This window comes from Bacteroides cellulosilyticus DSM 14838, from assembly GCF_000158035.1.
GTDB classification, from domain to species: domain Bacteria; phylum Bacteroidota; class Bacteroidia; order Bacteroidales; family Bacteroidaceae; genus Bacteroides; species Bacteroides cellulosilyticus.
In genome coordinates this window covers 2,020,278-2,077,948 of the sequence record NZ_EQ973490.1, presented here as the reverse complement: position 1 = coordinate 2,077,948, position 57,671 = coordinate 2,020,278, and the positions used below count along the sequence as shown (strand labels likewise).

General features: G+C 42.4%; 47 protein-coding genes and 4 tRNA genes (1 of these 51 only partly in view). 10 read left to right on the top strand and 41 right to left on the bottom strand.

All coding sequences use genetic code 11. The features are described 5' to 3' along the window. The 11 genes from rplK to rpsU form a co-directional block, all read right to left on the bottom strand. Positions 1 to 323 carry the 5' portion of a 50S ribosomal protein L11 gene (gene rplK, locus BACCELL_RS11940; RefSeq protein ID WP_007212056.1) on the bottom strand. 121 nt of this gene lie to the left of the window's left edge, so only the first 323 of its 444 coding nucleotides appear in the window; it begins with the start codon at positions 321 to 323; its stop codon lies off the left edge, out of view. A gap of 57 nt (positions 324 to 380) precedes the next feature. Continuing rightward, entirely contained in the window at positions 381 to 923 is a 543-nt protein-coding gene (nusG, locus tag BACCELL_RS11935; protein ID WP_007212055.1) for a transcription termination/antitermination protein NusG, read from the bottom strand. A gap of 12 nt (positions 924 to 935) precedes the next feature. Then, positions 936 to 1,127, bottom strand: coding sequence for a preprotein translocase subunit SecE (gene secE / locus BACCELL_RS11930; RefSeq protein ID WP_007212054.1), 192 nt, complete (start codon positions 1,125 to 1,127; stop codon positions 936 to 938). Between the two features lie 14 nt (positions 1,128 to 1,141). Continuing rightward, positions 1,142 to 1,214: transfer RNA gene (locus BACCELL_RS11925), tRNA-Trp, on the bottom strand. 54 nt (positions 1,215 to 1,268) lie between these two features. Then, the gene (tuf, locus tag BACCELL_RS11920) at positions 1,269 to 2,453 is read right to left on the bottom strand and encodes an elongation factor Tu (RefSeq protein ID WP_007212053.1); all 1,185 of its coding nucleotides are present in this window, start codon (positions 2,451 to 2,453) and stop codon (positions 1,269 to 1,271) included. Positions 2,454 to 2,503: 50 nt separating this feature from the next. After that, positions 2,504 to 2,575 (bottom strand) — tRNA-Thr (locus BACCELL_RS11915). A 17-nt stretch (positions 2,576 to 2,592) separates the two neighbouring features. Then, positions 2,593 to 2,675: transfer RNA gene (locus BACCELL_RS11910), tRNA-Tyr, on the bottom strand. 42 nt (positions 2,676 to 2,717) lie between these two features. Continuing rightward, positions 2,718 to 2,791, bottom strand: a tRNA-Thr gene (locus BACCELL_RS11905). Between the two features lie 95 nt (positions 2,792 to 2,886). Then, entirely contained in the window at positions 2,887 to 3,186 is a 300-nt protein-coding gene (hpf, locus tag BACCELL_RS11900; RefSeq protein ID WP_007212052.1) for a ribosome hibernation-promoting factor, HPF/YfiA family, read from the bottom strand. A gap of 16 nt (positions 3,187 to 3,202) precedes the next feature. Continuing rightward, positions 3,203 to 4,087: a tyrosine recombinase XerC gene (gene xerC, locus BACCELL_RS11895; protein WP_007212051.1), complete on the bottom strand. Its 885-nt coding sequence runs from the start codon at positions 4,085 to 4,087 to the stop codon at positions 3,203 to 3,205. Positions 4,088 to 4,159: 72 nt separating this feature from the next. After that, complete coding sequence (gene rpsU, locus BACCELL_RS11890) at positions 4,160 to 4,351, bottom strand: 30S ribosomal protein S21 (protein ID WP_007212050.1); 192 nt, start codon at positions 4,349 to 4,351, stop codon at positions 4,160 to 4,162. A 605-nt stretch (positions 4,352 to 4,956) separates the two neighbouring features. Here rpsU and BACCELL_RS11885 point away from each other — a divergent pair. Together BACCELL_RS11885 and BACCELL_RS11880 are read left to right on the top strand one after the other, a co-directional pair. Next, positions 4,957 to 6,738, top strand: coding sequence for an aminopeptidase P family protein (locus tag BACCELL_RS11885; protein WP_007212047.1), 1,782 nt, complete (start codon positions 4,957 to 4,959; stop codon positions 6,736 to 6,738). Between the two features lie 24 nt (positions 6,739 to 6,762). Next, positions 6,763 to 7,278: a gamma carbonic anhydrase family protein gene (locus BACCELL_RS11880; RefSeq protein ID WP_007212046.1), complete on the top strand. Its 516-nt coding sequence runs from the start codon at positions 6,763 to 6,765 to the stop codon at positions 7,276 to 7,278. Positions 7,279 to 7,354: 76 nt separating this feature from the next. Here the strand turns inward: BACCELL_RS11880 and BACCELL_RS11875 are convergent, their stop codons facing one another. Beyond that, positions 7,355 to 8,575 carry a 3-deoxy-D-manno-octulosonic acid transferase gene (locus tag BACCELL_RS11875; RefSeq protein WP_007212045.1) on the bottom strand — a complete coding sequence of 407 codons (1,221 nt, stop codon included), beginning with the start codon at positions 8,573 to 8,575 and terminating at the stop codon, positions 7,355 to 7,357. A 10-nt stretch (positions 8,576 to 8,585) separates the two neighbouring features. Continuing rightward, positions 8,586 to 10,103 (bottom strand): glutamate--tRNA ligase, encoded by a 1,518-nt coding sequence (gene gltX / locus BACCELL_RS11870; protein WP_007219560.1) that lies wholly within the window; start codon positions 10,101 to 10,103, stop codon positions 8,586 to 8,588. A 97-nt stretch (positions 10,104 to 10,200) separates the two neighbouring features. On the opposite strand from gltX, the gene BACCELL_RS11865 reads away from it, so the two are divergent. Together BACCELL_RS11865 and BACCELL_RS11860 are read left to right on the top strand one after the other, a co-directional pair. Then, positions 10,201 to 12,261 (top strand): HD family phosphohydrolase, encoded by a 2,061-nt coding sequence (locus tag BACCELL_RS11865; protein WP_007219559.1) that lies wholly within the window; start codon positions 10,201 to 10,203, stop codon positions 12,259 to 12,261. Positions 12,262 to 12,266: 5 nt separating this feature from the next. Continuing rightward, positions 12,267 to 13,034 (top strand): hypothetical protein, encoded by a 768-nt coding sequence (locus BACCELL_RS11860; RefSeq protein ID WP_007212042.1) that lies wholly within the window; start codon positions 12,267 to 12,269, stop codon positions 13,032 to 13,034. A gap of 9 nt (positions 13,035 to 13,043) precedes the next feature. Here the strand turns inward: BACCELL_RS11860 and BACCELL_RS11855 are convergent, their stop codons facing one another. Further along, positions 13,044 to 13,514 (bottom strand): low molecular weight protein-tyrosine-phosphatase, encoded by a 471-nt coding sequence (locus tag BACCELL_RS11855; protein ID WP_007219558.1) that lies wholly within the window; start codon positions 13,512 to 13,514, stop codon positions 13,044 to 13,046. Between the two features lie 135 nt (positions 13,515 to 13,649). Here BACCELL_RS11855 and BACCELL_RS11850 point away from each other — a divergent pair, with 135 nt between their 5' ends. The 3 genes from BACCELL_RS11850 to BACCELL_RS11840 are packed head-to-tail and all read left to right on the top strand — an operon-like array spanning position 13,650 to position 16,767. Further along, the gene (locus tag BACCELL_RS11850) at positions 13,650 to 14,048 is read left to right on the top strand and encodes a hypothetical protein (RefSeq protein WP_007212040.1); all 399 of its coding nucleotides are present in this window, start codon (positions 13,650 to 13,652) and stop codon (positions 14,046 to 14,048) included. After that, entirely contained in the window at positions 14,041 to 14,610 is a 570-nt protein-coding gene (locus tag BACCELL_RS11845) for an RNA polymerase sigma factor (RefSeq protein WP_007212039.1), read from the top strand. Before BACCELL_RS11850 ends, BACCELL_RS11845 begins: the two co-directional genes overlap by 8 nt. A 57-nt stretch (positions 14,611 to 14,667) precedes the next feature. Next, entirely contained in the window at positions 14,668 to 16,767 is a 2,100-nt protein-coding gene (locus BACCELL_RS11840) for a TonB-dependent receptor plug domain-containing protein (RefSeq protein ID WP_242577611.1), read from the top strand. A 3-nt stretch (positions 16,768 to 16,770) separates the two neighbouring features. Here BACCELL_RS11840 and priA read toward each other — a convergent pair whose 3' ends face one another. From priA to BACCELL_RS11805, 8 genes are all read right to left on the bottom strand, one after another. Next, entirely contained in the window at positions 16,771 to 19,242 is a 2,472-nt protein-coding gene (priA, locus tag BACCELL_RS11835) for a replication restart helicase PriA (RefSeq protein ID WP_007212037.1), read from the bottom strand. A gap of 82 nt (positions 19,243 to 19,324) precedes the next feature. Beyond that, positions 19,325 to 19,885, bottom strand: a complete 561-nt coding sequence (locus tag BACCELL_RS11830) for a porin family protein (protein ID WP_007212036.1) — start codon at positions 19,883 to 19,885, stop codon at positions 19,325 to 19,327. A gap of 76 nt (positions 19,886 to 19,961) precedes the next feature. Then, positions 19,962 to 20,501: a type IX secretion system ring subunit PorN/GldN gene (gene porN, locus BACCELL_RS27630; protein ID WP_282705113.1), complete on the bottom strand. Its 540-nt coding sequence runs from the start codon at positions 20,499 to 20,501 to the stop codon at positions 19,962 to 19,964. A 25-nt stretch (positions 20,502 to 20,526) separates the two neighbouring features. Continuing rightward, positions 20,527 to 20,982: a hypothetical protein gene (locus tag BACCELL_RS27625; RefSeq protein WP_007212034.1), complete on the bottom strand. Its 456-nt coding sequence runs from the start codon at positions 20,980 to 20,982 to the stop codon at positions 20,527 to 20,529. A 33-nt stretch (positions 20,983 to 21,015) separates the two neighbouring features. After that, a complete protein-coding gene (porM, locus tag BACCELL_RS11820; protein ID WP_007212033.1) occupies positions 21,016 to 22,587 on the bottom strand; it encodes a type IX secretion system motor protein PorM/GldM in 1,572 nt (523 codons plus the stop codon). A 77-nt stretch (positions 22,588 to 22,664) separates the two neighbouring features. Beyond that, the gene (gene porL, locus BACCELL_RS11815) at positions 22,665 to 23,375 is read right to left on the bottom strand and encodes a type IX secretion system motor protein PorL/GldL (protein ID WP_007212032.1); all 711 of its coding nucleotides are present in this window, start codon (positions 23,373 to 23,375) and stop codon (positions 22,665 to 22,667) included. Positions 23,376 to 23,395: 20 nt separating this feature from the next. Next, complete coding sequence (gene porK / locus BACCELL_RS11810; RefSeq protein WP_007212031.1) at positions 23,396 to 24,853, bottom strand: T9SS ring complex lipoprotein PorK/GldK; 1,458 nt, start codon at positions 24,851 to 24,853, stop codon at positions 23,396 to 23,398. Positions 24,854 to 24,868: 15 nt separating this feature from the next. After that, on the bottom strand, positions 24,869 to 25,822 hold the full coding sequence (locus BACCELL_RS11805) for a PorP/SprF family type IX secretion system membrane protein (protein WP_007212030.1): 954 nt from the start codon (positions 25,820 to 25,822) through the stop codon (positions 24,869 to 24,871). A gap of 319 nt (positions 25,823 to 26,141) precedes the next feature. On the opposite strand from BACCELL_RS11805, the gene BACCELL_RS11800 reads away from it, so the two are divergent. The 3 genes from BACCELL_RS11800 (at position 26,142) to BACCELL_RS11790 (ending at position 27,727) form a co-directional block, all read left to right on the top strand. Continuing rightward, complete coding sequence (locus BACCELL_RS11800) at positions 26,142 to 26,507, top strand: DUF488 domain-containing protein (protein ID WP_007212028.1); 366 nt, start codon at positions 26,142 to 26,144, stop codon at positions 26,505 to 26,507. 76 nt (positions 26,508 to 26,583) lie between these two features. Then, a complete protein-coding gene (locus BACCELL_RS11795) occupies positions 26,584 to 27,366 on the top strand; it encodes a HipA family kinase (RefSeq protein WP_026367230.1) in 783 nt (260 codons plus the stop codon). After that, entirely contained in the window at positions 27,344 to 27,727 is a 384-nt protein-coding gene (locus BACCELL_RS11790; RefSeq protein ID WP_007212026.1) for a DUF3037 domain-containing protein, read from the top strand. The genes BACCELL_RS11795 and BACCELL_RS11790 overlap by 23 nt, the downstream gene beginning before the upstream one ends. Here the strand turns inward: BACCELL_RS11790 and BACCELL_RS11785 are convergent. The 19 genes from BACCELL_RS11785 to BACCELL_RS11690 form a co-directional block, all read right to left on the bottom strand. Continuing rightward, entirely contained in the window at positions 27,722 to 30,163 is a 2,442-nt protein-coding gene (locus BACCELL_RS11785; RefSeq protein ID WP_007212025.1) for a helicase-related protein, read from the bottom strand. The genes BACCELL_RS11790 and BACCELL_RS11785 overlap by 6 nt on opposite strands. 124 nt (positions 30,164 to 30,287) lie before the next feature. Then, the gene (locus tag BACCELL_RS11780) at positions 30,288 to 30,509 is read right to left on the bottom strand and encodes a DUF2795 domain-containing protein (protein WP_007212024.1); all 222 of its coding nucleotides are present in this window, start codon (positions 30,507 to 30,509) and stop codon (positions 30,288 to 30,290) included. A 72-nt stretch (positions 30,510 to 30,581) separates the two neighbouring features. Further along, entirely contained in the window at positions 30,582 to 31,136 is a 555-nt protein-coding gene (locus tag BACCELL_RS11775) for a cob(I)yrinic acid a,c-diamide adenosyltransferase (protein ID WP_007212023.1), read from the bottom strand. 97 nt (positions 31,137 to 31,233) lie between these two features. Continuing rightward, on the bottom strand, positions 31,234 to 31,866 hold the full coding sequence (locus BACCELL_RS11770) for a hypothetical protein (RefSeq protein WP_007212022.1): 633 nt from the start codon (positions 31,864 to 31,866) through the stop codon (positions 31,234 to 31,236). Between the two features lie 46 nt (positions 31,867 to 31,912). Continuing rightward, positions 31,913 to 33,424 (bottom strand): 3-succinylated cholic acid synthase, encoded by a 1,512-nt coding sequence (gene bas-suc / locus BACCELL_RS11765; RefSeq protein ID WP_007212021.1) that lies wholly within the window; start codon positions 33,422 to 33,424, stop codon positions 31,913 to 31,915. 57 nt (positions 33,425 to 33,481) lie between these two features. Further along, positions 33,482 to 33,853 carry a PH domain-containing protein gene (locus BACCELL_RS11760; protein ID WP_007212020.1) on the bottom strand — a complete coding sequence of 124 codons (372 nt, stop codon included), beginning with the start codon at positions 33,851 to 33,853 and terminating at the stop codon, positions 33,482 to 33,484. Between the two features lie 162 nt (positions 33,854 to 34,015). Beyond that, on the bottom strand, positions 34,016 to 36,490 hold the full coding sequence (locus tag BACCELL_RS11755; RefSeq protein WP_044153621.1) for a glycoside hydrolase family 95 protein: 2,475 nt from the start codon (positions 36,488 to 36,490) through the stop codon (positions 34,016 to 34,018). 788 nt (positions 36,491 to 37,278) lie between these two features. After that, positions 37,279 to 39,141 (bottom strand): glycoside hydrolase family 2 protein, encoded by a 1,863-nt coding sequence (locus BACCELL_RS11745; RefSeq protein ID WP_007212017.1) that lies wholly within the window; start codon positions 39,139 to 39,141, stop codon positions 37,279 to 37,281. A gap of 12 nt (positions 39,142 to 39,153) precedes the next feature. Further along, entirely contained in the window at positions 39,154 to 41,013 is a 1,860-nt protein-coding gene (locus tag BACCELL_RS11740; RefSeq protein WP_007212016.1) for a glycoside hydrolase family 97 protein, read from the bottom strand. Between the two features lie 45 nt (positions 41,014 to 41,058). Continuing rightward, a complete protein-coding gene (locus tag BACCELL_RS11735; protein WP_149924412.1) occupies positions 41,059 to 43,992 on the bottom strand; it encodes a hypothetical protein in 2,934 nt (977 codons plus the stop codon). Between the two features lie 13 nt (positions 43,993 to 44,005). Next, on the bottom strand, positions 44,006 to 45,487 hold the full coding sequence (locus tag BACCELL_RS11730; RefSeq protein ID WP_026367222.1) for a RagB/SusD family nutrient uptake outer membrane protein: 1,482 nt from the start codon (positions 45,485 to 45,487) through the stop codon (positions 44,006 to 44,008). 25 nt (positions 45,488 to 45,512) lie between these two features. Further along, positions 45,513 to 48,614 (bottom strand): SusC/RagA family TonB-linked outer membrane protein, encoded by a 3,102-nt coding sequence (locus BACCELL_RS11725; RefSeq protein WP_007212013.1) that lies wholly within the window; start codon positions 48,612 to 48,614, stop codon positions 45,513 to 45,515. Between the two features lie 67 nt (positions 48,615 to 48,681). Then, complete coding sequence (locus BACCELL_RS11720) at positions 48,682 to 50,241, bottom strand: sodium/sugar symporter (protein WP_007212012.1); 1,560 nt, start codon at positions 50,239 to 50,241, stop codon at positions 48,682 to 48,684. 10 nt (positions 50,242 to 50,251) lie between these two features. Continuing rightward, positions 50,252 to 51,136: an SMP-30/gluconolactonase/LRE family protein gene (locus tag BACCELL_RS11715; RefSeq protein WP_007212011.1), complete on the bottom strand. Its 885-nt coding sequence runs from the start codon at positions 51,134 to 51,136 to the stop codon at positions 50,252 to 50,254. A gap of 16 nt (positions 51,137 to 51,152) precedes the next feature. Next, positions 51,153 to 51,944: an SDR family NAD(P)-dependent oxidoreductase gene (locus tag BACCELL_RS11710; protein ID WP_007212010.1), complete on the bottom strand. Its 792-nt coding sequence runs from the start codon at positions 51,942 to 51,944 to the stop codon at positions 51,153 to 51,155. Between the two features lie 6 nt (positions 51,945 to 51,950). After that, on the bottom strand, positions 51,951 to 53,120 hold the full coding sequence (locus BACCELL_RS11705) for a mandelate racemase/muconate lactonizing enzyme family protein (protein ID WP_007212009.1): 1,170 nt from the start codon (positions 53,118 to 53,120) through the stop codon (positions 51,951 to 51,953). Positions 53,121 to 53,139: 19 nt separating this feature from the next. Continuing rightward, positions 53,140 to 53,832 carry an RraA family protein gene (locus BACCELL_RS11700; protein WP_007212008.1) on the bottom strand — a complete coding sequence of 231 codons (693 nt, stop codon included), beginning with the start codon at positions 53,830 to 53,832 and terminating at the stop codon, positions 53,140 to 53,142. 144 nt (positions 53,833 to 53,976) lie between these two features. Further along, the gene (locus BACCELL_RS11695; RefSeq protein ID WP_007212007.1) at positions 53,977 to 54,849 is read right to left on the bottom strand and encodes a helix-turn-helix domain-containing protein; all 873 of its coding nucleotides are present in this window, start codon (positions 54,847 to 54,849) and stop codon (positions 53,977 to 53,979) included. A 550-nt stretch (positions 54,850 to 55,399) separates the two neighbouring features. Beyond that, positions 55,400 to 57,613 (bottom strand): glycoside hydrolase family 3 C-terminal domain-containing protein, encoded by a 2,214-nt coding sequence (locus tag BACCELL_RS11690; protein ID WP_007212004.1) that lies wholly within the window; start codon positions 57,611 to 57,613, stop codon positions 55,400 to 55,402. Positions 57,614 to 57,671: the final 58 nt, after the last annotated feature.

Below are 57,671 nucleotides of genomic sequence, written 5' to 3'. Positions count from 1 at the left end.
ATCGCACGAACTTGTTCCCAAGTAAGCTCGGCAACTTTCTTGCGGTTAGGCTCAGCAGAACCACTCTTTACCTTAGCCACTTCAAGTAATTGAATCGCAACGGGAGGAGTCTTGATTACAAAATCGAAAGACTTATCTGCGTAGTAAGTGATAATCACAGGAAGGATCTTTCCTGCTTTGTCCTGGGTTCTGGCGTTGAATTGCTTGCAAAACTCCATGATGTTAATACCCTTAGAACCCAAAGCGGGGCCTACGGGAGGTGATGGGTTTGCCGCGCCTCCTTTAATCTGTAATTTGATTAGTCCAGCAACTTCTTTAGCCATTTTCTTATTGATTTATATATAAACATTAATAAAGAATACTACAGCGTAACACCTGCATTATTCTTTTTCAACTTGCATAAAGCCTAATTCAAGCGGAGTTTTCCGTCCGAATATCTTTACCATAACCTTAAGTTTCTTCTTCTCGGTGTTCACCTCTTCAATGATACCACTAAATCCGCTGAACGGGCCGTAATTTACTTTCACAGTTTCACCGACTACATACGGGATATTCAGTTCTTCACCGGCATCCTGCAATTCGTCCACCGTACCAAGTATACGATTCACTTCCGATTGTCTCAGAGGGACAGGTTTATCCGATCCGCCCAAGAATCCAATCACATTAGGAGTATTTCTCAAGTGATGAGCAACCTCACCTACCAGAGCAGCCTCCACCAAAACGTAACCAGGGAGATAACTTCTCTCTTTCACAATTTTCTTTCCATTGCGAACCTGATAAACCTTTTCGGTAGGAATCAATACCTGAGATACGTAATCACCAAGGTCGCTGTTTTTAATATCAGCTTCAAGGTATTCCCTTACCTTAGCTTCTTTTCCGCTAATAGCACGCAGGACGTACCATTTTTTCTCAATCTCAGACATTTTCCCTCGTTTTTAATGTGGATAAATAATTTTCTCCATTACGTTCTGGAAACAGAAGTCCATCGCGAATACTACCAATGCAATAAGCAGGGAAGCATATAAAACAACTACTGCACTGTTAGTAAGTTCAGAATACGTAGGCCACGATACTTTATGTACAAGTTCGTCGTAAGTTTCTTTAAAATAAGCTACAATCTTCTTCATTTCAAAAATATTAGCACGGGAGGAGAGGCTCGAACTCCCGACACCCGGTTTTGGAGACCGGTGCTCTACCAACTGAGCTACTCCCGTGTGAATATAATCAGTTCCCGATATAAACCGGGAACTGATTAATATATTTGGTAATTAGTCAAGGATTTCAGTAATCTGACCAGAACCTACCGTACGACCACCTTCACGGATAGCAAAACGCAAACCTACGTTCAAAGCTACCGGATAGATCAATTCTACGTTAATTTCTACGTTATCACCAGGCATTACCATTTCAGTTCCTTCCGGAAGAGTGATTTCACCTGTACAGTCCATAGTACGCAGATAGAATTGAGGACGGTATTTGTTATGGAACGGAGTATGACGACCACCTTCTTCTTTCTTCAAAACATAGATAGAAGCTTTGAATTTAGAGTGAGGTTTAATCTGACCCGGTTTACAAAGAACCATACCACGTTTGATAGATTCTTTATCAATACCACGAAGCAACAAACCTACGTTATCACCAGCTTCACCCTGATCCAGCAATTTGCGGAACATTTCAACACCAGTTACAACAGATTTCTTATCTTCACCCAGACCGAGGATTTCAACTTCATCACCTACGTGGATGATACCAGCTTCGATACGACCAGTAGCAACAGTACCACGACCAGTAATAGAGAATACGTCTTCAACCGGCATCAAGAATGGTTTATCAATGTCACGCGGAGGCAACGGAATCCAATTATCAACTGCATCCATCAATTCCATAACTTTGTCTTCCCATTTTTCCACACCATTCAATGCACCAAGAGCAGAACCACGAATGATAGGAGTATTGTCACCGTCAAATTCGTATGCAGCGAGTAATTCGCGCATTTCCATCTCAACAAGTTCCAACATTTCTTCATCGTCAACCATATCACACTTGTTCATGAATACAACAAGCTTCGGTACATTTACCTGACGAGCCAACAAGATATGTTCACGAGTTTGAGGCATCGGACCATCAGTAGCAGCAACTACGATGATAGCACCATCCATCTGAGCAGCACCAGTTACCATGTTCTTTACGTAGTCGGCGTGACCCGGACAGTCTACGTGAGCATAGTGACGATTAGCGGTTTCATACTCTACGTGAGAAGTATTAATAGTGATACCTCTTTCTTTTTCTTCAGGAGCATTATCAATCTGATCGAAAGACTTAACTTCTGAAAGACCTTTCTTTGCCAACACTGTAGTGATAGCAGCAGTCAACGTGGTTTTACCGTGGTCAACGTGACCGATTGTACCGATGTTTACGTGCGGTTTTTTACGTTCGAATTTCTCTTTAGCCATAGCTTTACTTGTTATTTATTTGATTAATAATCAGCATTTACATCCTTACGAGCTGTTACCGGGATTTGAACCCGGGACCTCTTCCTTACCAAGGAAGTGCTCTACCACTGAGCTATAACAGCAAGGAGAAAAAGAGGTGTGGGCAAAGATGGATTCGAACCACCGAAGGCGTAAGCCAGCAGATTTACAGTCTGCCCCATTTGGCCACTCTGGTATTTGCCCTTACATTTAAACAAAGAACTCTTTTTTCCTTATGTTTTTTTGAGCCTCTTGTCGGATTCGAACCAACGACCCCGAGATTACAAATCACGTGCTCTGGCCAGCTGAGCTAAAGAGGCAATTACTCAAAAAATGCAACCGTTACGTTCTATCGTGAGCGAAACGGCTGCAAATTTAGGCATTTATTTCTTTTCCGCAAAATTTTAGCGAAATTTTATTTGCTCCGTTGTTTTTCCTTGTGTTTAACCAGCTGTTTTTCCAAGGCCTCAACACTCAAATCAATCGCCTCTTCAAACGTATCGCAGATTTTGCTTGCATAAAATTCCCCATTGGGAATAATAACCTTTATACCTGCTTCTTTATTTTCTGCGGTCTCTGGCTTCACAACCTTTAATGACACCTCTACTTTCTTTATATCATCGTAATACTTTTCCAATTTTACTGCTTTCTTCTGAACAAAAGCCTGCAATTGCTCTGACGCATCAAAGTGAATTGACTGAATTCTTACTTCCATACTTACCTCCTTACTTTTAGGCCCGAGGATGAGCCTGGTTATACACTTTTTTAAGTTCTTCAAAAGTAGTATGCGTATAAACCTCCGTTGTCGCCAAACTCTCGTGACCGAGAAGTTCTTTTATCGCCCCGAGCTCTGCATCATGATTCAGCATCGTCGTAGCAAAAGTATGCCTGAGCACATGAGGACTACGTTTTTTCAACGTCACTACCTTCGAAAGGTTTCGTTTCACTAGATTTTCTACAATACTGCGGGAAAGTCGTTCTCCACTCTCACGAACAAAAAAAGCGTCCGTGCGAGCCTGAACAATCTCATTCCTTACATTGACATACTCTATCATTGCATTCTTCAACTCTTCGCCAAAAGGTATCAAACGTTGTTTATTTCTTTTCCCCGTTACTTTAATAAGTAAAGAAGAGAAATCTACATTTTTATCATCTAATCCTATCAATTCTGAAAGTCTCATACCTGTAGCATAAAACATTTCAATAATCATATGATCACGACACCCTTTAAATCCTTCACCGAAATCCACTTCGTCCAGCAATTTATCCATCTCACTTTCCCTTAGAAAAGTAGGTAGCGGCTTCTTATTTTTAGGCCCCGTTATCTTTTGCAATGGATTCACGCACACTTCACCTTTCCTTAAAAGGAATTTATAAAATGACCTGAGCGAACTTAACTTCCGATTAATTGAAGTAGAAGTATATCCCTTGTCCATTAAAGAAACAATCCATTCACGAACAAGTTCAGCCTTTACTCCCGATAGAGCAGAATCTCCAATTTCTTCTCTTGCAAATTTCTCAAATTGACATAAATCCTCCCGATAAGACTTTATAGTCTCTTCAGAATAATTCCGTTCGTACTGGAGATAGTCAAGAAAAGAGTTTGTCAACCACATATATCGCTACATCAAAAATCATGCAACGAATGTATGAAAAGAATTCAATAATTCAAAGGAAATTACGAATTATTAATCTTCTACTTGCTGAAGTTGTTGTACGTAAACTGCACGTTCTTTCTTAAGTCTTTTAACTACAGACGGTTTATCAAACTGCTGTCTGCTTCTTAATTCCTTAACGATACCAGTTTTCTCAAATTTTCTTTTAAACTTCTTCAGCGCTTTTTCAATGTTTTCGCCTTCTTTTACAGGTACTACAATCATTTTCTTTTTATTAAAATGTTAATGGTTTAAAAATCTCACGATTAAATTGAGCGGCAAAATTACACATAGTTTCTTTATTCACAAAACTTTCTGCCGAAAATTCTGCAAAAAGAAACAAGATTTAGACCTACAGAAAAATAAATCCGGATCAATAAAAAAGGAAACAGGTAAAGAATTAGCTGCAAAATGCCAAATTAAATCACCGCACCGTCACTTTTATCTCTTTCTCTTGTGAAAACTAAGCGCAACCATAGCAAATACTTATTCTTTCCACCGCGGGGTACTTTTCTTTCCACCGTGGTGGAAAGAAAAGTACCCCGCGGTGGAAAGAAACTTTCTCCGTGATGGAAAGAATAAATCTCTACTAATGAAGAAGCTAAAACTTATAAGAAAAAACTATAGAAACGCTGAAATCATTCGTTACCGTACAGTTACGAGCTACAAGTAGCTGCGCTATATCCGAAAGGCGCTTGTAGCTTGTAGCTGATTCACAACCCGCCAAAAACAAATTCTCGATACAGATAAAGTGTGACCATCCTTCGAAAAAATTCAGAGAAAGTGAGTATCTTTGAAGAGTGAATGTTACACCTTATTATATATAGTATATGAGCCAAACTATCAATGATCGGCTACAAGGCCTACGGGCATTGTTCAGCCAGGAAGGCATACAAGCCTTTATTATCCCAAGTACCGACCCTCATCTGAGCGAATATGTTGCTCCCCACTGGAAATCCCGGGAATGGATTTCCGGCTTTACTGGTTCGGCAGGAACCGTTGTTATTACTACAAGCCAAGCAGGACTATGGACTGACTCTCGCTATTTTCTCCAGGCTGCCCAGCAATTAAAAGGCACGGAAATAAAACTTTATAAGGAGATGCTTCCCGAAACACCCAGCATTTCAGCTTTTTTAAGTACACAACTAACTCCTGGCGATGCTGTCGGCATAGATGGAAAGATGTTTTCTGCAGAAGAAGTAGAAAGGATGCAAGCCGAGTTGCAAAAATGTCAGATAAAAGTAAAAAGCATCTCAGATCCCTTAGATAAATTATGGACGGATCGTCCGCCAATGCCGGAAGCTCCTGCTTTTATTTATGAAACCCAATATGCAGGAAAAAGCAGCATAGAAAAGATTGCCATTATTCGAAAAGAACTAAAAAAGTGCAATGCGAAGGCATTGTTCTTATCCGCTTTAGATGAAATCGCATGGACTCTCAATCTGCGTGGAAACGATGTACATTGCAATCCCGTGCTTGTCAGCTATCTACTTATCGAAGAGAACGAAACTCACTATTTCATTCAACCTCAAAAGATAACCGCTGAGGTTGCTACTTATATGAAAGAAACAGGAGTAAACCTGCACACCTACGAGGAAGCAGAAGCATACCTCAACCGGATCAGTGTTGAGAGTCTGCTTCTTAATCCGGCTAAAACAAATTATGCTATGTATTCAGCAGTCAATCCTGATTGCAGGATTATTCATGGCGCTTCTCCGGTCACCTTATTGAAAGCCATCCGCAACGAACAGGAAATAGCTGGAATACATGCTGCCATGCAACGGGATGGAGTAGCTTTGGTTAAGTTTCTGAAATGGTTAGAAGCATCTGTTCCAACGGGTAAGGAAACAGAAATCAGCATAGATAAAAAACTGCATGAATTTCGTGCGGAACAGGATTTATATATGGGAGAAAGTTTCGATACGATTGCCGGATACAAGGAACATGGAGCCATCGTGCACTATGAAGCCACTCCCGAAACAGATGTCCAGCTAAAACCGGAAGGTTTTTTGCTATTGGATTCAGGGGCACAATATCTGGATGGAACAACAGATATCACACGTACCATTGCTTTAGGAAAACTGACAGAAGAAGAAAAGACAGATTATACATTGATACTGAAGGGGCACATTGCACTGGCAATGGCTGTATTCCCTGCCGGTACACGGGGTGCGCAACTAGATGTGCTGGCACGTATGCCGATATGGCAAAGAAGAATGAACTTCCTGCATGGCACAGGGCATGGTGTAGGCCACTTTCTGAATGTACACGAAGGCCCTCAGAGTATTCGTATGAATGAAAATCCGGTAACATTGCAATTGGGTATGCTGACTTCCAATGAACCGGGAGTATATAAAGCCGGAAGTCATGGGATTCGTACGGAGAATCTGGTTTTAGTAGTACCAGCCGGAGAAGGAATGTTTGGCAACTATCTACAATTTGAGACAGTAACCCTTTGCCCTATTTGTAAAAAGGGAATTATCAAAGAATTGCTCACATCAGAAGAAATCAATTGGCTTAACCAATATCATCAGACTGTATATGAGAAATTATCGCCCAGCTTGAACAAAGAAGAACAGGCATGGTTGAAAGAAGCAACGAATCAATTATAATCAAAATATTAACCACTATATAAAATGGCATTAATTAAATCAGTAAGAGGGTTTACTCCCGAGTTTGGCGAAAATTGTTTTTTAGCTGATAACGCAGCCATCATCGGAGACGTAAAAATGGGGCACGATTGCAGCATTTGGTTCAGCACAGTATTGCGCGGAGATGTAAATTCTATCCGTATCGGGAATGGAGTCAATATACAAGACGGAAGTGTGCTGCACACATTATATGAAAAGTCTACAATTGAAATAGGTGACCACGTTTCTGTAGGACATAATGTTACTATTCACGGAGCCACCATCAAAGACTATGCATTAGTGGGAATGGGTTCTACAATCCTTGACCATGCAGTGATAGGCGAAGGAGCTATCGTTGCCGCCGGTTCATTGGTCTTAAGCAATACAGTTATTGAACCGGGAAGCATCTGGGGCGGCGTACCTGCCAAGTTCATAAAAAAAGTAGATCCGGCTCAGGCTAAAGAACTGAATCAGAAGATAGCACACAATTATCTGATGTATTCTAACTGGTATAAAGAATAAGGCCAGATGAACTTCCATATACAACAGCGGGCGAATAGAAATCTATCCGCCCGCTGTTCTCATTATTTCGTATTCCTTAGAAATTAATCATACTTAATATCTTATCCGTAGCCCCAGCATTACTAGTGACGTAGTATCCGGCATTCGTTCCGGTTTCGCGCAAGAAAACCTCATCAGCCAACATACGGTCCAACAATTCTTTCAGTTCTTCATAATTCTTGATAGAAAATGCACCCTGGGCTTCTAAAAGTTGAATTGCTTCCATAAACTTCTGGTACTTAGGTCCGAATATTACAGGAATTCCATAAACAGCTGCTTCCAACGTATTATGAATGCCAACCCCGAAGCCACCTCCGATATATGCAATTTCACCATAACGGTAAATAGAAGAAAGCAGACCGAAACAATCTATAATCAAACAATCCGCTTTCAACACATTCTTTTCATCCGCACGCGTATAACGAACATACGGGCGTTTCAACTTCCGGATAATCTCTACCAGATGATTCTCATCTATCACATGTGGAGCAATGATCAATTTCACTTCCGGATGATTATTGAAATATTCAATAAACAGATCCTCATCCGGTTGCCAGGAACTACCAGCTACGAAGGTCATGGTGTTATTCTTAAAGAGTTTCACCAAAGGCAAATCTTTCGCCTCCTCACGTATCTGCAACACCCGGTCGAAACGCGTATCGCCGACCACTGTCACACGGTTGATGCCAATCTTACTCAAATAACGTTTGGAACGTTCATTCTGTACGAATAAGTGGTCGAAATTACGAAGAACATGGCGATACGTACCACCATACCACTTAAAGAACACCTGGCCACGACGAAATATAGATGACACACTGTACACCGGAATACGACGCTTATGTAATTCATCGAGATAATTCTTCCAGAACTCATATTTAATGAAGAATGCCATGCAAGGATTGGCTATATCCAGGAATTTCTTCACATTCCGAGGCTTGTCGAACGGTAGGTAGCACACTACATCCGCCCCGCGATAATTTTTGCGTACCTCGTATCCCGAAGGAGAAAAGAATGTCAGTAATATACCATAATCGGGATATTTGGCACGAATTTTTTCAATCAGGGGACGCCCCTGTTCAAATTCGCCTAAGGAAGCGGCATGAAACCAAATATAACGTACATCTTTTTCCAATTGTTGCCTGAGAAGTTCATACACTACCCAATGCCCCTTCATCATTTTACGGGGCTTGCGGCTGAATGGAGCCGCAAGATGCACCAAAAGGTCATAGATACCTATCGCAAGGTCGTAAAGCATACTTATTGAATTAAGAAAGTACTTCAATTGCACGCTTCATACGCGCCAGTGTCTCTTCTTTGCCCAGCACCCAAGAGATGTCGAACATATGCGGGCCTTTCCCCTCACCTACCAATGTCAGGCGGAAAGCATTCATAATGTTTCCGGTATGATATCCTTTTTCGGCAATCCAATCCATTACAATCTTTTCCTGATTCTCAATGCCAAAATCTTCAATTCCTGCCAGTACTTCCATCAATTCTGTCATACACTGGGCCGAATCTTCTTTCCAGCGTTTCTTCACGGTTTTCTCATCATATTCCGTTGGAGCAACAAAGAAGAAACTGGATGCTTCCCAAAGTTCCCGTACGAAACTTACACGATTCTTCATCATGCCTACCACCGTTACTACTTTCTCGAACGGAACTTCTACTCCATGTTCTTTCAGAACCGGAACAAAAAGTTCCGCTATTTCTTCATCAGGCTTCAACAATATATACTCATGATTGAACCAGATGCCTTTTTTATAATCAAATTTAGCGCCAGACTTGCTACAATGACTCAAATCGAACAATTTGATCAACTCATCCATTGACATCAGCTCCTGATCATTACCCGGATTCCAACCCAGCAAAGCAAGGAAATTAATTACAGCCTCAGGCAAATATCCCGATTCGCGATATCCAGAAGATATTTCACCGGTTTTGGGATCATGCCATTCCAACGGGAATACAGGAAAACCAAGGCGGTCACCGTCACGTTTACTTAATTTGCCGTTACCTTCCGGTTTCAACAGCAGAGGCAGATGAGCAAAAGCCGGCATTGTATCTTCCCACCCAAAAGCACGATACAACAATACATGCAGAGGTGCAGAAGGTAACCACTCCTCGCCACGAATCACATGGGAAACTTCCATCAAGTGGTCATCTACAATATTGGCAAGATGATAAGTTGGCAGTTCGTCAGCTGATTTATAAAGTACTTTATCATCCAAAATGGAAGAATTGATTATTACCTCACCACGAATCAAGTCGTTTACATGTACATCTTCATTGGGTTCTATCTTGAAACGAACTACGTACTGCTTACCTTCAGCAATCAATGCATCCACTTCTTCTTTCGAAAGTGTCAATGAATTACGCATTTGCATACGAGTAGAAGCATCATATTGGAAATTGGCTATCTCGGCACGTTTCGCATCCAGTTCTTCAGGAGTATCAAAAGCGATATAAGCCTTATCATTCTCCAATAATACCTTCACATACTTCTTGTATATTTCGCGGCGTTCGGACTGACGGTACGGACCATATTTCCCACCAAAGCTGACACCCTCATCAAACGGAATGCCCAACCACTTGAAAGACTCAAGGATATATTCTTCTGCACCAGGTACAAAACGGTTACTATCAGTATCTTCAATGCGGAAAATCATGTCTCCCCCATGCTGGCGCGCAAAGAGATAATTATATAATGCTGTACGCACACCACCAATGTGCAAAGCCCCCGTAGGACTCGGGGCAAAACGGACTCTGACTCTTCTTTCTGTCATATTTTGCATTACTTATGAGATAATTAGACGGCAAAATTAAACCTTTTTTTCCACACTAATGTTTTTTTTTGTACTTTTCGCAAAAAATTCAACCGATATGAATAAATCCAAGACTAAAAAAAGCTTTTCTTACAGAGATTTGCTATACAAAGCACTCATTTTTATCGGCACGGTAGCCATCATAGTATACTTCTTACCGCGTGACGGCAAGTTTAATTATCAGTTCGATATTGACAAACCATGGAAGTATGGGCAACTTATGGCCACATTCAATTTCCCCATATATAAAGATGATGCTGTAGTAAAACATGAACAAGACAGCATTCTTGCCAGTTTCCAACCCTACTATCAGTTGGATAAAAATGTAGAAAAAACCGTGCTTAGCAAATTAAAAACGGATTATCAAAGTCACTTACGCGACATTGTTCCGTCTTCTGACTATATGCGCTATCTGGAGAAAAGGTTATCCGAAATTTATAAAGCAGGTATACTTTCTACCGAAGAACGCAGCAAATTACAAAAAGACAGCACCGCTGTCATCATGGTGATTGATGATAAGCTGGCCAACCAGCGGGGGACCGAACAGCTTTTTTCCGTTAAAGACGCTTATGCCTACCTGCTCACTGCGGACACGGCACATTATTCTCCGTATATCCTGCGCCAGTGTTCACTCAACGAATATTTGTACCCTAATCTGACTTACGATGAGCAACGCACCGAAACAGCCAAGAAGGAAGCATTGGATAATTATGCCTGGGCCAATGGTGTTGTACAAAGTGGCCAGAAGATCATTGATCGGGGGGAAATCGTAGATAAGGAAACTTATAATATCCTTGAAAGTCTGAGAAAGGAGTCTATCCAACGTAGTGAATCCATCGGACAAAAACGTTTGATATTGACCGGACAAATCTTATTTGTCAGCATTTTCATGCTGTGTTTTATGCTGTACCTCGATTTATTCCGCAAGGATTATTACGAACGCAAGGGGAGTTTATCCCTACTATTTACACTGATTATGTTCTATTGTGTAGTGACAGCACTCATGGTGTCGAATAACATATACAATGTTTATATCATTCCGTATGCCATGCTGCCTATCATTATCCGCGTATTCCTCGATTCACGCACAGCATTCCTTACGCAGGTGGTCACTATACTGATCTGCTCCATTTGCCTACGCTACCCACACGAATTTATATTGCTGCAACTGGCTGCCGGTCTGGTCGCTATTTTCAGTTTGCGCGAATTGTCACAACGTTCGCAACTCTTCCGTACGGCATTATTAGTGATACTGACCTATGCTGCTCTTTACTTCGCTTTCGAACTGATCACCGAAAACGATTTATCGAAATTAAACGGAAGTATGTATAGTTACTTTATAGTCAATGGTATACTTCTATTGTTCACCTATCCGCTTCTGTTCTTGTTGGAGAAAACATTTGGATTTACTTCCAACGTTACTCTGGTAGAACTTTCCAATATCAACAGCCCGTTGCTGCGCCGTTTGTCAGAGACTGTTCCGGGCACTTTTCAACATTCCATGCAAGTGGCTAATCTTGCCGCAGAAGCTGCCAACCGTATTGGAGCTAAGAGCCAGTTGGTGCGTACCGGAGCTTTGTACCACGACATCGGAAAAATGGAAAATCCGGTATTCTTTACTGAAAACCAATCAGGAGGTGTCAATCCGCATAAAAATCTTAGCTACGAGCAAAGTGCACAGGTGATAATCAGTCACGTGACGGACGGACTGAAACTGGCGGAAAAAAACAATTTGCCTAAAGTGATAAAAGACTTCATCAGTACCCATCACGGTAAGGGAAAGACTAAATACTTCTATATCTCTTGGAAGAACGAGCATCCCGATGAAGAGCCGAACGAGGAATTATTCACTTACCCCGGTCCAAACCCGTTCACCCGCGAAACGGCCATTCTGATGATGGCGGATGCAGTAGAAGCTGCATCCCGTAGTCTGCCCGAATATACGGAAGAGAGCATCAACAATCTGGTGGAAAAGATTATAGACTCTCAGGTAGAAGAAGGTTTCTTCAAAGAATGTCCTATTACATTCAAAGACATTGCTATCGTGAAATCGGTGTTCAAAGAAAAACTGAAAACAATTTATCATACCCGCATCAGCTATCCCGAACTTAAAAAATAAAAGATATGAAAACAATCGCACAAGACCAGAAACGTACCGAAAGCCTGCTACAACGCAGAGGTATCCGGCTACACGACATCCAAAGTTTCAGTTTCATGAAACGTTTTCATGAAGTTCCGCGCAAGAGCAACCTGAAGGTCAAAGATAAATATGGCGCGGGCATATTAACATTGCGCCTAAAACAGGGTATTCAAAGAGCTTTTTATGTCCATCCGTTTCAAAAGCCGTCATCTGTTATCCGCTATCTGATTTCACAAGATATACCTTTTGAGAACCATATCACCCGAAAACGGACAGTAGCAGAGATTCCGACCACGACCTATCAGCGCCCATCACTCTATATGTTCTACTTCTTTGTGCTTTTCATCACGTTTATGATATTGGGATATCAGGCTGTAGTATTCGGAAGTTGGTGGGCATATATTCTCGGAATCATTTCATTCGGCCTGAGTATCTACTTTATACACATGTTGATGACACGTTTCTGTTATCTGAAAGTAGATAACGAAAGCCTTAGGATATACAGCGTAGGACGTGAAATCAAGTATCCTTACGAAGATATACTCAAAGTCAATTTTGACTTTGCACGCGAACAGGCTTTTACGCATGTTATGGAGATATTGGATAAAGACTATCACTATCGCCTCTATTATATAGGAAGGGTATCGCGCCGAACCTTGAATGATATTGCCGAAGTACTACAAAGTGCAGGAGTGGATGCAACATGCAGCCTGAATGAAGACAAGAGATTCTATCAAGACACCACGCACTGACGAACCCGATTATTTCAGATGTTCCAACAGCCCGGCACAAGCATCCTCCAGCAAGTCGAGCACATATTCAAATCCTTCCGCCCCACCATAATACGGATCGGGAACGTGGTCGGCATGCGTAAAACGAGTACAGAATTCCGTCATACGGTGTATCTTCTTCCATTCTTCAGGGGAGGGCGCACGGTCTTTCAAATCTTCAATATTCCGGTCATCCATCCCTATTATCAAATCAAAGTTATAAAAGTCTTCCGTCTGTACGGGACGCGAACGATGTGTGAGTTCGTAACCTCGACGAATAGCGTGAGCACGCATCCGGCTGTCAGGCAACTCTCCTCGATGATAAGAGAGAATACCAGCAGAGTCTATCACAAACTGATCTTCCAGTCCGGCTTCTGAAACCAAATGATTCATCACACCTTCCGCAGAGGAAGAACGGCAAATATTACCCAGGCAAACAAAAAGTATTCTATGAGGCTTCATAAGCACATTTTTTAATTTAGGAACGCAAATATAGAAGTTTTTTTGCATTCTCTTAAAATATTTCTTCTTCTCAGTTGTCAGCATATACAGAGAACGTTTTCAAAGTAATATGTAAATCAATAAAATTAGAACATCATGAAAAAAAGATTTTTTATTATATCTTTGTTTTGGGTATTAGCCATTGCGGCTTTTGGAGCAATAGTCATGCTATTATGGAATTTCGTAGTGCCCGGAGTCTTAGGGCTGGCAACCATCAATTTCTGGCAAGCTTTGGCATTATTCGTACTTGCACGCATTTTCTTCGGAGGTTTCCCTGGTAGAGGAGCTTTCCCCGCCCGAAGAGGAATGCCCGGTGGTAAAGAGGGTAACCCGTTCCGCGCTAAATGGGAGAAGATGTCTCCGGAAGAACGCAAGGATTTCATTAATAAAAGAAAGAAGTTCGGATTCGGTGGCCCTTTCGGAAGAGACGGATTCTTCAACGAGAGAAACTTTGATAGAAACAACGGTAGCGAAACTCCCAAAGAGAATGAATAATCTGACCGGTAAAGGCAACAGTTTGGAAGAACTGATTGTGGAACATCAACCCCGCCTGAAAGCATTTATCCGCAAGCGGGTTTCCAGTAAGGAAGATGCCGAAGATATTCTGCAAGATGTGCTGTATCAATTGGTGAAAACCATTGAAAGCACTTTCAATCCTATCGAACAGGTAACAGCATGGCTATATCGCGTAGCACGAAATACGATTATCAATAAAGGCAAAAAGATGCAGGAAGAAGAACTACCCGATTCAAGCTATGATAAAGAAGACAATGTACTGAGCGAGTTTTCGGAAGTGCTGTTCAGCGATGCTCCGCCTACTCCGGAAGTAGAATACATGCGGTCACTCGTGTGGCAAGAACTTGAAACAGCTCTTGCCGAACTACCGCCCGAACAACGGGAAGCATTTGAGTTACTGGAAATGGAAGGATTGTCAGCTAAAGAAGTTGCCAGTGCTACCGGGATATCAGTCAACACTTTATTATCACGAAAACATTATGCCGTCATCCACCTTCGCGAACGGTTGAAAGGACTGTATAGCGACCTTCTAAATTACTAACCTCATTTTTAAACTCTCTGTTTTACCCACCGGGTAACAGCTATTCCCACAAAAATTATGAAAACAATAGTGTCAATTTTGACCATACTACTGTGTATGGCCAGCCCCTCCTATGCCCAACTCATTGCTAAAGATTCTACCGGAGTCATGGCTATCTCTCTGGATGAAGTTACCATCCAGGCACGGTCTATCATCGAAAAAGGCGACCGTAAAGTAATACTTCCGACCCAGAATCAACTGAAAATGTCGTCCAGCGGCATAGACTTATTAGGCAAATTACAGCTTCCCCGAATCACAGTTGATATCATGTCGGGCGAAATAACCACTTCCGGCAACGGAGAAGTACAATTACGGATCAACGGTGTTCGGGTTACTTATACAGAGATATCCTCCCTCAGCCCCGAAGATATTCTCCGCATAGAATATCACGATACTCCAGGAGTACGCTACGGAAACGCTGCTGCCGTGATAGATTATATAACCAAAAACAAAAAAGCGGGAGGTAGCGTCAGCGGCGGTGCCATCCACAGCCTCAGTAGCAACCGCACCTCTATTGACGATATGATTTCCGGAAGATATAACTACGGAAAGTCTGAAATCTCAGCCAACGTGCGGTATATACAACGTAAAGGAGACTGGACACGTGAGTATGACGAACGCTTCATTTTCCCCGACAATGAACTTCATCGCTTGGAAACCGGAGAGCCAACGCTGTTCAATAAGAAATTGTTAGCTTCCAACCTAAACTATACTCTGCAAGAAAAAGGAAAATATCTCTTTAATGCACAATTCAGATATACCTTGCAAGATAATCCTGCCGGATATGAAGACCGGAAGAGCAAACTCTACACATCTGATTCCGACATCCCGGTATCCATCTACGACCATACCCAGGAACGAAACCATTTGCCATCCCTCGATCTATACTATCAGCAGAATCTAAAGAATGACCAACGACTCATATTCAATCTTGTCGGCACGTACATCAAGAGCAGCAATACACGCATTTATCAGGAGAAACAGGAAGGCATCGCCAATACAGAGTTATATTCCAATATTGCCGGAAAGAAATATTCGCTGATAGCTGAAGGCATTTATGAGAAAAAATTAGGGCAAGGAACACTGACAGGAGGCCTTAGACATATGCAATCTTATACAGACAACCGCTATGAAGGGGAAGATGTAATGAACGTCCTCCTAAAACAAGCGGAAAGTTATGCCTACACCGAGTATAAAGGTAAAATTCAGAATTGGGGATACATAGCAAATCTATCACTCAACCGTTTCTACTACAGTCAGAGAGATAACCATAGTGAAAGATATGGCTTTCAACCTTCTCTCTTAGTATCCTACAACCCTGTGGACAATCTGCATTTCCGCTATCATATCAATCTGAAAAACAACGCCCCTTCCATAGCTTATCTGAATGATGTGGAGCAAAGAATCGACATCCTACAAACTCGTAGGGGTAACCCGGACTTAAAATCATTCCGTAGTACGATTCAAGATTTTAACGCAATATTCAGCACAGGAATTTTCAGTATTGACGCTTTGGTGAGCTATGCATACGAAAAGAATCCCATCATGGAATCTGTGATTTATGAAGAAGGTATGTTTATCCACACTTATGAAAACCAGAAGTCCTTCCAACATCTGGCAGCGGAAGTCACATTCAAGATAAAGCCTTGGAAAGATCACATCAGCCTTTCTGTTACACCGGGAATTAACCGGTATATAAGTACAGGAAACAATTACCTGCACACCTATACCCTAAAAGAATTACGTATTAACCTGGATGCTTCCTATAAGAACTGGCTTCTGAGCTTTATGACCATCACTCCACCCAACCGGTATGTATACAGTGAACAATTGCTGAAAGGTGATCTGATGCATACACTCATGATAGGTTATAAACAACCGGCATGGTCTATTATGGCAGGAATACACAATCCATTTATGAAGACTTACCGCTCCGAGAATGCGAACTGGTCTGCACTGAATCCTGTAAAATCAGATATACACAGTACGAATATGTCAAATACCATTGTTGTCAAGCTCAATTTTAATCTGAACTTCGGACGACAATACAAGGGTGCCAATAAGAGAATTCAGAATATAGATACAGATTCCGGTATTCTGCAAGGAACCAAAGAGTAGCCTTTACATTGGATCTACATCATAATAGACGATTAAAGATTTAAAACGATCCTCCGCCACCATCTCCTTCTGAACCTGCACCAGCAGTTCGCGGGCGCGAGCCATCGGAGCATTATACTCTATCTTGACAATAATCTTTCGGATAAATAATGTTTGTATCCGGGCAACAGGCGGTTTATCCGGTCCCAATACACGATTACCGAAAACTGCACGCAACTTGCCTGACATGGTTTGTGCCATCAGGTCAAGCAATTGCTCATTGCGGTTTTTCAGATAGACATACACCAGACGATAGTAAGGCGGGTAGTGGAACATCTGACGTTCAGCAAGCTGTCCCGCCACCATCTGGTCAAAATCGTTATGGATGACCTGAGCTATAATAGGGTGATCGATACTTTTTGTCTGCAAAATTACACGTCCGCGTTTATTCTTCCGTCCGGCACGTCCTGCCACTTGTGCCATCAACTGAAAAGCACGCTCATACGAACGGAAATCAGGATAATTCAACATTGTATCTGCGTTCAGGATACCTACCACACTGACATGATCAAAGTCCAATCCTTTAGAAACCATCTGTGTACCTATCAATATATCCGTTTTCCCCTGCTCAAAATCTGCAATGATACGTTCATAAGCAGAGCGGGTACGAGTGGTATCCAAATCCATACGGGCAACAGCGGCTTCGGGAAATAAAATCTTGATATCATCCTCTATCTTCTCTGTACCAAACCCACGATTACGCAAGTCAGTACCCTCGCAAGCCGGGCACTTATGGGGCAGTTGATAGGTATAACCGCAGTAATGGCAAGTCAGCTGATTCAATCCTTTGTGAAATGTCAGGCTCACATCACAGTTTTTACACTTCGGCACCCACCCGCATGTATTACACTCAATCATCGGAGCAAAGCCACGCCGGTTCTGAAACAAGATGACTTGTTGTTTTTGATCCAAAGCCTCATGAATATATTGAAGCAACAACGGCGAGAATGGTCCGTTCATACGCTTCTTGCGATGCAACTCATGGATATCCACGGGGATAATTTCCGGTAATTGAATTTCTTTATACCGCTCTTTCAGCTCCACCAGTCCATACTTCCCGGAAGAAGCATTATGCCAAGTTTCAATAGAAGGGGTAGCTGTGCCCAGCAAGGTCTTGGCACCATACATGGCTGCCAATATAATTGCCGCATTCCGGGCATGATAACGGGGAGCCGGATCCTGTTGTTTATAGGTATTCTCATGTTCTTCATCCACAATCACCAACCCGAGGTTACGAAAAGGCAGAAAAACAGAAGAACGAACTCCAAGGATAATATCATATCCCTTTTCCGTCAGCTGCTTCTGCCAGATTTCTACACGCTCGGCATCCGGAAATTTAGAATGATAAATTCCTAAACGATCTCCGAACACCCGTTGCAGACGTTCGGTAATCTGAGTGGTAAGAGCTATTTCAGGTAGCAGGTACAACACTTGTTTTCCCTGCCGGATAGTTTCTTCTATCAAATGAATATAGATTTCTGTTTTCCCGCTGGCAGTTACCCCATGGAGCAGGCACACATTCTTGGATTGGAAGCTTCGTACAATCTCATCATGTGCCATTTTTTGATGGTCATTCAAAGGATTAATGGGAAGAATTTCCCGAAGAACGGAATTCAGCCGTCCCACTTCCTGTTGGTAAACTTCAAAGATATGTTTATCTACCAAGCCATTGAACACAGCCGGCGAAGCGGATGCCCGCAGCAATAGTTCTTTCTTATTAACCTCTTTAGGAAAACTTTTCAGCCCGTCACCTCCCAAAATACCGGATAGCTCGATATATTTCATCAGTAAATCCAGTTGCTTCGGAGCACGCGCCAATTCATCAAAAAGTTCTTGCAGCCGTTTTTCATTCCGTACTTCATTCGCCAGTCGCACGCGCGTTTCGGTCTTTGGCTTATAAGTCCGGCGAAGTTCTTCTTTTACAAAGATGGCCTCCTTATCCAGCAAGGATTTAATTACGGAAAGTATATTCTTGAGACCGCTGTCTTTTTCCAGTTTTGTCACACACTGTTCGGGCTCCGCAGAGAGCAAATCCAATATCTTCTGCTCACGCTCCGGCAAACGAACTTCCGATTCAAAATCCGGATTATACTCTACCATCGTCTCGCTCTCCAGTTTCAGACCGGAAGGCAGGGCAGCCTTATAAACATCGCCTTGTGTACAGAGATAATAATCTGCCAGCCACTCCCAGAACTTAAATTGTTCCGGCAATAAAATCGGATGGGCATCCAATAATGCAGATACTTCTTTTACCTCATAATCCGCCGGCTCACAATAATGTACATTACGAACAATCGCTGTATAGTACTTCTTACGCCCGAATGGAACTACTACCCGACACCCCATTTGCACCTCATCCGCCCATTCCTCAGGCAAAGAATAGGTAAAATAGCGGGGCAGAGGCAAAGGCAATATGACATCCACAAATTTTTTCATTGCGGCGACAAAGATACAATAAAAAAATAGCGTTGCCAATCAAAATCAGCAACGCTATTATATCGCAATAGATTCTATTTTCTTAGAAAAGATAAGCGGCAGATATTTGCCAAGTCTTATTCTTTGCACCGATGGCATGACCTACTTCTTTCCATTTAAAGCTGTCACCCATCGGGAACTGATAGTTTACACCCACTTGCAAGTGTTTGATCAGCTTCACACCGACTCCCAGATTAAGTCCTACCTGAGTTTTCTTCCGATCAACGTTGTCTTTCTTATCAAAATCAAAGAAAAAATCAGGACCGGCAGCAAAATAAACACCCAGCAAACTACCCAAGCCAATCGTATATTTCAGATTGATGGGAACTTCCGCTCCGATTTGTTTTACGTCACCCTTACCTCTCTGCGAGAATAACAAAGCACCATCAACACCTAGGCCTACAATAGGAATCGTAATTTCAGCCATCGGACCAATAAAGAAACCGGCAGAGTTGTCCTTGTTACCTTTATATCCGCCATCCCAGTCTATCTTTGTCAAGTTGACACCACCCTTTACACCCCATTTAATGAGTTGGGCCTGAGCAGGCATAGCCATAAACATACAGCCTACAGCTATAATGAAAGCACTAAAAATCTTCTTCATAATTCTTTTTTGTTTAAATTATCGGGACAAATATATGGATTTATTCTTAAAAAGAACAATAAAGATTCATTTTTGTTCAACGGCGTTGTCGTCGTACTGACGCCTTCGGGGCTGCTGCTTCCCGCTTAGATACCGATTGGGACTTACCTGCCGAAGATTTTGACTTTGATGAGGAAGAAGATTTACTTTTGGTTGTAACAGCATTGTCACGCCCCCTTTTCTTCGAATTAGTCTTCGCTGTTTTTATTCCCGAAGTTGTGGAAACCGAATCCGTTTCTTCTATAAGATCCCTGCCATACAATGTCTTTTCAAAATCCACCAGTTCCTTCTCAATCCGCTTCTGCTCTTTCACCATGGCACTATCCGTCAGACAGTATTGTGACAAAGTACGATTTTGCAGATTGGTTGTTTTATAAATATCTCCTTTATACAAACGTGCCGTAAAGAAGTCATCCCAAGTACTGTTTGCTGCATTATTATAATTGCTAACGGAGACTTTTGTCTGAGTCAGATAGGGAACCAAGTCTTTATAGTTCACCCAAAACATAGGTAACTTCACTTTCTCCGAACTGAATTCTTCCGAACGATGCAACACCGGACAGATAGCCGTTATCACTGAGCCATAAGTAGAAGTACGCTGATCAAAATACCATACCTCCCTTCACAAAGTAACTCAATACATCCGCTGAAGGTATATCACTATTACTGATAGACAAAACACTGTCACGGCGATTTGCCACTTTCTTCAGTTCATAATAAATTTGAAAGCGATCCAGCACATCACGGAAAGTCACCTCAGCATCTTTCTGAAAGCGCTCCGTACCATCCAGCTGATATTCATAAGCCGGAATTTTCTTTTGCGCCAGCAAACGGAACACGGTAGCGAAAAGATTCATCTTATTTCCCTGCGGTTCCACCGGATAGTATAATGCACCATTGGTATCCTTTGTCAAATCCAGCGTACGATAGATTTCGCGCATCCACACCACATCCTCCGGCAAGCCTGGCGAACCCGGATATTGCCTTTGCGCCCACCCCACTGAAAGATCCAGTGCACAGAGTGTGACAGCTATCATGAGTTTCAAGGAAAGTTTCATAGTCTTATACCTTATTATATTCGATTTCTAATTTTAATTCACAATCACTTCCAGTGTAGTAGGCAACAAACGCTCCACCCCATCCGGCCCCACCGCACGAACCCGGGAAATATAGAAACGTTTACCTCTGGATAAACGGCGGAACATATCTTTCTGACGTGTAGAGAATGAAGCCCCCGAAGACACTTCCGGCACGGCATTTCCCATATTATCAAAGAAAACAGTTTCAAATCCCAGCACCCGGAAGTTGATATTCAACAAACCATCATCAATAGCAGCTACAATGCCGGGAGTATTCATCAAAATTGCTTTAGATAATCCACGGCCTCCCCGATATCGTTTAGGTGTCCCGTCTTCCGTATATTCTATAAACGGTGAAGGATCAGGCAACTGGCGCACACGATAAGTATAATCCCCCATCGACTGCGTACGTCCGCCAACGGATGCCGTCACACGAATCACTACATCTTTACCGATAGTCGTAGGATGAGCAATATACCCGTTTCCGGCACGATTCAGAGTTCCGTTTCCATTCACAATACTTGCCTGTACTTGTCCCCCCGGCACTCCGGGAACGGAAATACTGATCGGATTATCATATCCGGCATAAAGTACATTCATCATTGTAGCTGAAACCGTAGCAGTAGGTTCAACCACCGTATATTTCTGTGAGAACTCTCTGCGAAGCACTTCGCCATTCCCTTGCGCCAACTCCAGATAACCATCCAAAAAGAACTCCCCTGTACGGTTGCAAACGGTTTCGAACCATCCTTCGGCATTATCCGGTTGCTTTTCACCGGCGATATAAATAGAAGGACGCTGAGTAGAGTCCACAGCAGCCAGAATGACGCGGGCACTGTACGTACCACCGCGCACCACATTCTGAGAGGTAGGAATGACATAAGCCTGAAGTTGATTTACACGTACATCCTGCACATCGGTATTCTGCGTCAACAAATGCAATACTTCACCTTCAGCATAGCGTACATCACTTTGCAGCTTGGTTAACAGCGTGACAGCTGCGGCCACCGGAGTATTTTCAAAGATATATTCCTGCCAGTTTTTTCCTGCAGCTGACGCCTTACGCGGTACTTCAGTACCCAGATTATCACGGATGATCTTCTGTTGTATCGGATCGGTAACAAGAGTCAGAATATTTTCCCGGTATTGATTGATGCGGTTGAACAGCGCTTTGCCCTGTCCGCTACCAGGTGCAAGCATCACAAAAGAAGCAGCTTCCAAGTCTTCTTTATTGGAGATATTGGCAACATCCCCATTCTTGCCATCCGCTTCCTTCACAATGCGTAGTTTCAATTCATCCACATAGGTATAGAGCGAATCGGACATATTCTTCACACGTACCGCTTTCTCAAACCACGGTCCTATTTTCTCAGGATTACGTTCGTTGGCACCGGCAAGCCCGTCATATAGTGATTGATTCTGCACGGTAGAGTTTACCGTTGTACGGGAAAGACTTTCATCTACCAATGAAAAACCATTCAACACATCCGACGAAACGTTGAGTGCCAGCATCGCCATCAGGACGATATACATCAGGTTTATCATCTTCTGACGCGGAGAATCCGGGTTGGTGTTCAGAGACATGGGGTTATTTACAATTTACAATTTACAATTTGGCTGCACGATAGCTTTAACTCTCGTTCTATCGCTTCACCACTTTATCACTTAACCTGCACGGCTTGTAGCATACGGGCATAGACAGCATTCAGTTCTTCTATCTGACGCGCCATCTTGCGAGTTTGTTCATGCACCTGATCGATTGTATTAATCTGAGTGCTGGCACTACGAAGCTGCATTTCATAGATGGCGTTGATACCTGCCAGATTACGGTTTAAAGCGCTCATCTGCTCAGCATCATGTGAAAGAGATTCGGCCTGTGCTGTAAAGTGCGAAAGCATTTCTGTCATTTCTTTCAGTTGGGCTATGTAAGCCTGCGTAGTTTCTTCCATTTCAGGAGTAAAAGCAGGGGCCGGAGTTCCGGGTGAATATTGATTCGCTCCTACAGTCACTGATACCGGCTGGTTTGAAGGGACGGATTGTGCCTTCGGCAAATCATTTGTCCATCCACCGGCACTGCCGATTGTACCATCTCCCACCACAACGATACCGCCGGATGTAGCCGCCTCCGTCTGCCTTTTCGGCAAATCAAATGCAGAAATAAAAAACACCAGTACCTCTGTTCCCATACCAATCCACAACATCAAGTTGGCACCAGGCAAGTGCGTCAGTTTGAACAATGTACCGGCAATGACGATAGCAGCACCCCAGCTATAAGCATAGTTCATAATGACCTTGCCACGGTAACTTGCCATAAAGTCCTGCAACTTTTGTCCAAAATCCCTCTTTTTATTTACAGTATCTTTTTCCATCATCTTACCATTTTACCATCTTATCATTTCCCCTTCTTATTATATCCCACTTGTGTACGTACGCAACGGAACCCCACATACGAACGTTGCTCATTCTGATACTCCGCCGTACGGGCATCCGAACGAATAAACGCGTTTACATCTTTCCATGAACCACCACGCACCACTTTCTTCTTCATCGCATACGGATCATCCGGCGCGGCATTATACTGAATATCCGGATTGATGTCACTTGCTTGCAGAACTCCCGACTCAGTATAAGCCGTTGAAGTCCACTCCGCCACATTACCTGCCATGTCATACAATCCATTCGAGTTGGGTGTATAAGCTCCTACACGGGTTGAAATCAGATTGCCGTCTTTGGTGTAATTTCCTTTACCCGGCTTATAGTTCGCATTGTAGCATCCACGGTCATCTTTGGTTTCCTCACTCTCTTTCCAGGGATATTTATTATCCTCCCTTCCGCGTGCGGCAAATTCCCATTCGGCCTCGGTCGGCAGGCGATAGCGCTGGATATATTTAGCCTGTCCACGCAGACCTGCAAGTAAATAATTGGTACGCCATGCACAAAACGCATTCGCCTGTTCCCAGCTGACACCCACCACCGGATGCTCGTTGTAACTGGGATGGTTGAAATACAAACGCATATATTGTTCATTATTCGCATTCGGAAAGTCATTCACCCAACAGGTTGTATCGGGATAAACATTTACTATATAGCTGTTTAGAAAATCCCATTCGCTGGATAACGGACGTGTAATAGTACGGTTCACAATCCGCCCTTCATCATCAATGTATGCCGTATCCTTCGTTATCATAATCACCTCTTCCGGGTTCACCTGTATATCGGTATTCTTAACACGTTCAGCGGGATTCAGGCGATTATGACGCTTGGCAGCCTCAGTATAGTCATAAATCTCATAATAATAATTCATCTGACCGGCATCCAGCATCAGCGTACCGTCGATAGGATGATGCTTATATACGCTTTCGATAGCCATCTGTTCATCCTCTGTCGCCCGCTTCCAGGGAATGGGCTTCGACCAGTTCAAATAAGGTTTGATAGGATTTCCTTCCCGGTCTTCTTCTATCTTATATAATTCATTACCGCCATAAGCAGGATCTGCCAGACGTTCACGGATAATGGAATCGCGTACCCAATTGACAAACTGTTTATATTCGGCAACCGTCACTTCCGTATCATCCATCCAGAAAGACTCGACTGAAATTTCCCGTGAAGGAACGATTGTTCCCCACAAGCTATCTTGCTTGTCGGGGCCCATTTTCACCGAACCACGTTTCACCAGCACCATACCGTAAGGCGCAGGCTCATTCCATACCACAGCACTGGCTCCTATCACTTCGCCACCTCTCATGGAACTGTTTCCCACCGTCCCCATGCACGAAACCAGCGAACCGAACAGCAATAAAGCCGCCCCGTACCACGCATGAATTGTTTTCATTCCTTTATTCTTTCCCATTGTTCGTATATTCTCTTACAAAATCCGTACACTCTTATGCAAATTCCGGTTTTTCTTAAATACATTCAAGTCCAATGCATACCTCACTAGCAGATCGTGGCTACCACTTGCGACACCTATCTTCGAAGTAAAACACTCATAAGCATATCCTAACGTCACGCCCCGCACCGTCAATCCGAAACTGAATGTCACCGAGGTATCCGGCGAATAAGTCAATCCTCCACTAAGCACCCGGGAATGATAGGTATAAAACAATCGCCCCGTTACATCCAGCCTTGTAGAAGTAAAATCACTTTGCAACTGCATAGAAGGTTGTATGGAAATTAACGGATTACGCGTCTGAATATTGTATCCACCTGTCAAATAAAAGATAGGATGTATTTTTATTTGGCTTTTGTCTCCCAGAGAGACACGGGGAGCCGTCAGATGATGGGCAGAAAATCCTGCATAAAATTTAGGGTGCGAATAGTATCCACCCAGTCCGAGATCAACGGCCATTCCACTCTCCGCAGCAGTCGGAAAAGCTTCATCATCCGTTTCATCTCCAAGATTGATATCAGACGGATCAAACGATACGGTCAGCATCCCCACTTGAAGTCCGATACCCAACTTGCCTTTCCGGATTTTCATCTGATAGGCATATTGTCCCCAAAAACGTTGATTACGGAACAAGCCGATCCCCTCATTGAAAAAGCCAACACCCACACCATGCTGTTTATTGAACAGAGTAAAAGGCATATCAGCTCCAAAGTACATCACGCGCGGAGCATGTGTAAAACCCATCAACTGCATGCCATACGAACCATAAATATTCATTTTATTATCTGTCTGCCCCACCCAGCCGGGATGATAATATCCCTTCACCTCCCAGTATTGACTGAAGCGTGCATCAAATTGCGCCTGACCTTTTGCCGCACAAAAGAAAAGACAGATAAAAATTATATATTTCAGGATACGGCTACATTTCATCAATATAAGAACTGATAAAACGAGAAAAAATTGTGTAAAACAGAATCAAAAAGAGAAAGACTCTGGAAACAGGCCATGTATTTACCACAAACAGATAATTCGTTTCAAGGAAAAAGAGATCACTTATCACTTGACCTCATAACGTATTAGTAATGAGTTTTCACCACAGAGTAACACAGAGTTTCACGGAGTTCTATTCTTGTGATTTCAAATTGATTAAACTCTGTGAAACTCTGTGTTACTCTGTGGTGAATTAATTCATAACCGAAAAGTAATGAACTAATTCTACCAATTATTTGTATATATAAAAAAGAAAGCTATGACGCAGATAAAAATCAAACGGGTCTATGAAGACCCCGAAGCAGAAGACGGTTACCGCGTATTGGTAGATCGTCTATGGCCTCGCGGCATGAAAAAAGAATATCTGAAATATGATGTCTGGGAAAAAGACATCACGCCTTCCCCTGAACTCAGGAAATGGTTTCATGAAGATACGGCAGGACATTGGGAGGCTTTCTCAGATATGTATCGGAAAGAACTGGAAACTTCTGAAGCCACACGGAACTTTCTGGTATCAATCAAACCCTATAAAACAGTTACTTTGCTATATGCCTCCAAAGAACCTGTCCGTAATCATGCCCGCATTCTGCAACAGTTTCTGGAAGCCAGCCTTGGGCAATCGTGAATATTCACTATCTTTGCAACAGTCATCCCCTCAAAAGAGCCGGACGGCCTAACTATTTTCTGAAAGGACAATCATGATAGAGTTGCGAACAGTCAATCTGACCCGTTACATCACTCCTTTACGCGAAGGCGGTTCACTGCCAGCACTGGCGGAAGCTGATGACGAATTCAAATACGTCGTAAAGTTTCGTGGTGCCGGGCATGGAACAAAGGCATTAATATCCGAATTAATTGGTGGAGAGGTTGCGCATATACTTGGATTCAGAGTGCCGGAGCTGGTGTTCCTGAACCTCGATGAAGCATTCGGACGGACCGAAGGAGACGAAGAGATACAAGACTTATTGCAAGGTAGCCGCGGACTGAACCTGGGGTTACACTTCCTTTCGGGTGCCCTGACATTCGATCCTGTAGCGACCAAGGTAGATCCGGAACTTGCCTCACGTATTGTCTGGCTGGATGCCTACCTGACCAATATAGACCGTACTTTTCGCAACACCAACATGTTGATGTGGCACAAGGAACTTTGGCTGATAGACCACGGTGCTTCTCTTTACTTTCACCATTCATGGGAAAACTGGGAGAAACATGCGGTAAGTCCGTTCACCTATATCAAAAATCACGTGCTGCTACCCGAAGCATCCCGACTTGAAGAAGCCGATACCCTCCTTCGTCCCATGCTGACCGATGAAAAGATACAGCAGATCGTCGCACTTATTCCTGACGACTGGCTGCACTGGGAAGATACCCATGAAACGCCCGAAGAAATCAGAGATATCTATACCCGCTTTCTGACCGAAAGACTGGCCCATTCCGAAATATTTATAAAAGAAGCACAGAATGCAAGGAAAGCACTTATATGAATACGCAGTTATTCGCCTGGTTCCCAAAGTAGAACGTGAGGAGTTCTTCAATGTGGGAGTAATCCTTTTCTCGAAAAGGGCAGGTTACATCAAGTCCGTTTGTCAGGTAAACGAGGACAAACTGAAGCTATATGTTTCCGAAGTAGACCGGGAATTGGTATTTGCCCATTTGGATGTATTTAATAAAATATGTTCGGGAGCCAAAGACGGCGGCCCCATCGCCCAACTTGATGTACCGGAACGTTTCCGCTGGCTGACTGCCGTGAGAAGTTCCTGTATTCAAACGTCCCGTCCGCATGCCGGTTTCTCCGACGATCTGGACAGGACGTTAGAAAGATTATTCAAAGAATTGGTTTTATAGTGGAGCAGCATACTTCGCCTTCAGCTCCTCTACTCCCATTCCGGTAAAGTAGTCTTCAATAAAATCCCAGCGTTTCGTATCATCCATTCCATCCGTTCCGAAGAAGAAAGAGAACAGTTCGATCTGCTCCTGAAATATCTGCTCATTATTCTCAAGTATCAGATTATGATATTCATCGGAGGACGCAATCTGCTGTAAGCTCTCAGGGTCATCGAAACACACCTGCACACAAGGCGTACCGCCACCTTCTACACTGAATGAAAGACAATCGAGCATGGAAAGGAGATTAAGCAGCATATTCAAATCAGAGAACGGAGTGCTATAGAACAATAACCGGTCACCTTTTTTACCCACAATACGCTGGCTAAAGAGTTTCTGATAGCGCGACAGCAACAAGTCAAATCCTTTCGTCACCGTGAAAGAAAGTTCATTGGAGTCTTTCTTCTTCACACTACTGATATAGCTCACACTACGCCCTTCTTCCGTACGTGACTCCAGCAGTGAACCAATGAAACGTTTCGCTGACGGCACATCCATACCATGCTCGGCAAATATCGCACGCAATTCTTCTTCATCAAAACGCCCCTTAGTCTTCCGCAACTTATCAACAAGCAAAGTCTTCAAACTATAGAACAGTCCATCCATTCGTTGGCGAATTACGGCTGCATCTTCTTTCAGCAATACTTCATGCTTACCCACAGATACTGCACGGGAACCTTCCCACAACGTACCACCATTCAATTTCTGTTTAAATTCTCTATATCCCAACTCTGCGAAACGTTCTTCCCACAGTTTCTCCAAACGTGCCGTATACACATCTTCCGTGCCCTTCACCTTCGTAAGATAATCCTTGAACTCATGAATAAAAACATCACCAGTCTTATCCTGAATATATCCTTCCGTCAGCAGGTTTTGCGGACTCACTTCCAGCAATTTCTTTCCATAACGATGGCTCAAATCATCTTCCAACCATAGCAGAGCAGTCTTAATCAATTGTCCAAGTTCCGCTTCATATTCCAGCTTGTTCTTCATTCTTGGCAATTTCACCACAAACTCAAAGTCGGACAAAGACACCAGCATTTCCTGTTTTTCGCCTTTCATCCGGTACACTTCCATCAGCTTCTTCAAAATCAGCGACAACTGTTCCTGTGCTATATTGCCCGCCATGTGCAGGCGCTTCATATAATAGAAATCCCTTTCATGATAATCCGTCGCCGAGATTCCATGAATATCCGTATCACGGGCTGCACGTCCGATCTCCTGTATATAGTCCACAAATGTGCTGGAAGGCGCCACATGATACACCCGGTCGATATCACTGATATCCACCCCCATGCCGAATGCCTTTGTAGCCACAATCATTCGCTTCTCGCCTTCTTTGAACTCCTGTACAATAGCTGCTTTTTGTTCTTTGTCCTTCTTACCATAGTAGGAGGCGACCAAGTGCCAATCCGTCGATTTCACCCACGTTTTCAGACGCATGTCGATACCACCTGCAAAAGGATAATAAAGAATAGTCTTATGCCCGTCGAGGAAATCCTCTACACGGTCAGACACAACACGCTGTTTGGCTTTATCATAGGTTTCTCCTTCCTCTATCTCCATCTGCCGGATATCAAAGCCGATGTTCCGGCGTTTCACTGTACCTGCATAAAGCACACATGGCTCCATTTGCAATGAACGAATGGTTTCGAACGCCATGTCATTCCCTCCTTTCGGATTCCATACAGCCGTAGCCGTCAGTGCAAAAAGTGGGAATGCATATCCAAGGCTTTTCTTCAAACCTTGCAGATAGCGCCCCAGAAACCAATAATCCACACGGAATTCCTTGCCCCATGTAGTTACCGTATGGGCTTCGTCCACTACGACCAGACCGATACGCCGTTCACCAGCAAAGTGCTTGATATCATACGAGAGCAACAACTCCGGTGAAAGATAGAATAGATCCACCTCACTTTCACGCACCTGCCTGTACACTTCGTTCTTCTGTTCGGGCGACAAATCGGAAGAGGCATACGCCACACGCATGTACCCCAATTCCTGCAAGCCTTCCACCTGGTCTACAATCAATGCTTTCAAGGGAGATACGACAATGGTAAGCATCCCGTATTCATTACCCAGATAGATGGCAGGCAACTGGAACAACAAGGATTTTCCCGCACCGGTAGGTGCTGTAAGCAAGATGTTATCCACATCTTCTCCTCCATTCCGGGCTTTCTCTGCTTCGACAATAACACTTTCTATCAATTGTCCCTGTGAAATTTGAAGCGTGTCCTTCCCCTTGAACAAATCGTCGTACACTTCCAGATCACGAAATTGTTCGTAACCGTAAGTCTCTTTTAAAAGCGTGTATACCGCTTCCCGGCAATCTCCGGGTAAGTGCCGTTCTTTTAGTTCCGGCAGGCGGCATACCGTTTTTTCTCGTGTTTCAGTCATAAATGGAATAATATAAAAAAGAGGCAGTCCTCCTAACCTGTTATAAACAGATCTAACGGACTACCTCTTTCTATGTGTTAACTACCTTGTACTTCTCCAACCGGAGCAAGGTTCAAAAAGCATGCTAATACTCCTCTTCGTTAAAGAAGAAATCCTCTTTGCTGGGATAATCGGGCCATATATCTTCAATACTTTCATAAATATCGCCTTCATCTTCCATTTCCTGCAAATTTTCAATCACTTCGAGCGGAGCGCCCGAACGAATGGCATAATCTATTAATTCATCCTTGGTTGCCGGCCAGGGAGCATCTTCCAGTTTAGATGCTAATTCCAATGTCCAATACATAAGTCCTAAGTATTAAAATTGTGAATATTAAGTCCTACTTTCTATTTTTCGGCAAAAGTATAATAAAATCTCTCACTTACAACTATTATCCCAAAATATTTCATCTTTTTTCTCATCCCAGTTGATTTTCCGTGACAAGACAAACAAATAATCGGACAAACGGTTCACATAAGCAAGCAATTCGGGAGCAACTTCGCATTGTTCAGCCAAGGCCAGAATACGACGTTCCGCCCTGCGGCAGACCGTGCGGCAAACATGACAAACAGATGCTCCACGACTACCGCCGGGCAATATAAACGCATGCAATGGAGGCAGCAGATTATCCAAACGATCTATCTCCCGTTCAATTCGTTCTATTTCTTCGGGGTGAATAACACTGGCACACTTCAATTCTGTCTTTTCAAGATCGGTAGCCAAATTGGAACCTACTGCGAAAAGACGGTCCTGAATATGACGGACAAGTACCTGATCCGCTTCATCCGGCAGGTAAGTGACAAGCACTCCCAAATTAGCATTCAACTCGTCCACTGTACCGTATGCTTCCAGACGGACATGGGTTTTCGGTACCCGTGTACCACCTACTAATGAGGTAGTACCTTTATCACCGGTTTTGGTATATATCTTCATAAGTGATTGGTGTTTAGTAATTAGTGTTTAGCAGTTAGTAAGTGACGCTAATCACCAATCACTAACTGTTAATCACTATTGAAACGCCTAAAGATAATCAAAAGTTGACAATATAGTTCTGTTTTATCTTAGTTTTATCGAAGAAGAGAATTCCAAGGTCATAAAGGTCGAACGTAATACCCACATGCTCATCTTGTTGCATACGTTTCCAAAGCGCTTTCATTTGCGAAGTATAGCGGATTCCTTCGATGACGAAAACCGACTTTCCACAGGTACGTGCTACACAGATACGGAATACTTCTTCCATAAATTCCGGGTGACGATAATCATGCAGATAAAGGAAACCTACGGGTACGCCGGCTTCCAGAAATAATTCGGAAAGTTCGGATGCCGCTGTATAGTCCGCTCCCTCCTTTCCTGCTTTCAGATAGAGAGACGAAGCGGCAAGCCTGCCGACATCCACTATCGTATCCGGCTGGATGTAATTTACCAACCGGAACAAGAGGCGTTTCACTTTCTTCGATTCATACTTCCAATAGTTGTCTTTCTGTGGAGCCAGTTTTTTCTGCTCTACTGCCAGATCTTTATATTTATAATAAGGAGTAGATTCGTAAATCACCTGCGTAATCAGATTGAAAGCAAAAGGCGAATGTACCCCATAGCCGCAACGATGGCGAAAACGGCTCAACCAGATAAAAGGGCGTTTCAGGGTCAGTGTGATACGGTTCATAACATATAAATTCTTTTATTGGGCACAAAGATAAGTAACACTCCGCTTAGTCGCATACCTTTCCTTTGATAACTTTCGGTTCCGACGAGTAGTTCTCCTTAACCGTCAACTGCACATTCTCCCCGTCAAAGCGGAAAGTAATATTGAGAGCTGTAATCCAGTTAACATAATGTGCTTTGAGTTCCAACATCGCAGCCGATGGCCAGGCATAACTGCCCGCTACATAAAACGGCCCCTCTATTCCATTAAAACGTCCTTTCGCTTCTATCGAATAGGGAGGATGGACATCGGTTGAAGTTTTTTTCCATTGCTTATAACCGAATGAGAGATTATATTTTGTACCGTCAGTCTCTGTTACGGTCATGATTACTTCCTTCTGCTTGAACTGGAGATCCAGAGATTGCCAGTCGAACTTGTTCGGTTCGAGAACTATACTTTTTCCTGCATAATCACGGGCAAGAGATGAACTCGCTTTTCCCGGTACAAAAGGCAACTGATAAGAAGATTGTTTTTTCAACAAGCGTTTATAATCCTTTCCCGGTATCAAGGTATCATCGCCGACAGCAGGCAACAGGCGATTCCACACCAAACGGCGCTGTGTAGCTCCATCTATCAAAGTACATTCAGTGATGACCACTACCATATCTTTGTCCGGTATGAGAAGCGCATATTGTCCCAGGGCACCGTCTATGCGAACAGCACCCGGATATTCACAAAGCCACATCTGATACCCATAACCGTAGCCAAAACTACCGGTATCCGACTGTTTAGTCATCATCCTGTCCACCCACTCTGCCGGAAGCAACTGCTTGCCTTCCCATACTCCACGATTCAGTAACAGCTGTCCGAACTTAGCCAACGATTCACTCTGCAAATACACACCCCAACCTCCGGTATTGATTCCTTCAGGGCTTACTTCCCAGGATATATCGGTGATATGCATCGGTTTGAACAGTTTCAGCCGCAGGTAATCCAATACTTTCATTCCCGTCACTTTCTGCACAATAGCGGAAAGAATATACGAGCTCATGGAGTCATAATCGAAATGTTTGCCGGGAACTTTTATCGTTTTTCCCAGATACCCTCTGATCCAGTCTGTACGACCATTACGCATATTCCAGTCAGGAGTGACGCCGGAAGTCATATTCAGCAGGTTGCGGACGGTCATATCGGCAAGATTTGCAGAAATAGTATCCGGAAGTTGGTCGGGGAAAAAAGAAGCCACCCGATCTGTCAGCCGCAAACGATTTTCAGAAATAGCAAGGCCTACAGCGGCACCAACGAAGGTCTTGGAGCAAGAATATACGGTATGCCGATATTCCGGAGCGAAAGGTTCAGGATAAATCTCCGCGATTACCTTTCCATGACGTAGTACCATCACACTATGTATGTCCGTTTTAGGCAAGCCCATCAGAGAGTCCATCAAAGCAATAAGTGCTCCGGAAGGAGCCCCTTCCACTTCGGGTATCGAACGTTCCAGTTCGCGAATCTGTGCACTGGTCGTTGCAGGTATCAACAGGCAGAGCACAAGGAGAAATAAAGTAATTCTGTTCTTCATACTAAAGTAGATCGGCTACATCAAGAAATAGAGAAAAACAATCATTCATAATATCACTTATATTATAAACTGACCTATAAATTGTCCTATTTCAAAAATATCAGTTTTAGGAGTAAAATTAAGTTTTAAGCCTCCAACACCAGATGCCCATATTTTCAATTCTGCATTAGCATCTAACGTCCCGGCTGTTTCAATAGAAAATGCCGTTATTTTAGAAAACGGAATAAAAAGAAGCTCTTTCTTTTTTCCCGTAATTCCTTGAACATCTATAAAAATGATTCTTTTATTGGTTATCACAGCTCTATCTCTAATCCCTTTAAACGTAAAGCACACCTTCTCATCAGGCAATATAAAATTACCAAATAATTCTTTTCCATCATCTAATGCAACAGGTTCAAGAGATATCAAATTCTTTTGTACAGTTTCCATGCTCTTTTATCAATTTTATGAAGTTTATATTATTACCAAAGCTAAACAAACAAATACGTTTATATCTTAACATATCTCGCAAAAGTAAAGTATTTTAATAGGGTAAACAAATCTCAGAACAATATTTTATTCTTACCTTATGGCTTCTACTACCCTTTCTACTTACTCAAATAGCAACATACAAGTAGTCTTTTCAGGCAATGACAAAGAAATCGTTTTACCTGTGTAGTTATTACTTTGCCCGTCTATAATCGCCTTTGCCCGAATGACACCTTCCGGCATTTTCACATGAAATATTCCCGGTATAGTTGCCGTAAGTATAGCCTTCACAGCCTTTCCATCTTTCCACTCCAAATCAACGGAGATCCCGCCACGGGCCTTCATTCCATGAAAGTTACCAGTATGCCAGCTTTTCGGCAAAGCAGGAAGCAGATGAATAAAACCCTCATGACTTTGCAACAACATCTCGCCAACTCCTGCGGTTCCCCCATAATTCCCATCAATCTGGAAAGGGGGATGCGAACAGAACAAATTAGGAAACGTTCCGCTGCCATGACGCTTTGTCTGAGGATCAACAGCCGGATAAAGAAGGCTCTTGAACAGTGTCCAGGCACGATCCCCATCACCGAGGCGAGCCCAGAAATTTACCTTCCAGGCACGACTCCAACCGGTTCCTCCATCACCCCGACGGTTTAGCGTCTCACGACAGGCATTGGCAAGTTCAGGAGTAGCATCAGGAGAAATCAGATTACCCGGATGCAAACCATACAGATGGGAGACATGGCGGTGGTGTACATCTTGCTCTTTATAATCTTCCAACCATTCTTGCAGATATCCTCCTTTACTGATCTGCATAGGTGGGAACTTATCTAATGCCTCCCGCAACTTCGCGGCATAGTCAGCATCACATTCCAGTATGGAAGTTGCTTCAATTACATTGGTATATAGCTCAGTCAGTAATTGAACATCCATCGTAGGCCCCATACATACACTGACGGGAGTCGGATCATTGCCGACAAAAAAAGCATTTTCAGGAGAAGAAGTAGGGGCTGTTACAAGCCAACCATGTTTAGGTTCCCGCACCATTGTAGAGTAAAAGAACTCAGAAGCACCTTTCAGCACAGGATAAATTCGTTTCAGAAACTCAATATCCTGAGTATATTGATAATGCTCCCAAAGATGAGCACAAAGCCAGGCACCACCGGTATTGGTAGCCCCCCAAGAGGGATGTTCACCGGGAGCGGTATAGTTCCAGATATTCGTCATCATGTGAAGCACCCAACCTTGAGCATGAGTACCGTAAAAAGTACGGGCAGTCTCTTCTCCCGAGGGGATAAGACGTTCTACAAGCGCAGTCAAAGGCTGGTAAAGTTCCGAAAGACCGGCTTGTTCAAGTGGCCAGTGATTCATCTGGATATTAATATTGGTATGATAATCGCCATTCCAAGGCGTTTCTACTCCATTTGCCCACAATCCTTGCAGATTAGGAGGCAAGCTACCCGGACGGGTGCTGCTGATAAATAGATAACGACCATAATTGTAATAGAGAGCGGCCAAAGCTGGAGACTCGCGCTCCGTGAAACGAGTAATGCGCTCATTAGTGGGTAATACATCATCTTCCGTAAACGGAAGAGTTAGAGATACACGATCATAAAAGGTACGATGGGAGGCTATGTGGGACTCTTTAATTTGCACATGTTGAGTAGCGGCATTCAACAAACTATCACAGACTTCTTTATAACGGTTTCCTGAAAAATCAGTACCGGAAGCAGCATAAGAAGTAGTGGCAGAAAGCACCAGCCATGCTTCCCTCCCCTGAGTCAGGGTGATACCACGCTCGGCAGAAATATTCTGTTTACCACCTTTAGATATTAATCGCATGGCAACACGATACTTCATACCTTCCCGTCCGGGCTTTCCACTGTCTAAAGTACCTTCCAACAACAAAGTTCCTTCTTCCTTCCCAATGCCCGGAAGCATAGAGACCGCACCTTGTTTGGGACGGGAAAGTTGAGCAGAGAAGGACAGGGCACGGCGACGACTGGTAGTCAGGTGTATGATCATAACGTCCTTATCGCGTGAAGTGAAATATTCACGTTGATAGTCAATACCTTCTTTCGTGAATGAGGTATAAGCAACTGCATCACGCAGATCGAGCCAACGGCGGTAATCAGTAACCGGAGCTGCATCATTTTCTGAAATAGTTTTTCTTCTATGCGGAAAACTGAAGTCGATATTGAGATCGGCCAGCATCTGATAGTTACCATAAGTTCCACCGGATTCAGGCTTCTTAGGCACAAAACTGCTATACATCAGTTCTTGAGCTTCTTTATTCTTTCCTTCAAATAAAAGTTGCTGAATAGCCGGGAGACTTCGGGAAGCGTCCGGATTACCATAATCAGCTTCCATACCACTCCACAGGGAGATTTCATTCAGCACAATATGCTCACGATCAACGCCACCGTCAGGCATCATACCGAGACGACCGTTACCCAAAGGAAGTGTTTCTTCCCAAATGGTAGCAGGAGCGGTATAGTAAAGTTGGTGATTATAAACATCCGCTGGTATTGCCGGAATAGTTCCCATAACAGAATTACAGGTGACAAGTAGTAGAAAAAAAGCAAAAAGAGTTTTCATAATAGTATTAGCAATGATTTTGTACATCGATACAAAAATAATACAAAAATTAAATAAAGCTACTCCATTTAGAAGTGTTTTCCCTATCCCCTCTATTAAAAATATTTTTCAGGAGATATACATAAATGAAAACCTGAAATATATTATAGAAATGAAATCACATACTGTTGAGTTTATATCAATATCTCCTACATCCTACACCCGCCATTATTTTCATTTGATTATCAAATAGATAAATGGTGTAGAAAGTGGTGTAGGAAGATGTATGAAAGCTTCATCCTACACCAGTTGTTTCATCCTTTCAAACTCATATTTCCCTAATTAACAGACTCTTAAGATGCATTACACAAACTTTGTTTGAATTCATGCAGATATCTCTTTTTAGCCTGAACTATTCATTACTGGAGTTAAAAACGTATAATTTTGTTAGGAGCTAAACCCTATACTCTCATTATATAGGAAGCTGAACTGTAGATGTAAAACTTGATATGCTCCTTCCTTTTTCCCCTAAAGCTTTAATACTAATGTCATTATGCCTGTAGCAAAACCTCGTTTTCCAGTTGTGGACTGTATATCCCACAATTGCGGGCTACACAGCCTCCAATTGGAAACCATAGAGCCCGCAACCGTGGGACGAAGTTTTACTACAGGCAAAAGAAGAAAAACAATAAAGCAAAGCGAGGTTTTCATACGACCTTCTTCCCATCTTTCTTATTATTCCACAATAAAATGCTCAGCTGCCACTTTTATATTTTTGCCTTATAACTGATAAGAATAAAATGCAAAATTTATTCCCGGGGAGTTTTAGAAAAGATACGGAAAATAAGTTTCAAATCAAACTTGGACCTGCGATCATAAAAAAAAATGCCGTTCTGCTCCTGCTCTACATCGGTCAATTGTGTATAACAATATCCCCAAACATATTCCTTTAAACTTAGTATAGCATCTATCTGCGATTCAAGACGTTGCAGGAATTCTTCTTGAGTTGCAGGAGGTGTACTGTAGCCCCAGGAACTATCTGTATTACTTTTATCTTTCGTCTCTACCCATTTTATACCACCTACTTCATCTATCAAATAGGGCATATCGCCCTCATATTTCGGAAAAGGATAGGGACTATCTACACCAAGCCCATTAAATCCCACATTGGCGGATGGCACTCCTTGCGGATTATTAGGTGTCTGAAAGAAAGCTCCATCTTTATATAAGGCATCCTTCAAAGCAGCCGGATCTTGTTCATAGCTATGTACCGTCCATATATCTGTTTTTATATGACATCCTCCGCTGGCATCATTCACCGGACGAGTGGGATCCAATGACTTAGTCAAATCATACAAATCTGCTGTGAAACGTGGATATTGTATGTGATCGGGCCACCACTCTTCATTCATCGGCGTCCAAATCAATAAAGACGGGTGGTTCCGGTCGCGCAAAACAAGCTCCGACCATTCTTGCAGAAAGTTACGTGCAACCTCAATGCTGTTTGCATCCATTCCCCAGCTTGGTGCTTCCCCCCAAGTGATATATCCCAGTTTGTCGGCCCAATAATAGAAACGTTCTTCAAAAGCCTTCTGATGTAGACGGGCACCGTTAAAACCGGCAGCCATCGAGATTTCTATATCTCTTTTCAGGGCCTCATCCGAAGGCGCTGTCCAGATACCGTCCGGATAAAATCCTTGATCAAGTACCAAACGCTGATAATAAGGCTTATTATTAAGATAAATCTTATTTCCCTCAATATGGACCTTCCGCATTCCCACATAAGAAGTCACCTCATCTATCACCTTTCCATTCTCATCCAACACTTGATACAGGACATCATACAGAAAAGGCGATTCCGGTGACCATAACCTGACATTCTTCAATGAAAATACAGCCACAGAACTATTTGCAGCTTTGACACATACTGTTCCGATTTTCTTGTTATTCTCTTGCAAAACAATCCGCAATGTGTTCTTATAACTGTCACGATAAAAACGGGGGTGAATAACCAACTGTTTTTGGTCAATATCCGTTAGCGCATGAACAGACTGTAACCCTGCCGATGCCACAGCCTCCAGCCATACAGTTTGCCAAATACCGGTAGTACGCGTATATTGGCATCCATGAGAGTTCAGCAAAAGACTCTGCTTACCAGCACTTTGCATCATAGATCTTAGATCACTGCTTGCACGCACCACCAGATGGTGTTCTAACCCATCCTCTACATATCCGGTAATATCGAAACCAAAAGAAGAGCTACCTCCGAAATGTCTTCCAACCAATTTTCCATCAATATAGATTTCCGAATTAAAATAGACAGCCCCAAAGTTCAGTATTACATTCTTGCCTGCCCATTCTTCCGGTCTCCGTATGATACGATGATACCAAATATGATTGATAAAATCTTTATGTTCTACCCCGGACAACTTACTTTCCGGCGGAAAAGGAACTGTTATTTTACCGCTGAAAGTTGTAGCTTTATGAAATTCCTTTTCCATCCCAATATTTGTAAAATCAAAGGCATAGTCCCATTCTCCATTTAAGTTTAGCCATGTCTTACGCTCAAACTGGGGACGTGGATATTCCTTTCGTGGTATTTCACCAGCATTTGTTTGAATCCCCCACGCAACAAATGCGAGGAAAGTTACGAATAAATTTCTCAAAATCATGTGGTTGTTTTTTTAATCAATATCCAGTACAAAGCCTCCATGAGGCAACACATCTATTTCCAGCACCTCTTTCTCACTTATTTCCGGGAAAGTTTCAATGCGTACATCATGCAATTCATTCCCTTCCTTGTCAGCATATAAGGTTATGGTATGTTGACCTTTATCCAGAAAAGACAAGGGAACCTTAATTCTACGTTTTTGTCCGCCGTTAATTCCCGCAACAAACCATTTCCCCGCTTTGCATCGAGCCACACAGAAATATTCGCCCGGAAAACCGTCTATGAAATGAATCTGGTCCCAAGCTGCCTCAATCTTTTCAAGCAAAGGACGAGCTGGAGAATTCAAATAGGCGGCCGGCCTGTCTGCCATACAAATCCATCCGGATTCAAAGGCAAATGCCAAAGCCAACTCATGAGCATACGTTGTTGTACGCGGATTCTCATCACGGATAGTAAAGGTCACGGGAGTGTAGTCCATAGATCCAACCACATTACGTGTAAAAGGTAAAGTACAATTATGGCGGCTATCAGGTGATTGGGCCCCCTTGAAGGTATAATATTCAGCTCCTCGCACTCCTTCATTAGTCATGATATTAGGGTAACGTCTGCGATGTCCCCGCGGCAAAGTCTCTCCATGAAAGCTCACCATCATTTTACGTTTGGCAGCTTCAGCACAAGCTGTATCGCGGAACATCATTGCATATTTTGAATCAGAATCGATATAATCAATCTTTATTCCATCCAAGCCCATTTCTTTATATCGGTCGAAAACAAAATCACGTCCCGCCTTATTGTCCAACACCTTCATCTCATCCCACCCATATACAAGAATGTTTTTCTCCCTTGCATAAGCAGTCAATTCCGGTATCCAGGTCACATCCTCCCATTCCTTTGAAGAATGGAACGGAGTATTGATTAGTGAAACATCAAATTCCAACCACTCCCACTTCATCTCGGCTGCCAGGTCAACATACATTTTTAGAGTATCGATATAACTGTTTGCCAAATAATTCCCCCACCAAGGGAAAGCCGCAACTCCCGGCTTTATCCAATCCATATCAGAGAAATCTGTAGAAGGATTCAGATTCTCAACCAATGAGGATTCTACAATATCACCTATATTTTGGCCCATAATAAAAGTCTTCCATGAAGTCTTAAAAGAAGGTTCAGCCACAAATGCCGAATCTTCAGGTGCATACACATAATGAAATGTAGCAGATTTTGGTTCCTTTGACAAGTGCATGGCTGGCATGGAATACACTTCAGCTTCCGTCATCAACATCCACTGCTTATCCTGTAATGTAAGGACGGGAAACAGAAACTCTGTAGGTCTCGTAATAGTATCAAGTACACGTTCCGGGTAGAAATTCTCATAATCCTTAATCCAGTCCATCATCCAAGTATGGGTTTCATCCGACAAAGTACACTCTGTCAGTTCATGCCGAATGGTTACCGGCTCCTGATTGCCCAGTTCGTAACGGAATGCAACCCCGTCATCATAAGCACGGCAAACGACCTTCAATAACTGCCCGGCGGCGTTTTTATAGACGAACGTTCTTTCATTTGACTTATTCACATATTCAGAGCGTTTCCCCGTGGGCAAAGTATATGTTTCATTGATAGTCCATCCCGTTTGATCCACATACACCAATCCACTGTCAAAACAATATTTACCATTCTCCGCAACCACCCCCATCAGCGAGCTGCGAACAATTTCATTCCCACCGGAAAAAATCTGATAATATAATGAACCGGATTCATCCAACATCAACATCAGTTTGTTCCTGCCATCGGGCGAAGTTACTTCTGTTTTCTGTCCACAAGCAGAACATAGGAACAACAATACTCCCCATATAATTGCAGTATATTTCATTTTTTCGTATTTTTAATTTATCAGATACTTTATAAATTCTACAAACTATTTCTTAAAAGAGAATTTCCAAGATACTTTTCCTCCATGCGTACTCTTCAAAACAAGTTTTACAAGATTCTCAGAATTGTTTTCCAAAGAACATGCCACTTCATTATCAGCCACAGTGCAATGCTGGGGTTGCCAACCGTTCGTTGCTATGGTAATATGCATCGATTCACCCTCCACCAGCTCAGCATAGCCGGTCAATTCCTTCGTTTCTTCATTCCAAAAAACTTCGGACAATTCCAGGAGTCCTTGCAGTAAATGTCTGTCTGTAGACAAAACTTGCGGATTACTTTCCACTTCACGAACAGCCATTTGTCTTGCCTCCCCTTTGCGCAACTCTTGTTCCAGGGTTTCATTACCACCGAAAGTTCCAATCAGTTTATCATTCCAGAAATCATAAATATAATATTGCTTGTCGGGATGTAAACCGGCTCCTCCACGTCCTTCTATCCCCGAAAGCTTAATGCTGATCTTTTGAGGATGTTCTTCATCTTCATTGAAGAATGTCAACGAACTCCATTTATCTGTAAGCTTCATGCCATAAACTCTTGGATAGTCAGTAGTGAAAGCATCCAAAGGGCGGGCACTCCTTGCAAACTGATGGAAAGGATAAATACGCGACAGCTTATATACGTGCTCAGCATCCAATGTACCGAAACTATTGGCCAAGAGCAAACGGGAAGCCGTCACATAAGACATAGTCAACAATTTATTTATTCCATCTTCCGAATCTGCCGGTTGTGCCTTCAACAAGTTCTTTGCATCCATATCATAATTTACCACAACACGGTTTTTATACCATCGTAATCCACTTCGAGCTACCATCTCCGGAGTAATGACATCTGTATCTCCCCAGGTACGCTGGGAAGCCACATACCCCAATGCAATATCAGAGCCATACTTCAAATTACGTTCGTGGATATATGCTTTGTTGCCCAACCCTTCTGAAGCCAATTTAAAAATCGTACGATAAGCACCGGCTGCTGTACTATATTTGTCATCCATCCCGCCATAAACTGGCCACCCCGTATATGGATAATCAAACATCATACCGACGATACCTGCGTCGTTCAAATTGTGATATACATCACGCATGTGTGCCAAGAAACCGATGTCAGTAAAATCATAAGTCGTATAATTTTTATTCAGCCAGTCGAAGGTATCAATCTCATGAAAAGATTCATTAAAAAGCATATGTTGCGGATAAGCTTCCGCATAATCTTTCGAGCGAACCGCCGTTTGAAAGTAGGTAAATGGCAAGCCGCCCAAATCCAAAATAGCTTGTGCCCATTTCCTGGAAGTATCATAAGGGGCACGGTAATGACCTGATTTCAACTTCATACTTTCTCCCTGCGGTCCGCTCCCACGTAAACGCCAGTGCTCATCATCCCACCAACCATTCTCATTGTTTTCATCATAACAATCGGGTACAAGACGAATACCCATGGTAGTATATTTTAAGAATCCACTCAGTTTTACACGTTTCATTTCTTCTACGGCTCCAACAGTATCATTTGTCCCCATGACAATATTTCCACCATAAATAGGCATCATGGCATACCACATACAAATTGTCGGAAAATAGTAGTAATTCAAATTTATTTGCTGTAAGATCCGTAAAGTCTGCGCATACTTTTCAGCAGAATAAATTGGATTGGCAGTTACAAAATCCAAGTAGAACCGGTCCTTCTCCGTCATATATCCTGACTTTGCATCCACAAGTTTACCTATAACATCTGATGCATATAAATTCAGGGTGCACCTGGTAAAATCAGCCGCAGGAATTTCAACCGTTTCAGGCTTATTCAAGCGTTCTTCCGGAAGTTTCCCTTCATAAATAAGTACTTCACTGATCACAACATTATCACCACCAGCCTGTTTCACCAATAATTGCGGTTCCAGTTCATTGGCCGCTGCCGGAATCTCAAAATAAATGATTTGGGCATTCTCTCCTTTTGCCAAAGAAGGCAGCCGACAATCTTCAATACAAGTTATCTCCTTATCACCATATTTGAGATGTACCGTCTGTTTTCGTCTGTCCGCATCATCACACCACGACAAGCCTACAATGTAGGATTTATCTTTATCCAGATTATGCAGCTTAACGCCTATTTCCCTGTCCGCCCATACTACAGTCCTTGCCTCTTTGTAGGCTATGTTTCCCTCAAACTTATAAGGAGCACCGGAAGAAAGTGTAATATACGGCTGAACAGTGTCCGTGCCAACAGCCTCTTCTCCTACATCGATATAAGAAACCAACTGCAAGTCTTCTACCGGATGTTCCTTCAAGTCAGCCTTCCTTTGTTCTTTTTCTCCTATTAAGGCATACTTGGCAAACTCTCCATAAGAAGCACCTCCACCCACCAAAGTATGAAAGTCATCGTCAGTTCCGAAATGAAGTATCATGTTGTTTTGTGACAACAAAGAAGGAGTTTCACGAATATAAGTCGGGCAACCTCCACCTTCACCGTCTATAAGCTTGAAATTTTTAGAGATATCCGCTCCGTAAAACAAACGGGCGTTTGCAACCGGCGATATTTCTTTAATCTGTATACCTTCTGAGGTTCCGTTACGGATACCACCATACATTATGACAAAGGGTTCCTGATCATACAAATTAAAATTAAAAACCAAGTCCGGTTGTCCTTTCTTTACTGAAACAACCTGTATAGATTGACCTTTTCCCAACGAATCCTGAATTGCCTCTATCTGATAATAGATGGAGTCTGCATCCGTAGAAAGAAAATCATTCACGCGCCAAGAGGCATCGTAAATACAGGTTTGTCCTGTTTCCACATCAATTCCTTTATAAGTTCCCTGCTTCAAATCAAATTCCAGCTTTACAATACCATTATCTATAGCAACCATCCCCCTATTGGTACAGCTTGCGCACAAAAGTATTGTAAAAATCAATCCTAACAACAGTTTATTCATAGTTGTACTTTTTTCATTTATATCCTTCATTCTGATCTTCCGCCCCTATTCCGTCATTCATATTAATTTCATTCGTTGGAATTGGATAAAAAGCATGATATGGCTGTACATTTCCCTTCGCAAACGGATTATACTTATCAACTTGCGCAGCAAAATAATCTGCTCCACGACGTATCAAGTCCATTCTTCTCCAACCTTCCATCCCCAATTCACGCATGCGTTCCTCATAAATGAAGTCGAGCATTTCTGTATTATTTGAGGCTGTAATCGGAGTGGAAACCTTTGCACGATTACGGACACGGATAACTTGCTGCTTTGCACCAGCCAAGTCATTCTCCGCCAAAAGACATTCTGCATATAACAGGATTAGATCAGCATAGCGGATAAAATAGATATTTTTCGAGCTGGCTCCGGCATCCATTACACGATCATAATCTTCATATTTCTTGCAATGAGGAGCTATATATTCCGGATCGGCCGCCGAGGTCAGCAAATTGCCATTCTTATCATAGAACTTAGTCCGGACACTGGCATCAAACCGTTCATCCGTATCATCAAACAACCCCAAGTACCTCTCACTCGGCAGAAATATACCAAATCCACCTCCCTCTGTAAACTGGTCGAGAGCTCTGCTTCCACAAAAATATTGAAATTGATTTTGCTCATCCGGATATTCAAACTGAAACTCATAAACAGATTCCACACCATTCTCAAATTCCGGCTTAAATAAATCGGCATAAGACGGTTGCAAAGAATATACGCCTAAACCTTCTATTTCCTCAAAAAGGCGTTTTGCTTCAGAATAACTCCGTATGCCGGTAGACTCCGGTGCATACATATAAACTTTCATCAGCATAGCCTTGGCTGCACCAACCGTAGGTCGTCCTGCACGATAATCTGTCTTTAGGTGTGATTCGCAAAATTCTAAGTCCTGGATTATATATTTATAAATTTCAGCCTTATCAATCCGTGGATAATTAGGAGTGGCAGAAAGAACCGTTTCCTCAGTAATCAAGGGAACACCACCAAAGTTCTGTACCAACATAAAATAATCGAATGCACGGACAAAGCGCGCCTCAGCTTCTTTACTAAGCCTCCATTCCTCCGTACTGCCTGTATAGTTACGTACAGCATTAATTGCTGTATTGGAACGTGATATACCGAAATAACCGGAGTCCCACAACCATTTCGTCAACCAATTGTCAGCATTCAATGACGTGTTGTAGCGGTCTATCGCTCCTTGTTCAGCCCAATAGTTAACTTCCACCGTTTTTCCTCTGGCCTCATCCGTACCGGTTATCCCAATAAACCCCTGACGTCCATTTTTAAACCACAAAGTAGACTTATAAGCTCCCTGTATTTCTGCCTCAATCAATGCCTCATCTACGTCTTCAGATTCAGCAGACATGAAATCTTCCGGTTCCTCTCTTAAAAACTCATCGCATGAAGATAAAGCTAAAACTCCAGCCAATGCATATATATATATCTTTTTCATACTTCGTATTTTTATTTGTACAACCTTAAAAACTAACATTTAATCCCAAAGTGAAAGAACGTGCGTTCGGATAAGTCTCATCATAACCCGTACCTACGGATTCCGGATCGGCTCCCTTAAACCCTGTCCATGTCAGCAAATTCTCTCCTGAAACATAAAGATTCAGATTACTCAATCCCACCTTGTTAATCCACTTCAGAGGGAACTGATAGTTCAATGTCACATTCTTCATACGCAGGTAAGAACCATCCTGCATAACTCTACTGGATATCAACATTCTATCCAGATTATTGGAATGAGCTCTCGGTATGGAACCACTTGTATTATTAACACTCCAACGATTCAGTTCATCATTGAACATGTTCAGAGTTCCATAGCCTGCACCCAGCGTATATTCATGATAAGATCTGTTGAAAACATCATTACCATACACATAATTGAATATTACATTCAAAGTCCAATTCTTATAATTCAAAGTAGTGGATATCCCTCCATACCCCTTCGGATCAGTATAACCAACAATTTCCCTATCATTAGTTGTTATCTGTCCATCTCCGTCCAAATCAGCAATTTTGTTTTCACCAGGATAATAAGTATCACCACCTTCGCGACCATCTTTCATTTTATCCATTAGAACCCTATCATCATCCCATTGCCAAATACCTTCATATCGATAGGTATATATCGTACCCAGAGGCTTTCCTACCCACCAACCGGCATTTAATGGATTAGATGCGTCGTTCATCCTTTCCTTGATACCTCCATACAAGGACTTCAATTTATTTTTGTTAGTTGCCCAATTTACATCCAAATCCCAGGAAAAGTCCTTGGTAGCAATGATTCGTCCTCCCAAAGAAATTTCGATACCTTTGTTTTCCAATTCACCCACATTAGAATAAATGTTCAGATAACCGGTAGTCACCGGTAAAGGAGTTTGCAAAACCAAATCCTTACTGTTTTTCTTATACACATCCAGAGTAAAACGCAAACGGTTATTAAAAGCCGCTAAATCAACCCCTGCATTGATCTGTTCCTGACGTTCCCAACGCAAATCCTTATTACCCATAAACTGATCTGAATTTTGGATGGTATTTACCGAATTTCCTTGGTAATCGACTGTGATTCCGGGGGATAATTTAGTAAACGATGAATAAAGCGCTACATTACTATTACCCAGTTGTCCCCAACCAAAACGTAATTTCAGATCATCAAGCCAATGCGCCTTTTCCATAAACCTTTCTCCGGAAATACGCCAAGCACCGGCTACTGACGGGAAAAAGCCCCATTTATGTCCCTCAGCATAGCGGGAATTACCATCATAACGTCCTGTAAAAGTAAAAATATAATTATCCTTATAAGCATAATTCAATCGACCGATAAAAGAAGCCAAGGCCCATCTGGTTTTACTGGAAGATTGCTTTCCCGCCGGAAATTCAGATGCCGAACTGATATTATTATATCCCATTACATTCGTAGCGAACCCATTCCCATATTGCGTATTACCAAAATAATTATTTACCTGAACAGTGTTGCCCAACATCACATTCACCCTATGTACCTCTTGGAACAACTTAGAATAGTTCAGTGAATTTTCCTGCATAACGTCAGTCCATCTGTTATTCTTTATTTGTGCTTCACCTTTCACGCTTTGCCCCTGTTTTATGTTTGAAGGAGCGAAATATCCAGAAAAATTATTCACCTGATCCAAAGACACGCTACTCTTTAAAAATAAATCTTTTGTAATATCTATCTTTAAATATGCATTCATAGAAAAACGGTTGGACTTTGCATCATTATCTATCTGTTTGGATAAGACCGGATTACTTTGTCCGGGATTCGTATAGTAAGGTAACTCCAAAGGCGCTTTACCATCTATCTCAAACGGGTACATCGGATTTGCACCTAATCCATTTCCAATATTAGCTCCTCCATAAGTAGTTGCGCCATCATAATAGCTTGAATTAACCCCTACTTTTAGCCAAGACTTTATTTGCTGTTCCAGATTTACACGAAAACTAAAACGCCTATGTCCTGTTCCCTGAATAATACCCTTCTGATCATAATAATTAGCGCTGATATAATAATTCGTTTTATTTGTACCACCAGACAATGAAACCGTATAATCCTGAACCACACCAGTTTGTGATATTTGATCATACCAGTCATACGTTTCACCGGCAAGTAAAGTTTGTCTTTCAACATCCGAAAACATAGATGTGGGTAATTCCTTGGCATACTGTTGCTTCAAGGCATTAAACTCACTGCGGTATTCTTCTATGCTCATTTGTGGATTTGCCAAGAATTTTGCATCCATTTGTGAGTTTACATTCCCCTCAATACGGATTTCAGCCAATTCCTGTGCCGTTAACATTTTAGGCAAGTTGGAGGGAGACTGAAATGAGGTCCGGGCACTGAATGACACTCTTGCCTTTCCTTCTTCGCCCTTTTTTGTTGTCACAATCACTACTCCATTGGCTGCTCTTGAACCATAAATAGCTGCAGCAGATGCATCCTTCAGAATATCAATAGAGGCAATATCATTGACATTGATATTATTCAAAGTACCTTCCATAATGATACCATCAACTACATAAATCGGATCATTTGACTGATTAATAGAACCTTTTCCACGAATAAGCACACTGACACCTCCACCGGGAGAATTATCACTTAACTGCACTTGTACACCTGCACTTTTGCCTTGAAGAGCCTGATTCAGACTGACTGCCGGAGTTTCCTTCAGTTTATCTGCCGATACGGAAGATATAGCACCTGTTATATCTTTCTTTTTCGCCGTACCGTATCCAATAACCACTACTTCATCCAAAGCCTGCTTATCTTCTTCCATAATGACAAGCAAATCATGTTCAGCTTTGTTTATAAGCACAGTTTTATTCACAAATCCCATATAAGAGAAAACCAACTTCTCTCCTACCGCTACATCAATGGTAAACCTACCATTTAATTCCGTTACAGTTCCATGAGCTCTATTGGATTGCACAAAAATACTTACACCCAATAAAGGCTGCCTACCTTCATCCAAAACTGTACCAGTAACTTTCACTGTCTGTGCAGACAATCCGATTGCGAATAGCAATCCAATCAACGTCAATAAATAATTTTTCATAACACAAAACAATTATTAGATTTAAAGAAATAAATATCTGACTTATCCCAGAATGCCTTTCTACTTTTTACCACCACAAACAGTAGAAATAAATCAGAATGGCAATAATGATACAAGACAAAATATTAAATAATTTTCCAGTGCGGAAAAGTGACCATCGTACCGGAGATGCAGACACATCAATTTGTGTTCGGTTTCTCAGCATAACAATCAATCCGCAGCAAAGCAAAAAGACAATCCCCATCCTGTCCATCCAAGGCAACCCCGGACAAAGGAATTTTAGTAAAAGGGAAAAGATAAAGGTTCCTAAAGCAGCTGCTAATGCTCCATTGGCTGTGGCTTTGCGATAAAAGAAACCTGCAAGGAAAATTGCTAATGCACCCGGACTGATAAAACCCGTAAATTCTTGAATATACTGAAATGCCTGATCAAGTCCGGATAACATAGGCGCTATTATAACAGCAATTACCAAAGATATAAAGCTGGTCCAGCGGCCCACATGTACCAAATCAGCCTCCCCAACTTGCGGACGGATATACGAACGATAAATATCCATTGTAAAAATAGTAGCTATACTATTCATCATAGATGCTAAAGAACTAACAATAGCCGCTGTTAGCGCTGCGAATGCAACCCCTTTTATGCCTACGGGGAGTAAATTGCTCAACAACCAAGGGTAAGCTTCATCTGATTTTTCCAATGGAGCATTCAAAGCAAAAGCCGCAATGCCCGGAATGACAACCAGCAATGGAATAAGCAACTTGATAAAACCGGCAAACAACATTCCCTTCTGGGCTTCACTCACTGATTTAGCCGCCAGGGCACGTTGAATAATATATTGGTTACACCCCCAATAATAGAGATTGGCGACCCATAAACCACCTATAATAACAGAGATACCCGGAAGATCCATATAACTAGGGTGAGACTTGTCAAGTATAAGATGGAACTTATCTTCGGTCTGTACATAAAGATTTTTAAAACCTTGTACTACTCCTTCCCCCATTCCCAGAGTATCCAGTGCAATATAAGTTGTTATTAATCCGCCACCTATTAAAAATACCACTTGAATCACATCTGTCAAGGCCACTGCTTTCAATCCGCCATAAATAGAATAGACTCCTGCAAATATGGCCAATCCCAGCACTCCCACAATCATGGGTACTCCCATAATCTTCTCAATGGTCAGCGCTCCCAGATAAAGAATGGAAGTCAGATTAATAAACACAAAAACAACCAGCCAGAAAAACGCCATTACAGACTTTACACGACTATCAAACCGTTCTTCCAGAAATTGAGGCATTGTAAATATCTTCTTCTCAAGGAAAATCGGTATGAAAAACTTTGCCACAATCAACAGCCCCAGTGCAGCAATCCATTCATAAGTTGCCATAGCCAAGCCGATAGCATAACCTGAACCGGACATCCCGACAAACTGTTCAGCCGAAATATTCGAAGCAATAATAGAAGCACCGATTGCCCACCAAGCCAGTCCTCTTCCCGCCAAAAAATATCCTTTTGCACTCTGTGTTTCTTTTTTGTTTCTACGGGAAACAAAGAGTCCTACAAATAAAATCAATAAACAGTAGGCAAAAAAGATAATCAAATCAATAACAGAGATATGCATAATTTTTCAATTAATCAGTTATAAATGGGTAATGATTCTCGCCTGGAACAACTTTAGGTACATCGACAACGAAAACACTGCCACTCAAAGGATATTCTCTACGTTCCATATCAGAAAGCCCGTCTAAAGCTGTCGTTATGAACAACCTGCTATCCCCGATTCCGCCAAAAGTGCAAGAAGCGACATTAGGGGCAGGCACATCTACCTTGTCTACTAACTTTCCAGTATCGGGATCCCATATATACACCCCAAATCCTCCCCAATGTGCTACCCATAAAAGTCCATCAGCGTCGATAGTCATTCCATCCGGGACTCCGTATTCCGGTGGAACTTGTACAACTGTACGTCGCCAGGTTATTTTAGCTGAACAACTATATCCATATTCTTCGATACAGCCACGACCTGAATCAATGTAATACATCCGGTCACCAGCCTTATTCCAGACCATTCCATTTGGAATATATTGCTCAGTCAGAACTGGCACCCAAGACAAATCATTATTAATACAGTACAAGCTTCCGGTACGGGTATGTTCCATCAAATGCATTACTCCACACCAAATACGACCCTCCGGAGACGCTTTACAATCATTAGTGCGCAACTGTGAATGCAGACCTGTCAATTCTAAAAGCACCTGATACTCTCTTTCTACAAGATGATAAACAACCAGACGATTCTTCATTGCCAAAATGATTTCATGCTCATGCCCTTTCCAGGGAATGACAGCAGTTATCATTTCGGGAAATTGGTGTTCTTCCATCTTCTGGCTCTCCAGATTATACTGATGCAGGATACCACTGTCAATATCAACCCACAACAAAGTTTTCATATCCGGAAGCCAAGTAACAGCCTCTCCAATCGTGTCATAACAACGATATAGTAGATTCGCTTTCATGTTGATTCTTTCATTATTAAAAATCCTGCATCAATGCCGAACGGCCTCCATCCATCAGTACAGTGGTTCCACTAATAAAACAAGCTATCGGGGAAGCCAGATAGACACATAAAGCACCAACCTCTTCTGCCGTACCAAGTTTCTTTACCGGATGATGATCAACCGTACGCTGACGTTCGGCATTTGCATCAGGAAAAGAATTGAACCAAGTGTCATTTCCTGCCGTATCGATAAACCCCGGTGCTACACCCACTGTCCGTATCTCAGGTCCCCATTCTATAGCCAAGCTGTGTACTAAGCCCGTTATAGCCGTCTTCGTGACATTGTAAGGAAAACATCCAGGAATTGTACAAAACGCATGGTTTGAAGTCATTAGCAAAATAACCCCCTCTTTCGTTTGTTTCAAATAGGGCCTGCAAAGTTTTGCCAAGCGCCAATGTGAAGCCAGATTCAAATCAAGATTATATCTCCAATGCTCTTCATCACAATGTTCTGCGCCCTCAAAAACATTCATCCCGGCATTGGACACAAGAATATCCAGCCTGCCAAATGTATCAATCACCTTTCTAACCAACTGTTCCAAATCCTGCTCTTTTGTAACATCTGCCTGCACATAAAGCCCCCGACTCCCCTCACTTTCTACAGCCTCCACATAAGTAACTATACTTTCATCATTTGCCGCCTTACGTGAACAACCCGCCACATCAGCACCCGCACGAGCAAATTCGCGTGCAACACCTAAACCAATGCCAGAAGATACACCGGTAACCAGTACGACTTTTTCTTTTAAGTCAATAGTAAATGCCATATCTTATCAAATATAAAAATTATCAGGAGCATCGGCTACGATACCGGTATGTTTCTCCAATTCATCTTCAACCAAATCTACTCCCAAACCGGGTCTGTCAGACAGATGCAGATACCCGTCATACACCATTTCCGAAATGGGATGATCAATAACTGTATCCCTCCAAGCCACATCATTAAACATAAATTCCTGCCTGAAAAAATTAGGAATGGCGGCACAAACATGCGACGAGGCCAATGTAGACAATGGCCCATTAGGATTATGTGGAGCGATCAATACATTATAAGCCTCAGCCATGGTAGCCATCCGCTTCATTTCAGAAGGACCACCACAACGGGTTATGTCCGGCATAATAATATCACAGACATGTTTCTCAAGTAACGAACGGATACCAAATCGCGTATAGTGCCGTTCGCCCACACAAATAGTCACATCTGAGGGAATACGCTCACGCATAGCCCGCAAAGTTTGTGAACTCTCAGGACCTGCCGGTTCTTCATACCAAGTGATATCCAACTTAGCCAAACGTTCCGCCATTTTCACGGCAATACGGTAGTTCAACATGGCATGTGTCTCTATCATAATATCCATCTCAGGACCCACAGCCTCCCGCACAGCTTTAGATACATTGAATGCCAAATCTTGTTGTGCAGGGGTCAATGTCAGATTAGAAGCCAAATCCTCACCATAAAAATAGTTTGTATGCGCAAACGGATCAAACTTCAAACCGGTAAAACCAGCCTCTTTTACGATCCGTGCCTGGGCAGCATAGTCCTCCTCATTATGTTTACCTTTTGTAAACCAATAATTTGCATACAGAAGAATATCTTTACGATATGCTCCTCCCAGCAATTCATAGCAGGGAGCATTCAATACCTTACCCTTCAAATCCAACAAAGCCATATCAATACCACTAATAGCACACATACTCGCACCATACGGGCCTATCCAATTCAAGTCACGATACAGTTTCGTCCAAATAAAATCCGTTCTCATCGGATCTAGACCTATTATACGCTGTCCAACATGCTTAACAGCTTCATAAACGACAGGGCTACCCGGCCAGTTGGTAGCTTCACCTACTCCCGTATAACCAGCATCCGTATAAATCTTTAATAATGTCCAATTGTATTTGATGCCTTGCACCAACCACACCTTTACATCAGTTATCTTCATCTTCAAACTCAAATTAAATCTACATTATACCAAACTTGTCAAAAGCATCACGTGCCCGCATACCTTCCTGTATTTTCTTCAATACTATCCGTTCACCACGTGCCTTCTCCAATGCACGGGTAAAAACCTCTTCTTCTATCCGACGAGGAACCACACATACACCGTCAATATCCCCAATCAGCATATCACCATCATTGACCAAAACCCCGTCTACCTCAATGGGAACGCGGTAATCAATAACTTTTCCACGAGGAGCCTGATCCTGCGCATAAGGACCATACGAGAAACAAGGAAAGTCTAAAGCTAAAATACCTTTGGTATCGCGTGAGTATCCATTTACAACAGCTCCTGCGGCTTTGCATTGCATAGCGCGAGCACTCATCAATTCTCCCCACAAAGCATATTCCGGAGAAGAACCGGAGCAGATATACACTTCATCTTCCTTCAAATCATCCAATGCCTCCAACATCAAGCCGAAGGAACGCTGTAACAGAGGATTATTTCCCCCCGATGCAGAATTGTCATGTACGTCGGCTTCCAAAACAGTCATAGCCCGTCCGGCTATCAACATATCATCACGAAGCGGACGAATATGAGGGGGGAGAAACTGATGGAGATATCCCATCTTATCCATAATATCTCCGATAACTGCCGTGTAGAGTTCGGCTTTTATCAAGGTTATCAGAGTCTTATCATCTTTCCATTCTTTCATTTTTCATTCTTTTTTATAAAGTTATACTCTTTGTTCCGGTAAGAGCAAAGTTAGTTCACTTAACGAAAAGAATGGATAAATCAAGATTGTAAGACGTGTCCGAAAAGGCTCATATAAAAAGAAATAATGTACAAAACGGAAATACTATCTGGTTACTTCACGTGGAGATATCCCAGTTCGCTGTTTGAAGATGCGTGAAAAGTATTGTGGTGACTGGAATCCACATTGGAAACTGACCTCTTTTACAGATAATTCTGTATTTCGAAGCAGCTCAATAGATTTATTAATACGTATTTGATTCAGATAATCTAAAGGAGAAAAATTCAAGTATTGCAAAAATAAGCTTCTGAGGTAACGTTCACTAATGCCGGCATGCGCAGCTACATCATTAATACTAATGTCCTGATGAAAATTGAAACGAATAAAGGATATAGCTTTTTTTAAAGCATCATTTTGGCAAACAGGCAAATAGTTTTCATCCATATAACGATAAATAAGAACCATCAACTCTGCATAAAACATCACAACCAAATATTGATAATAGGAATTCTTCCCTTCCAATTCGTTTACAATGCGTTGTACTACACGCATAATACCTATATTATTCACTATTTTAATCAGCTTGTTCTCTTCCGAGAAAAGAGAGATGGAATTTGGTGACGTACCATCTATACAATTCGGAAAGTTTAAATCAAAACCGGAAAATATCTCAGGAAGAAATTCAAGCTGCATTAAAGTAGTTCCACCAGAGCCTGCCTCAAACGTATGATTGACATTCGAGAGAATGATCATGGTATCACCCTCAACAAAATTGATGCTCTCATTGTCCAAATACAGAATGCAATTGCCCTTTTTAACATGGTTAATCTCAATACGCAAATGTTTGTGAGGTCCATAGGTCTCAAAAGGATAAAAAGAAATAAAACGGAATACATCCGCTAATCTCTGACTTTTCAGATTATTGGTTATATTGTCTAAAAATGTCCAAAGGGTGGAAAGTTCCGTAGAATTATTCATCTTCGATGTTGTATTCCTTATAACTGAATACCTTTTTATTTGTTATTAACTTCGTAAATTAACTACTAATGTTCACTTCATTCCAAGAAAGAAACGAAATATCCTCTAAAAGTAAAGGTCTATTAAGCAAACCTCTATGAGTTGAACTACCACACAATGAGCTATTTACTTCGTCAAGCAGTAAGAAGTTTGCATACGGACGTACCACATTTGTAGTTGGACAGTAAACTCCCATACCTGTGACGTCCGCATACAAAAGTAGTAAGCCTTCTCAATAAAAACAATAGAAATACCTAAGAAAATAGATAAAGATTTGCAAAACATCCACAGCAGTAGACATACTGTGACAGATAAATCCGTAAGTTTATGAAACAAGTTGCCTGATAAACTTATTGATTTTACAGAAAAATAAAAAGTAATTTCTAACTGTAGGTTCGATAGATATTATCGAAAAAAAGCCCTGCAAAGGGCTTATATAAAGGGGAATATAATAAATGGAGAAGAAATGCGAAAACACTCCACACCCCTTCCCCATTCAGCAATCACTATCTTATTTCAACTCGAACGGAATCGTTCCACGAATATCCGCGGAAGAGGCTCCGATATAAGCCTTAAACTTACCCGGTTCTGCCGTCCATCCGCCAACAGTTTCATCATAGAACTTCAAATCATCCGGAGTGATGGTGAAAGTTACTTCTTTTTCTTCACCCGGTGCCAAAGTTATCTTTTGGAATGCCTTTAACTCTTTCACAGGACGCAGAACACTACATTTTTCATCTCCTACATACAGTTGTACGACTTCCTTTCCAGCAATACTACCCGAATTCTTTACAGGAATGGTCACAGTCAGAGAATTGTCAGCAGTTATTGTTTTAGCAGAAGCTACCGGTTTGCCATAGGTAAAAGTCGTATAACTCAAACCATACCCGAAAGGGAATAAGGCGGGAATCTTCTTGGTATCATGCCAGCGATAACCTACCAGAATATCTTCTTTATAGACCTGCTTGATACTATCGCCCGGATAACTCAATTCGTCAAATGCATGTGCACCGCAATCCGCCAATTTCACAGGAAAGGAGAAAGGAAGTTTTCCGCTGGGATTCACTGCACCACTCAGTACATCAGCAAGTGAATTACCACCCATAGATCCCAGATACCAGCCTTGCAGGATGGCCGGAACTTTATTCAGCCAAGGCATTTCCACGGCATTACCACTCAACAATACCAATACCATATTTTTATTGACTCCCAACAGAGATTCAATCAGTTCATTTTGTCCGAATGGCAAACCGTATGTCACACGGTCGCCGGCTTCACAATCCTGGAAATGATTCTTATTCAATCCACCGAACAAAATCACAAGATCGGCTTCTTTGGCAAGTTCAGTTGCTGCTGTGCGCAAGGAATCCATCACCGACTGGGGAATTTCTTCTGCACGCCCATACATCGGACGTCCGGCAGCGTAACCTTTCGTATAAACTACCTTGTCACCATAAAGAGCACGCATACCATCGAGTGGAGATATCATATCTTTTACCTTCAGTTCAGAAGAACCGCCTCCTTCGTTCAACAAACGGACAGCATTGTCACCTACTACCAGTATACGTTGATATTTAGAGTCATCAAGCGGCAGCAAAGGGGTACCTTTTTTCTGGACAGGTGTGTTTTTCAGAAGCACAATACCCTCATTACCAATCTCACGGGCAGCCTGATAATGCTCTTCACTTGTCAGCGAACCATAAGGTTTCTGACGATTCATCGCCGTGCGGAATATCAAGCGAAGAATACGGGAGGCTTTATCATCCACTGTGCTCATAGGCACCTTACCTTCCTTCAACATCCGGAGATAAGGCTTAGCCAGATAATAATCGTCGAAGGTAAATGCACTTTCTGAGGTCAGACCGTTGGTATAGGATCCCATCTCGATGTCCAAGCCATTCATGGCTGCTTCGTAAGTATCATGGGCACCACCCCAATCGGTTACGACTACACCGTCAAAACCCCAGTCATTCTTCAAAATCTTATTCAGCAAAAAATCATTATGGCAGGCATGCTGACCACGCACCTTGTTATAGGCTCCCATCACGGTCCAGGCACCACCTTTCTGCACAGCAGCCTTGAAAGCGGGGAGGTAGATTTCGTGTAAGGCACGGTTGCTTAGTTGCACATCAATGTGTCCACGCCATAACTCCTGATTGTTCAAAGCATAGTGTTTCACACTTACGGCAACCCCGTTTTTCTGTATCTCCCGAATATAAGGTACACACATCACGCCTGCCAGATAAGGATCTTCTCCCATGTATTCAAAGTTACGACCATTCAGAGGAGTACGATAGATATTAACGCCGGGGCCCAAAAGAACATCTTTTTCCCGATAACGGGCTTCTTCACCAATAGCCTTGCCGTAGATGGCGGACATTTCCGGATTCCAGGTAGCGGCAAGACAAGTCAAGGCAGGAAAAGCAGTAATACTGTCATTGGTCCATTTGGCATATCCCCAATCGTTCCAGTTGATTTCTGCACGAACACCGTGAGGTCCATCACTCATCCAAAGTTCGGGGATACCAAGACGGGGCACACCGGGACTGCTGAATTTGCTCTGCGCATGGCAAAGGGCTACTTTCTCTTCCAGTGTCATACGGTTGAGAGCATCTTTTACACGTGCTTCAATGGGTTGCGTATCATCTAAATATACAGGAGTTTGCGCTGTCAAAGTAGTCAATGAACAGGCAAACAGGAGAGTTGAAAAGAGTTGTTTCTTCATTATTATTACATTAAAGATATTACTTTTAGTCGTTGGCGGAATTCATTCATTTCTTTTC

Coding starts and splice junctions, on each gene's coding strand:
- nusG (WP_007212055.1), bottom strand. CDS start 923: ATGTCTGAGATTGAGAAAAAATGGTACGTCCTGCGTGCTATTAGCGGA.
- secE (WP_007212054.1), bottom strand. CDS start 1,127: ATGAAGAAGATTGTAGCTTATTTTAAAGAAACTTACGACGAACTTGTA.
- tuf (WP_007212053.1), bottom strand. CDS start 2,453: ATGGCTAAAGAGAAATTCGAACGTAAAAAACCGCACGTAAACATCGGT.
- hpf (WP_007212052.1), bottom strand. CDS start 3,186: ATGGAAGTAAGAATTCAGTCAATTCACTTTGATGCGTCAGAGCAATTG.
- xerC (WP_007212051.1), bottom strand. CDS start 4,087: ATGTGGTTGACAAACTCTTTTCTTGACTATCTCCAGTACGAACGGAAT.
- rpsU (WP_007212050.1), bottom strand. CDS start 4,351: ATGATTGTAGTACCTGTAAAAGAAGGCGAAAACATTGAAAAAGCGCTG.
- BACCELL_RS11885 (WP_007212047.1), top strand. CDS start 4,957: ATGAGCCAAACTATCAATGATCGGCTACAAGGCCTACGGGCATTGTTC.
- BACCELL_RS11880 (WP_007212046.1), top strand. CDS start 6,763: ATGGCATTAATTAAATCAGTAAGAGGGTTTACTCCCGAGTTTGGCGAA.
- BACCELL_RS11875 (WP_007212045.1), bottom strand. CDS start 8,575: ATGCTTTACGACCTTGCGATAGGTATCTATGACCTTTTGGTGCATCTT.
- gltX (WP_007219560.1), bottom strand. CDS start 10,103: ATGACAGAAAGAAGAGTCAGAGTCCGTTTTGCCCCGAGTCCTACGGGG.
- BACCELL_RS11865 (WP_007219559.1), top strand. CDS start 10,201: ATGAATAAATCCAAGACTAAAAAAAGCTTTTCTTACAGAGATTTGCTA.
- BACCELL_RS11860 (WP_007212042.1), top strand. CDS start 12,267: ATGAAAACAATCGCACAAGACCAGAAACGTACCGAAAGCCTGCTACAA.
- BACCELL_RS11855 (WP_007219558.1), bottom strand. CDS start 13,514: ATGAAGCCTCATAGAATACTTTTTGTTTGCCTGGGTAATATTTGCCGT.
- BACCELL_RS11850 (WP_007212040.1), top strand. CDS start 13,650: ATGAAAAAAAGATTTTTTATTATATCTTTGTTTTGGGTATTAGCCATT.
- BACCELL_RS11845 (WP_007212039.1), top strand. CDS start 14,041: ATGAATAATCTGACCGGTAAAGGCAACAGTTTGGAAGAACTGATTGTG.
- BACCELL_RS11840 (WP_242577611.1), top strand. CDS start 14,668: ATGAAAACAATAGTGTCAATTTTGACCATACTACTGTGTATGGCCAGC.
- priA (WP_007212037.1), bottom strand. CDS start 19,242: ATGAAAAAATTTGTGGATGTCATATTGCCTTTGCCTCTGCCCCGCTAT.
- BACCELL_RS11830 (WP_007212036.1), bottom strand. CDS start 19,885: ATGAAGAAGATTTTTAGTGCTTTCATTATAGCTGTAGGCTGTATGTTT.
- BACCELL_RS27625 (WP_007212034.1), bottom strand. CDS start 20,982: ATGAAACTTTCCTTGAAACTCATGATAGCTGTCACACTCTGTGCACTG.
- porM (WP_007212033.1), bottom strand. CDS start 22,587: ATGTCTCTGAACACCAACCCGGATTCTCCGCGTCAGAAGATGATAAAC.
- porL (WP_007212032.1), bottom strand. CDS start 23,375: ATGATGGAAAAAGATACTGTAAATAAAAAGAGGGATTTTGGACAAAAG.
- porK (WP_007212031.1), bottom strand. CDS start 24,853: ATGGGAAAGAATAAAGGAATGAAAACAATTCATGCGTGGTACGGGGCG.
- BACCELL_RS11805 (WP_007212030.1), bottom strand. CDS start 25,822: ATGAAATGTAGCCGTATCCTGAAATATATAATTTTTATCTGTCTTTTC.
- BACCELL_RS11800 (WP_007212028.1), top strand. CDS start 26,142: ATGACGCAGATAAAAATCAAACGGGTCTATGAAGACCCCGAAGCAGAA.
- BACCELL_RS11790 (WP_007212026.1), top strand. CDS start 27,344: ATGCAAGGAAAGCACTTATATGAATACGCAGTTATTCGCCTGGTTCCC.
- BACCELL_RS11785 (WP_007212025.1), bottom strand. CDS start 30,163: ATGACTGAAACACGAGAAAAAACGGTATGCCGCCTGCCGGAACTAAAA.
- BACCELL_RS11780 (WP_007212024.1), bottom strand. CDS start 30,509: ATGTATTGGACATTGGAATTAGCATCTAAACTGGAAGATGCTCCCTGG.
- BACCELL_RS11775 (WP_007212023.1), bottom strand. CDS start 31,136: ATGAAGATATATACCAAAACCGGTGATAAAGGTACTACCTCATTAGTA.
- BACCELL_RS11770 (WP_007212022.1), bottom strand. CDS start 31,866: ATGAACCGTATCACACTGACCCTGAAACGCCCTTTTATCTGGTTGAGC.
- bas-suc (WP_007212021.1), bottom strand. CDS start 33,424: ATGAAGAACAGAATTACTTTATTTCTCCTTGTGCTCTGCCTGTTGATA.
- BACCELL_RS11760 (WP_007212020.1), bottom strand. CDS start 33,853: ATGGAAACTGTACAAAAGAATTTGATATCTCTTGAACCTGTTGCATTA.
- BACCELL_RS11755 (WP_044153621.1), bottom strand. CDS start 36,490: ATGAAAACTCTTTTTGCTTTTTTTCTACTACTTGTCACCTGTAATTCT.
- BACCELL_RS11745 (WP_007212017.1), bottom strand. CDS start 39,141: ATGATTTTGAGAAATTTATTCGTAACTTTCCTCGCATTTGTTGCGTGG.
- BACCELL_RS11740 (WP_007212016.1), bottom strand. CDS start 41,013: ATGAAATATACTGCAATTATATGGGGAGTATTGTTGTTCCTATGTTCT.
- BACCELL_RS11735 (WP_149924412.1), bottom strand. CDS start 43,992: ATGAATAAACTGTTGTTAGGATTGATTTTTACAATACTTTTGTGCGCA.
- BACCELL_RS11730 (WP_026367222.1), bottom strand. CDS start 45,487: ATGAAAAAGATATATATATATGCATTGGCTGGAGTTTTAGCTTTATCT.
- BACCELL_RS11725 (WP_007212013.1), bottom strand. CDS start 48,614: ATGAAAAATTATTTATTGACGTTGATTGGATTGCTATTCGCAATCGGA.
- BACCELL_RS11720 (WP_007212012.1), bottom strand. CDS start 50,241: ATGCATATCTCTGTTATTGATTTGATTATCTTTTTTGCCTACTGTTTA.
- BACCELL_RS11715 (WP_007212011.1), bottom strand. CDS start 51,136: ATGAAAGCGAATCTACTATATCGTTGTTATGACACGATTGGAGAGGCT.
- BACCELL_RS11710 (WP_007212010.1), bottom strand. CDS start 51,944: ATGGCATTTACTATTGACTTAAAAGAAAAAGTCGTACTGGTTACCGGT.
- BACCELL_RS11705 (WP_007212009.1), bottom strand. CDS start 53,120: ATGAAGATAACTGATGTAAAGGTGTGGTTGGTGCAAGGCATCAAATAC.
- BACCELL_RS11700 (WP_007212008.1), bottom strand. CDS start 53,832: ATGAAAGAATGGAAAGATGATAAGACTCTGATAACCTTGATAAAAGCC.
- BACCELL_RS11695 (WP_007212007.1), bottom strand. CDS start 54,849: ATGAATAATTCTACGGAACTTTCCACCCTTTGGACATTTTTAGACAAT.
- BACCELL_RS11690 (WP_007212004.1), bottom strand. CDS start 57,613: ATGAAGAAACAACTCTTTTCAACTCTCCTGTTTGCCTGTTCATTGACT.